Annotated in this window: 44 protein-coding genes and 1 rRNA gene (1 of these 45 running past the window's edge); 18 read left to right on the top strand and 27 right to left on the bottom strand. The window is 67.6% G+C overall.

Annotated elements, in window-relative coordinates; genetic code table 11:
* Together AB0J64_RS02415 and AB0J64_RS02410 are read right to left on the bottom strand one after the other, a co-directional pair.
* A protein-coding gene (locus tag AB0J64_RS02415) for an ABC transporter permease (protein ID WP_364019356.1) crosses the window boundary here: on the bottom strand, nucleotides 1–677 show its 5' portion. The gene continues 268 nt to the left of window position 1, outside the view; the window shows 677 of its 945 coding nt (coding positions 1–677); its start codon is at nucleotides 675–677; its stop codon lies off the left edge, out of view.
* Nucleotides 678–804: 127 nt separating this feature from the next.
* Nucleotides 805–2,313 carry an ABC transporter substrate-binding protein gene (locus AB0J64_RS02410; protein ID WP_364019353.1) on the bottom strand — a complete coding sequence of 503 codons (1,509 nt, stop codon included), beginning with the start codon at nucleotides 2,311–2,313 and terminating at the stop codon, nucleotides 805–807.
* A gap of 601 nt (nucleotides 2,314–2,914) precedes the next feature.
* Between AB0J64_RS02410 and AB0J64_RS02405 the strand changes: the two genes are divergently transcribed.
* From AB0J64_RS02405 to AB0J64_RS02390, 4 genes are all read left to right on the top strand, one after another.
* On the top strand, nucleotides 2,915–3,850 hold the full coding sequence (locus AB0J64_RS02405) for an ABC transporter permease (RefSeq protein ID WP_364019350.1): 936 nt from the start codon (nucleotides 2,915–2,917) through the stop codon (nucleotides 3,848–3,850).
* Entirely contained in the window at nucleotides 3,843–4,709 is an 867-nt protein-coding gene (locus AB0J64_RS02400) for an ABC transporter ATP-binding protein (protein WP_364019347.1), read from the top strand. The genes AB0J64_RS02405 and AB0J64_RS02400 overlap by 8 nt, the downstream gene beginning before the upstream one ends.
* 170 nt (nucleotides 4,710–4,879) lie before the next feature.
* Nucleotides 4,880–5,038 carry a hypothetical protein gene (locus AB0J64_RS02395; RefSeq protein WP_364019344.1) on the top strand — a complete coding sequence of 53 codons (159 nt, stop codon included), beginning with the start codon at nucleotides 4,880–4,882 and terminating at the stop codon, nucleotides 5,036–5,038.
* A gap of 32 nt (nucleotides 5,039–5,070) precedes the next feature.
* Nucleotides 5,071–5,901, top strand: a complete 831-nt coding sequence (locus tag AB0J64_RS02390) for a hypothetical protein (protein WP_364019341.1) — start codon at nucleotides 5,071–5,073, stop codon at nucleotides 5,899–5,901.
* A 754-nt stretch (nucleotides 5,902–6,655) separates the two neighbouring features.
* Here the strand turns inward: AB0J64_RS02390 and AB0J64_RS02385 are convergent.
* Together AB0J64_RS02385 and AB0J64_RS02380 are read right to left on the bottom strand one after the other, a co-directional pair.
* Complete coding sequence (locus AB0J64_RS02385; RefSeq protein WP_364019338.1) at nucleotides 6,656–7,729, bottom strand: hypothetical protein; 1,074 nt, start codon at nucleotides 7,727–7,729, stop codon at nucleotides 6,656–6,658.
* Between the two features lie 321 nt (nucleotides 7,730–8,050).
* The gene (locus AB0J64_RS02380) at nucleotides 8,051–9,367 is read right to left on the bottom strand and encodes a lysine 2,3-aminomutase (RefSeq protein WP_364019335.1); all 1,317 of its coding nucleotides are present in this window, start codon (nucleotides 9,365–9,367) and stop codon (nucleotides 8,051–8,053) included.
* Nucleotides 9,368–9,563: 196 nt separating this feature from the next.
* Here AB0J64_RS02380 and AB0J64_RS02375 point away from each other — a divergent pair, with 196 nt between their 5' ends.
* From AB0J64_RS02375 to AB0J64_RS02355, 5 genes are all read left to right on the top strand, one after another.
* A complete protein-coding gene (locus tag AB0J64_RS02375) occupies nucleotides 9,564–10,103 on the top strand; it encodes a DUF1707 domain-containing protein (RefSeq protein ID WP_364019333.1) in 540 nt (179 codons plus the stop codon).
* 107 nt (nucleotides 10,104–10,210) lie between these two features.
* Complete coding sequence (gene plsX, locus AB0J64_RS02370) at nucleotides 10,211–11,230, top strand: phosphate acyltransferase PlsX (protein ID WP_364019330.1); 1,020 nt, start codon at nucleotides 10,211–10,213, stop codon at nucleotides 11,228–11,230.
* A gap of 52 nt (nucleotides 11,231–11,282) precedes the next feature.
* Nucleotides 11,283–13,565 carry an HAD-IC family P-type ATPase gene (locus AB0J64_RS02365; protein WP_364019327.1) on the top strand — a complete coding sequence of 761 codons (2,283 nt, stop codon included), beginning with the start codon at nucleotides 11,283–11,285 and terminating at the stop codon, nucleotides 13,563–13,565.
* Nucleotides 13,562–15,289: an arginine--tRNA ligase gene (gene argS, locus AB0J64_RS02360; RefSeq protein WP_364019324.1), complete on the top strand. Its 1,728-nt coding sequence runs from the start codon at nucleotides 13,562–13,564 to the stop codon at nucleotides 15,287–15,289. Before AB0J64_RS02365 ends, argS begins: the two co-directional genes overlap by 4 nt.
* 113 nt (nucleotides 15,290–15,402) lie before the next feature.
* Entirely contained in the window at nucleotides 15,403–16,734 is a 1,332-nt protein-coding gene (locus AB0J64_RS02355) for a hypothetical protein (protein ID WP_364019321.1), read from the top strand.
* 26 nt (nucleotides 16,735–16,760) lie between these two features.
* Here AB0J64_RS02355 and AB0J64_RS02350 read toward each other — a convergent pair whose 3' ends face one another.
* A complete protein-coding gene (locus AB0J64_RS02350; protein WP_345001363.1) occupies nucleotides 16,761–17,144 on the bottom strand; it encodes a cell division protein SepF in 384 nt (127 codons plus the stop codon).
* 1,076 nt (nucleotides 17,145–18,220) lie between these two features.
* On the opposite strand from AB0J64_RS02350, the gene AB0J64_RS02345 reads away from it, so the two are divergent.
* The 3 genes from AB0J64_RS02345 to AB0J64_RS02335 all read left to right on the top strand — a co-directional run bounded on the left by AB0J64_RS02345 (nucleotide 18,221) and on the right by AB0J64_RS02335 (nucleotide 21,109).
* Complete coding sequence (locus AB0J64_RS02345) at nucleotides 18,221–18,709, top strand: hypothetical protein (RefSeq protein WP_364019318.1); 489 nt, start codon at nucleotides 18,221–18,223, stop codon at nucleotides 18,707–18,709.
* A complete protein-coding gene (locus tag AB0J64_RS02340) occupies nucleotides 18,699–20,471 on the top strand; it encodes a DUF4012 domain-containing protein (RefSeq protein WP_364019315.1) in 1,773 nt (590 codons plus the stop codon). Before AB0J64_RS02345 ends, AB0J64_RS02340 begins: the two co-directional genes overlap by 11 nt.
* A 62-nt stretch (nucleotides 20,472–20,533) precedes the next feature.
* A complete protein-coding gene (locus AB0J64_RS02335) occupies nucleotides 20,534–21,109 on the top strand; it encodes a hypothetical protein (RefSeq protein WP_364019311.1) in 576 nt (191 codons plus the stop codon).
* On the opposite strand, the gene AB0J64_RS02330 is transcribed toward AB0J64_RS02335, so the two are convergent.
* Genes AB0J64_RS02330 through AB0J64_RS02310 form a run of 5 tightly spaced genes read right to left on the bottom strand, consistent with a single transcriptional unit; the run spans nucleotide 21,087 to nucleotide 26,695 of the window.
* Nucleotides 21,087–22,484 (bottom strand): polysaccharide biosynthesis tyrosine autokinase, encoded by a 1,398-nt coding sequence (locus AB0J64_RS02330; protein WP_364019308.1) that lies wholly within the window; start codon nucleotides 22,482–22,484, stop codon nucleotides 21,087–21,089. The genes AB0J64_RS02335 and AB0J64_RS02330 overlap by 23 nt on opposite strands.
* A 4-nt stretch (nucleotides 22,485–22,488) precedes the next feature.
* Nucleotides 22,489–23,529: an MraY family glycosyltransferase gene (locus tag AB0J64_RS02325; protein WP_364019305.1), complete on the bottom strand. Its 1,041-nt coding sequence runs from the start codon at nucleotides 23,527–23,529 to the stop codon at nucleotides 22,489–22,491.
* Nucleotides 23,526–24,515 (bottom strand): GDP-mannose 4,6-dehydratase, encoded by a 990-nt coding sequence (locus AB0J64_RS02320; protein ID WP_364019302.1) that lies wholly within the window; start codon nucleotides 24,513–24,515, stop codon nucleotides 23,526–23,528. Before AB0J64_RS02320 ends, AB0J64_RS02325 begins: the two co-directional genes overlap by 4 nt.
* A gap of 45 nt (nucleotides 24,516–24,560) precedes the next feature.
* A complete protein-coding gene (locus tag AB0J64_RS02315; RefSeq protein WP_364019299.1) occupies nucleotides 24,561–25,514 on the bottom strand; it encodes an NAD-dependent epimerase/dehydratase family protein in 954 nt (317 codons plus the stop codon).
* On the bottom strand, nucleotides 25,511–26,695 hold the full coding sequence (locus AB0J64_RS02310) for a glycosyltransferase (protein WP_364019296.1): 1,185 nt from the start codon (nucleotides 26,693–26,695) through the stop codon (nucleotides 25,511–25,513). Before AB0J64_RS02310 ends, AB0J64_RS02315 begins: the two co-directional genes overlap by 4 nt.
* Nucleotides 26,696–27,047: 352 nt before the next feature.
* Between AB0J64_RS02310 and AB0J64_RS02305 the strand changes: the two genes are divergently transcribed.
* On the top strand, nucleotides 27,048–28,283 hold the full coding sequence (locus AB0J64_RS02305; protein WP_364019294.1) for a hypothetical protein: 1,236 nt from the start codon (nucleotides 27,048–27,050) through the stop codon (nucleotides 28,281–28,283).
* 21 nt (nucleotides 28,284–28,304) lie between these two features.
* Here the strand turns inward: AB0J64_RS02305 and AB0J64_RS02300 are convergent, their stop codons facing one another.
* The 4 genes from AB0J64_RS02300 to AB0J64_RS02285 all read right to left on the bottom strand — a co-directional run bounded on the left by AB0J64_RS02300 (nucleotide 28,305) and on the right by AB0J64_RS02285 (nucleotide 32,500).
* Complete coding sequence (locus tag AB0J64_RS02300) at nucleotides 28,305–29,096, bottom strand: formyl transferase (protein ID WP_364019291.1); 792 nt, start codon at nucleotides 29,094–29,096, stop codon at nucleotides 28,305–28,307.
* Nucleotides 29,093–29,983 carry a polysaccharide deacetylase family protein gene (locus tag AB0J64_RS02295; protein ID WP_364019288.1) on the bottom strand — a complete coding sequence of 297 codons (891 nt, stop codon included), beginning with the start codon at nucleotides 29,981–29,983 and terminating at the stop codon, nucleotides 29,093–29,095. Before AB0J64_RS02295 ends, AB0J64_RS02300 begins: the two co-directional genes overlap by 4 nt.
* A 67-nt stretch (nucleotides 29,984–30,050) precedes the next feature.
* Nucleotides 30,051–31,364, bottom strand: coding sequence for a polysaccharide biosynthesis C-terminal domain-containing protein (locus AB0J64_RS02290; RefSeq protein WP_364019285.1), 1,314 nt, complete (start codon nucleotides 31,362–31,364; stop codon nucleotides 30,051–30,053).
* Entirely contained in the window at nucleotides 31,343–32,500 is a 1,158-nt protein-coding gene (locus AB0J64_RS02285; RefSeq protein ID WP_364019282.1) for a glycosyltransferase, read from the bottom strand. The genes AB0J64_RS02290 and AB0J64_RS02285 overlap by 22 nt, the downstream gene beginning before the upstream one ends.
* A 463-nt stretch (nucleotides 32,501–32,963) precedes the next feature.
* Between AB0J64_RS02285 and AB0J64_RS02280 the strand changes: the two genes are divergently transcribed.
* The gene (locus AB0J64_RS02280) at nucleotides 32,964–34,223 is read left to right on the top strand and encodes a nucleotide sugar dehydrogenase (protein WP_364019279.1); all 1,260 of its coding nucleotides are present in this window, start codon (nucleotides 32,964–32,966) and stop codon (nucleotides 34,221–34,223) included.
* Nucleotides 34,224–34,292: 69 nt separating this feature from the next.
* Here AB0J64_RS02280 and AB0J64_RS02275 read toward each other — a convergent pair whose 3' ends face one another.
* The gene (locus AB0J64_RS02275; protein ID WP_364019276.1) at nucleotides 34,293–36,530 is read right to left on the bottom strand and encodes a hypothetical protein; all 2,238 of its coding nucleotides are present in this window, start codon (nucleotides 36,528–36,530) and stop codon (nucleotides 34,293–34,295) included.
* Nucleotides 36,531–37,002: 472 nt separating this feature from the next.
* Here AB0J64_RS02275 and AB0J64_RS02270 point away from each other — a divergent pair, with 472 nt between their 5' ends.
* From AB0J64_RS02270 to AB0J64_RS02255, 4 genes are all read left to right on the top strand, one after another.
* Nucleotides 37,003–40,473 (top strand): DUF4082 domain-containing protein, encoded by a 3,471-nt coding sequence (locus AB0J64_RS02270; protein WP_364019274.1) that lies wholly within the window; start codon nucleotides 37,003–37,005, stop codon nucleotides 40,471–40,473.
* 254 nt (nucleotides 40,474–40,727) lie between these two features.
* The gene (locus AB0J64_RS02265; RefSeq protein ID WP_364019271.1) at nucleotides 40,728–41,714 is read left to right on the top strand and encodes a glycosyltransferase family 2 protein; all 987 of its coding nucleotides are present in this window, start codon (nucleotides 40,728–40,730) and stop codon (nucleotides 41,712–41,714) included.
* Nucleotides 41,715–41,948: 234 nt separating this feature from the next.
* Nucleotides 41,949–43,301 (top strand): nucleotide sugar dehydrogenase, encoded by a 1,353-nt coding sequence (locus tag AB0J64_RS02260; RefSeq protein ID WP_364019268.1) that lies wholly within the window; start codon nucleotides 41,949–41,951, stop codon nucleotides 43,299–43,301.
* A 4-nt stretch (nucleotides 43,302–43,305) separates the two neighbouring features.
* Nucleotides 43,306–44,289 carry an NAD-dependent epimerase/dehydratase family protein gene (locus AB0J64_RS02255; protein WP_364019265.1) on the top strand — a complete coding sequence of 328 codons (984 nt, stop codon included), beginning with the start codon at nucleotides 43,306–43,308 and terminating at the stop codon, nucleotides 44,287–44,289.
* Nucleotides 44,290–44,337: 48 nt separating this feature from the next.
* Here AB0J64_RS02255 and AB0J64_RS02250 read toward each other — a convergent pair whose 3' ends face one another.
* From AB0J64_RS02250 to rrf, 12 genes are all read right to left on the bottom strand, one after another.
* Nucleotides 44,338–45,324, bottom strand: a complete 987-nt coding sequence (locus AB0J64_RS02250; RefSeq protein WP_364019262.1) for a class I SAM-dependent methyltransferase — start codon at nucleotides 45,322–45,324, stop codon at nucleotides 44,338–44,340.
* Nucleotides 45,321–46,295 (bottom strand): fatty acid desaturase, encoded by a 975-nt coding sequence (locus AB0J64_RS02245; RefSeq protein WP_364019259.1) that lies wholly within the window; start codon nucleotides 46,293–46,295, stop codon nucleotides 45,321–45,323. The genes AB0J64_RS02250 and AB0J64_RS02245 overlap by 4 nt, the downstream gene beginning before the upstream one ends.
* Nucleotides 46,296–46,393: 98 nt before the next feature.
* Nucleotides 46,394–48,364 (bottom strand): DUF4082 domain-containing protein, encoded by a 1,971-nt coding sequence (locus AB0J64_RS02240; protein ID WP_364019256.1) that lies wholly within the window; start codon nucleotides 48,362–48,364, stop codon nucleotides 46,394–46,396.
* Between the two features lie 163 nt (nucleotides 48,365–48,527).
* Complete coding sequence (locus AB0J64_RS02235) at nucleotides 48,528–49,247, bottom strand: class I SAM-dependent methyltransferase (protein WP_364019253.1); 720 nt, start codon at nucleotides 49,245–49,247, stop codon at nucleotides 48,528–48,530.
* 61 nt (nucleotides 49,248–49,308) lie between these two features.
* Nucleotides 49,309–50,376, bottom strand: coding sequence for a glucose-1-phosphate thymidylyltransferase (locus AB0J64_RS02230; RefSeq protein ID WP_364019250.1), 1,068 nt, complete (start codon nucleotides 50,374–50,376; stop codon nucleotides 49,309–49,311).
* A 76-nt stretch (nucleotides 50,377–50,452) separates the two neighbouring features.
* Entirely contained in the window at nucleotides 50,453–50,959 is a 507-nt protein-coding gene (locus AB0J64_RS02225) for a GtrA family protein (protein ID WP_364019247.1), read from the bottom strand.
* Complete coding sequence (locus AB0J64_RS02220; RefSeq protein ID WP_364019244.1) at nucleotides 50,956–51,729, bottom strand: GNAT family N-acetyltransferase; 774 nt, start codon at nucleotides 51,727–51,729, stop codon at nucleotides 50,956–50,958. Before AB0J64_RS02220 ends, AB0J64_RS02225 begins: the two co-directional genes overlap by 4 nt.
* Nucleotides 51,729–52,916 carry a dTDP-4-amino-4,6-dideoxygalactose transaminase gene (rffA, locus tag AB0J64_RS02215; RefSeq protein WP_364019241.1) on the bottom strand — a complete coding sequence of 396 codons (1,188 nt, stop codon included), beginning with the start codon at nucleotides 52,914–52,916 and terminating at the stop codon, nucleotides 51,729–51,731. Before rffA ends, AB0J64_RS02220 begins: the two co-directional genes overlap by 1 nt.
* Nucleotides 52,917–52,982: 66 nt before the next feature.
* Nucleotides 52,983–53,186, bottom strand: a complete 204-nt coding sequence (locus AB0J64_RS02210; protein WP_364019239.1) for a hypothetical protein — start codon at nucleotides 53,184–53,186, stop codon at nucleotides 52,983–52,985.
* 609 nt (nucleotides 53,187–53,795) lie between these two features.
* The gene (locus AB0J64_RS02205) at nucleotides 53,796–54,950 is read right to left on the bottom strand and encodes an ice-binding family protein (RefSeq protein ID WP_364019236.1); all 1,155 of its coding nucleotides are present in this window, start codon (nucleotides 54,948–54,950) and stop codon (nucleotides 53,796–53,798) included.
* Nucleotides 54,951–55,107: 157 nt separating this feature from the next.
* Nucleotides 55,108–57,306, bottom strand: a complete 2,199-nt coding sequence (locus tag AB0J64_RS02200; protein ID WP_364019233.1) for a hypothetical protein — start codon at nucleotides 57,304–57,306, stop codon at nucleotides 55,108–55,110.
* A 191-nt stretch (nucleotides 57,307–57,497) separates the two neighbouring features.
* Nucleotides 57,498–57,614, bottom strand: a 5S ribosomal RNA gene (gene rrf, locus AB0J64_RS02195).
* Nucleotides 57,615–57,671 lie beyond the last annotated feature (57 nt).

Here is a 57,671-nt window from a genome sequence, read left to right as displayed (position 1 = left end):
ACGCGCCGTCTCGACAGGCCCTTGGCCGTGGCCGTGCGGATGTAGTCGGCTCTCAGCGTCTCCGCCAGGCTGGTCCTGGTGAGCCTGGTCAGGTACGCGATCGACGTACCCGCGAGTACGAAGCCCGGCAGCAGGTAGCTGCGGTAGCCCGCGAACGTGCCCGCCACCGGGAATATGTCCATCCCTGTCCACTGCTTGAGCTTCACCCCCAGGACCAGCTGGAGCACGAAGCCGGTCACCAGCGTGGGCACCGAGATCAGCAGCAGCGTGGAGGCGAGGATGGCGGTGTCGATGGCCTTGCCCCGGCGCAGCGCCGCCCACAGTCCCAGGCCGACGCCGATGGCCGCCTCCATGACGAGGGCGGTCAGGGCGAGGTTCAGGGTGACCTGGAACTTGCCCGCCATGAGCTGGGACACGGGCACGTCGGCGAAGTTCACACCGAAGTCGCCTCGGAAGAGCACACCGCTGATGTAGTACCAGTACTGCAGCAGCAGTGGATCGTTGAGGTGATACTGCTCGCGCAGGACCTCCGCCACCGCGGCGTCCGGGCGCTTGTCTCCGAAGAGCCCCGCGATGGGATCACCGGGCAGCGCGAAGACGATCACAAAGATGAGTAGGGTGGCGCCGAGCAGGACGGGTATCGCCTGAATCAGACGCCTGATGACATAACGGCCCATTGAAGCCCTCCGGTACATGACTTGGAGGCAGCCCCCGGAGCCCGTGGTTCACCCGGCTCGGGTGGCTGCCTCCAAGCTCAGCCCTTCGACGGGTGGACGGCAAGGACCGTCCACCCCGCGAATGACGTCAGGCCTTCTCGATGTCCGCCCACTGAACCTGGTTGAGCAGGTTGAGCTTGACGTTCTTGACCTTGGTGGAGTGACCGAAGTTGCTCCGGTAGAAGTAGACCGGGATGTACGGCAGATCCTTGACCAGGATGTCGTCCGCCTGCTGGTAGAACTTCAGGCCCTCGGCGGGGTCGGCGGCCTGGTCGCCCTTGGCCACCAGCTCGTCGAAGTCCTTGTTCGAGTAGCCACCGTAGTTCGAACCGGTGCCGATGGAGCCGGTGCCGAAGATCGGGGTCAGGTAGTTCTCAGCCGACGGGTAGTCGATGGACCAGCCCATACGGAACAGGCCCTTGTACTCCTTGGAGTCGAGAGCGTCCAGGATGCCCTGGAACTTCTCGAACGGCTTCGGCGTGACCTCGATGTTCAGGTTGGCGCGGAGGTTGTTGGCGACAGCCTCGATCCACTCCTTGTGGCCACCGTCGGCGTTGTAGCCCAGCTCGATCTTCTTCGGGCCGCCGGCCGAGTCGTACAGCTTCTTGGCCTCGGCCGGGTTGTACGTGCACGAGGTGCACGCGCCCTGGCGGTAACCGGGGATGGCCGGGTTGATGAAGTCGTCGGCGGGTGCGCGGGTGCCCGAGAAGACCGTCTCGGTGATGGTCTTCCTGTCGATGGCCATCGAGATGGCCTTGCGGACGTCCGGGTTCTTGAACTCGGGGTTGTACTTCAGCGGCACGCCGATGTAGCCGACAGCGGCGTCGGGCTCGTCGAAGTAGCGGTCACCCAGAGCGGCCTTGGCGCTGGCGATCGCCGAGGCGGGCAGCGAGTCGTCGACGTCGAGGTTCTCGGCCTGCAGGTCGTTGTACGCGGTCTCGGCGCTGGTGTAGATCTTGAACTGGAGCTTCTTCCAGTTCTTCGGCTTGGCACCCGGGAACTTGTCGTAGACCGTCATGTCGATGGTCTGGTCGGTGCCCTTCTTGTAGGGCTTGTCGACCTTGAACAGGCCCTGGCCGATCGGCTGCTCGCCGTAGGCCTGGGTCACCTTGCCGTCGGCGCCGAAGGCCGCCTTCGGCAGCGGGTAGAACGCGGTGTAGCCGAGCATCGTCTTGAACTGCGAGAACGGCGCCGAGAGCGTGACCTCGAGCGTAAGGTCGTCGACGGCCTTGAGACCCTTCATCTCCTTGGCCGTCGGCGTCTTGCCCTCACCCGGGTGCACGTCGGCGTAGCCCTCGACACGGCCGAAGAAGTAGGACGAGGCCATGGCGTTGTCCTGGTAGGCCGCGTAGTTCCACGCACGGGCGTAGTCCGCGGCGGTCACCGGCGTGCCGTCGTGCCACGTGTAGCCGGACTTGAGCTTGATCGTCCAGACCTTGCTGTCCGACGTGGTGATCGACTCGGCGGCCTCCTCGACTGGCTGCTTGTTCTCGTCGTAGCGCACGAGAGGCGAGAACACCGCGGCGAGGACCTCGGAACCCTCGGTCTCCGTCGTGTTCTGGGGGTTCAGGAGCTCCTGGGGCTCACCGACTTCCATGCGGACAGGCGTTTCGCCGCCGCCGGAGGCAGTCCCGCCACTGTCAGAGGCACCGCCGCCACACGCGGCAACCGCGAGGGCGAGCAGCGCGGTACCGGCGACGATCTGTGCGCCCTTAGTAACACGCATGGTGAAAGAATTCCTCCCTCTACAGGTGGGCGTAAGCGCTGAGCTGCGGTGATCGTGAGCAGCCTGACGGGGGGTCCTGGTATCCCCCCGGGTTTGGCTGACATGGTCAAACCAGCCGACGCCCTGCCAGTCGATCGCGACTATCCCTTACTACTTGCCACCAGGGAGTCTCTGGCGCGTTGCAGTTCGGTCACACGTGTGCCAATCCAGCGTCACAGACATTCAGTGCAGGAAGCGTTAAACCGTACAAAGATCATGCAACCGGCACAGCCTGGACGTGAACAGTCGATGAAAATTACCCCCTATCGGAGAGTGGTCGTGCCCTTGCCACCACACCTCGGCTCGCTGGGCTACGGTTGAGCAGGTCTTGACGGCGCTTTGGGAACCCGGCGCCGCGAGACTCCGTCCAACTGTCTGTCGCCAACCCGCGTGACAGGCACCCCACCGACCTGGATCCAATAGAGTCCTTGCCATGAGCCAGCCGGAATCCGCTGTCGCGGACGCCCAGGCGGGCGGCCGAAGCGGGCAGGAGCCGCTGGCCAAGCTCGCCAAGAGATACGGGCTTCGCCGTGCCATCGCGCGGCCGAGGTTTCCTGTCTACATGCGCCAGCTCTGGGAGCGGCGTCACTTCATCCTCACGTACGCGACCTCGCGCAACGTCTCGAAATACTCGAGCTCGGCGCTCGGCCAGCTGTGGCAGGTGCTGACACCCCTGCTCAACGCGGCGATCTACTACGTGATGTTCGGCGTCATCCTCGGCGGCAAGAACGGCATCACGAACTACCCGGCCTTCCTCCTGACCGGCATGTTCGTCTTCACCTACACGCAGCGGACCGTCACCGCGGGCGCCAAGTCGATCTCGGGCAACCTCTCGATGATCCGGGCCCTGCACTTCCCCAGGGCGTCGCTGCCCCTTGCCTACACGATCCAGGAGCTGCAGCAGCTCGCCATCTCCATGGGCGTGCTCCTCGTGATCGTGACGATCACCGGCGAGTGGCCCACCTGGTTCTGGCTCATGGTGCCGGTGGTGCTGCTGCTCCAGACGATGTTCAACGTGGGTGTGGGTCTGGTCGTCGCCCGGCTGGGCGCCCAGATGCGCGATCTCAACCAGTTGCTGCCGTTCATCACCCGCTTCTGGCTCTACGCCTCGGGCGTCTTCTTCTCCATCCAGGACAAGGTGGTGCACTCCGCCAAGCTGCCCCAGTGGGTCGCCGACGTGATGTATCTCAACCCCACCGCTTCCTTCATCGAATGGATGCGGGAGATCCTCATCTCGTCCCACAACCGTCAGTTCGGCCACCACCCGCCGACGATGGTGTTGGTGTCTTGCGTATTCTGGGCGGTGTTCACGCTTGGCTTCGGCTTCTGGTACTTCTGGCGGTCCGAGGAGAGGTACGGGCGTGGCTGAACTGACCAAGGAGCTGTCACAGGTGAAGGGCGAGAAGCCCGCCGTTCCCGGCAAGGATGTGAGGGTGCATCCCAATCCGGAGCCCCAGGGCAAGTCGCCGATCGACGTCCCCACGGGCACTCCGACCGTCATCGTCGACGACCTCCACATCGTCTACCGCGTCTACGGCGCGGCCTCGGACGTCGAGAAGGGCAACGCGGTCAACGCCCTCACGCGCCTGCTCAAGCGCCAGGGCCGGCCGCAGATGAAAGAGGTCCACGCGGTCAAGGGCGTCACGTTCGTGGCCTACCACGGCGACGCCATCGGCATCGTGGGCCGCAACGGCTCGGGCAAGTCCACGCTGCTGCGTGCCATCGCGGGTCTGCTCCCCCCGCACGAGGGCGCCGTCTACACCGACGGCCAGCCCTCGCTGCTCGGTGTCAACGCGGCCCTCATGCGCGAGCTGACCGGCGAGCGCAACATCATCCTCGGCTGTTACGCCATGGGCATGACGCCTGCCGAGGTCCGCGAGAAATACCAGGAGATCGTCGACTTCTCCGGCATCGACGAGTTCGTCCAGCTGCCCATGTCCACCTACTCCTCCGGCATGGGCGCCCGCCTCCGCTTCGCCATCTCCTCGGCCAAGACCCACGACGTCCTCCTCATCGACGAGGCCCTGGCCACGGGCGACCGCGAGTTCCGCAAGAAGAGCGAGGAGCGCATCCGCCAGATCCGCGAGTCCGCCGGCACGGTCTTCCTCGTGGCCCACGACCTCAAGGTCATCGAGGAGACCTGCAACCGCGTCATCTGGCTGCACAAGGGCAAGATCAAGATGGACGGCGACCCGAAGGAAGTCATCGCCGCCTACAACAAGGGCTGACTCCGCCCCTCCACCAGCGCCACCCTCGGGGGTGGCGCTATTGGCATGTTCGATCTTGCGTGCGACACTCCGGCGACCCCTGTGACAAAAGACTGACAGCGAGCCTGCCGTTCCGATAGAATTCGAACGTCAATTCGATCCGAGGGTCGCTGATGGAGTGGGAGCGCGCGATGGTGGAGCTTTCGACCGCGATCGACCACCTGGCCACCGAGGACGTGTCCGAGATTCCCCGGATGCAGCTCGCCGAGCAGCTGCTGGAGTTGCACTGGCAGATGGCCAGGCTGCAGGCCCAGATAGCCCGCCGCACCGGCGTCCGCCTGCCATGGTGAGATCGTTTCGGCTCACGACCGGGGAGTAGCCCATGACCGAGCGGATATACCAGTTCGTCGCGGACGAGGCGCAGGTCGACGCCGCCGGCGCTCCCCCGCGACCGGCCAGCCTACGAGCGGTGGATCGCGTGTTCTGGAACATCCCCTGGGCTGAGCTGGCCGATGTCCCGGTCCTGCGGCGGTGGTTACGCGAGCACGGTGTGACCGATACTCATGAGTCCGGCGGTCCGGAGCCGTTGCAGCGACCGTCGTCAAGCCTTGAGGAGCCGTACTCCATCGCATCAGACTCGTGGACCGTGTGGAAGGGGCCCGAGCTGACGCGCCTCGATCAATGCGAGGGCTGCGGCTTGACCATCCACATGGTCGCCCCACCGACCGAGATCGCGCCCCGCCAGATCAGCAATGTCGTGCGGAAGCTCGCCAAGACACCGCTCACCTTTCTGCCCGCTCCGCGCGCCTATGTGGCCGATTCTGAGCTTGTCGAGGCGGTGCGCTCGGCCGGTCTCGATGAGGGCCTGGTGACGCGTCCGGTGGACAGCCGAGGCCGGGCCCTGCTCATCTGGTCGGACGCCGCACTGGGTGGCCCGGCATACCCGTACGGGCCCGAGCCCTGCGCGGTGTGTGGTCGAGCCGCGCGCGCGACCGAAGGCGGACGGCAAGTGGCCCTCCCCGACTACGCCTACGAGCTGACCTTCGAGGCCGAGCCGGCCCACTGGTCCTGGAGCACTGTCTACGGGCAGCAGACACCGCTGGTCTCCCATGAGGTGGCCGAGTTCCTGCTGGGCGTCGTGCCGAGAGTGCGCTTCAGACCACACGGCAGACCGGACAATCCATACCGGTTCCTGCCGGAACCGTACCGATGATCGTCGCCGACCCCACAAGAAAAGGCCGCCGGCCCCAGAAGGATGGGACCGGCGGCGGGGCTCGTGCGGCGCCGCTGCCCTGCAGTTGGCGGCGCGGTGCACGAGCCAGGGCGCTGGGCGCGTCCGCCCAGGCCCGTCATGAGACCGCCCGCTTTCGCGGGGTCTCAACCCACGCGCGTCAGTGCCTCGGGCGCGTCTGGCACCTGCGAGCGCCCGTCGGCCTGTCGCGTCGGTGTGACGACGTCTCCCCATCGGCCCCGCCGACCTGCCGCACCAGAAACGGCGGCACCGGGCCTCCAGCACCAGAACGAACGGCACTCGGGCCGCCGCGCTCCGGCAACGGGCTTACGGCCTGCCTGGCCGGAGCGGCGGCACATCGACCACCGCGCCACGGCAACGGCATGCGGCCTGCCACGTCAGGCCTGCTGCGCACCACAGGCGCATGCAGGCCGGCGCGCGCCTGACTGACGCGTGCAGACCATCGTGCGGACAGACCCGCACAGATCACCGCGCGGACCGTCGTGCCGGCGGACGGGGTGCTGACCGCCGTACAGACGGACGCGCACAGATCGCCGCACCGGGACGCCGGCGCCGGGCCCGGGAAAGGGAAAGGACGTCGAGGGAACAGCTGGGGCGCGCGAACGGGACCGCGTTGTCGCCGGCATGGCCGGTCTCCGGGCGTCGGCACCTAGGACACCCGCGAACCGTCGCACCGGCTCTCGGCGAGCCGCCGCTCTGGCGCCTGCATCCGCGTCTAGTTACGGATCCAGGAGTCCCGCACCGAGCTCGTCAGCGCGTCGGTGGTCCATCCAAGCGCGGTCAGCACGTCGCTGTACGTGCCGGCGGCCTTGGTCGCATTGGTGGAGACGAAGCTGGAGGCGTCCTCGGCGAGCGGCGTGAGGCCGTCCGCGGAGGCGGCGTGCGTGGCGCCCGGCAGCGCCTCGATGACCGGCGCCATCTCGGACGGCGCGACCTGCCCGATCACGGGCGACAGCCGGCCGCTCCTGGCGTGCGGCAGCGCGCGCCTGGCCGCCTGGCTGAGGCCGGTCACGACGCCGTCGGCCGACAGGGAGTCGGCGCCCTTGGTGGTGCTGTTCATGGCCCTGGCCGCGGTACGGTTCACGTCCGCGACGCTGGAGCCGGTGGCCGGCAGGAGGGCGGCGCTGTTGACCTGGTTCACCACGTCCCCGGTGGGGGTGCGGAGCAGGCCCGTCAGCGCGTCGTAGGCGCCGCCCGAGGTCACGGCCTGGCCGCCGCCGTTCTTGCCGGCCTTCACCGAGGGCGCCGGCGGCTGCGTCAGCCGTACCGCGTCCGGTAGGACGGGCACGGGGAGGGCCTCGGTCAGGCCACCGCCGCCGAGCGGGAGCCCGCTCGCGATCTGCGACAGCTCGGGCAGCGGACCGCTCTGCCGGGTGACGTCCTCGGCCGCGTTCGGCGTGATGACACGCTTCCGGCGGTTCGCGGGTACGACGTTCTGGCGGTTGGCCTGCGCGCCGTTCTGCCGGTTGGCCTGCGCGCCGTTCTGCCGGTTCGCGTGTGCGCCGTCCTGACGGTTCGCCGGTACGGCGGCCGGGTGGTTCGCCGGCTCGGCCCCCGGCCTCCGGTTCACCGGGCGGGCGTCGGGCTTGGGCTGGGCGGCACCCTGCAGCATGCCGTTCAGCAGGCGCCCGCCGACCACGCCGCCCAGTAGGCCGCTGATCGGGATTCCCGCGGTGGTGCCCCTGCCCTGCCGCTCGTACCTGGCGGTGTCCGCCTGGGCCGGCACGGCAAGAGCCGCCGCCAGGCCGAATGCTGTGACGGCTGCCGCCGTCTTGACTAGTCGATTCATGATTGCCTTCCCGGCTCGTGATCGATCGCTCTCGAATGAGGTGGAAATGCGAATCGATAACCCCCGAATGCCGTGGCGGGCGCGCTATGGGCACCACATGCTACGTACCGTCACGGCTGAGCTACGCGAGCAGTTCTATCACCGACCATGATCGGCCGCAGGCGCATGAATGCCCATGTAACCGGGGTTTGCAGGCCGGTTACCGAGTGAGGGCGGCGGTACACACGAAAAATCCGCCCCCGGCGGCCCGTGAACAACAGGGGTGGCGAAAACACAGGCCACGGGCCGGGAGAGCGGATTTCTCGGTGAACGGGCAGCCGGTCAGGCGGGCAGCAGCGCGCCCGCCGGCTCGAACGGGAAACGGTCGGCGAACGCCGGGCGCAGGTCCGTCAGCCACACCGCGGTCGGGTCGTAGCGGGCGAAGAACGGCCGCCCGACCAGCGACGGGTCGCGCGCCTGGATGAAGTGGAGCATGAACACCTGCTCCCCCGCGATCTCGGTGACGCCGTCGACGCACACCTTGCCCGGCGTGGCCGACATCGACGGCCCGCGGACCGTGCGGCAGAGCCCCGAGACACTCGAGTAAGCGTCCCTGAAGATCTCGTACGCGCGCGCCAGCGGCACCGCGAAGTAGTCCTGCGGCCCGGTGTCACGCTCGATGAACATGTAATAGGGGATCATCCCCATCCGCAGCTGCCGCCGCCACATGTGCGACCACACGGCGGGGTCGTCGTTGATGGACCTGATCAGTGGCGCCTGGGTCCTGATCGTGGCGCCGCTGCCGAGGATGCGCTTGACCGCCGACTCGACGAGCGGCGACTCCAGCTCGCGCGGGTGCGAGAAGTGGGCCATGAACGCGAGGTTCTTGCCCGCATTCACCACCTCCTCGAACAGCCCGAGCGTGGCGTCGGCGTCGGGATCGGTGGTGAAGCGCTGCGGCCAGTAGGCCAGCGCCTTGGTGCCGATCCTGATCGACTCCACTTGCTCCAGATCCAGCAATGGCTCGATATATCGTCTGATGACGGGCTCGCCCATGATCATCGCGTCGCCGCCGGTGATCAGGACGCTGGTGATCTCGGGATGACGGCGAATGTAGGCCACCATCTGCTCGATGTCGTCGGAGGCGAACTTCAGGTCCGCGTCACCGACGAACTGCGCCCATCGGAAACAGTAGGTGCAGTACGCGTGACAGGTCTGCCCCTGCTTGGGGAAGATCAGCGCGGTCTCCGAATACTTGTGCTGCATGCCGGGCACCGGCTCGTCGCCCAGCTTCGGGACGTTGAGCTCTTTCTGGCCGGCGGGGTGCGGGTTGAGCTGCGCACGTACGCGGTTGGCCTCGGCCTGGATCTCGGCGTTCGGCGCCTCGGCCTTGAGCAGGTCGGCCAGCCGCGCGACGTCGGCGGCGGGCAGCATGTCCTTCTGCGGGAAGACGAGCCGGTACATCGGGTCGTCGGGCGCGGCCGACCAATCTATGAGTTCATCGACGACGTAGGCGTTGGTCCGGAACGGCAGCACCGTGGCGACGGCGCGGACTTTCAGCCGCTCCTCGTCGTCGAGGCCCGCTCGCTTCAGGAGCTCGTCAAGGTGCTTGGACGTGTACGCCTTGAAGCGTCGCGTGCCTGCTTGGTTCAAGATCACTAGGCCGTTCCCATCTTTTTTGTTCGATCGGATGTAAACCTCACGACCCGGTCGCGCGTCTACCGTTCTTAATACCCGGACGCTGTCAGCGGCGTCAGCGGTTCCGCTGGGCTCCAAGTTTTCCTTCAGGTTTGCGGACACTCGCGACATATCGCGATTCGTCATACACTGATATCTCGTGACCCACGATCCGGACATGCGCGCCTCAGACGCCGATCGCGACCGCGTGGCCGCGGTCCTGGCCGAGGCGCTCGCGACAGGAAGACTCACCAGCGTCGAGCACGCCGACCGCCTCGACGTCGCCTACGCGGCGAAGACGACGAGCGAGCTCGTCCCCCTCACCCGGGACCTTCCCGAGGTGTCCGCGTCCAACGTGCCCGCCACCATCGAGCAGCAGGTCATCGACTCGAAATTCAGCAAGATCGTCCGTAAGGGGCGGTGGGTGGCGTCCCGCAACACCCGGCTGTCCGCCCGGTTCGGCGCCCTCATCGTCGACCTGTCGGACGCGGTGCTGCCCGGACGCGAGATCACCATCGAGACGAACGCGTGGTTCAGCAAGCTGATCGTGCGCGTGCCCGACAACGCCCATGTGATCGACGAGGGCAGCTCGGTGTTCGGCAAGCGCAACGTGACGGGCGGGTCGCAGGCGGACGGGCCGATGATCCGGGTCACGGGGTCGTCGAAGTTCTCCAAGGTGATCGTGTCGCGCGGGATGGACGACTGGAACCTCCACTGATACCCGCCGGTTAACCTGACTACTGCCTTGCCTACGATGCGGACATACGCCGAGCCCGTGTCCCGGCCCAGCCGTGCCGGCGGGCTCGATGCCGTACGAGGTGATCATTGTCCGACAGCAGGCCCATCGCGCTCGACGCCATGGGCGGCGACCACGCACCGCACGAGATCGTGGCGGGAGCGGTGCACGCCGTGCGCGAGCGCGGCCTGTCCGTCGTGCTCGTCGGCTCCCCGCGTGTGCTCTACGAGGCGCTCGCCGACCACGACGCCACCAAGGAAGTCCCGATCGTACGGGCCGAGGAGGCCCTGGCCATGGACGAGGGCGCGCTGGCCAGCCTGCGCCGGCCCCGCTCCAGCCTCGCCGTCGCCTGCCACCTCGTACGCCGCGGCGACGCCGGCGCGGTCGTGTCCGCGGGCTCCACGGCGGGGATCGTGGCCACCGGCAGGCTCCGGCTCAAAGGCCAGCAGGGCGTGCTCAGACCGGCCATAGCGGTCCCCATCCCCACCCTCCCCCAGCCCACCCTGCTCATCGACGCGGGCGCGAACGCCGAGGTCAAGCCGGAGATGCTGGTGCAGTTCGCTCATCTGGGGACGGCCTACGCCGAGCTGGCGTACCACATCGAGACGCCCAGAGTCGGGCTGCTCACGATCGGCAGCGAGGCCGAGAAGGGCAACAAGCTGGTCAAACGTGCCCACGAGCTCCTCCTGACCTCACCCGGCGTCAACTTCACCGGCAACGTCGAGGGCCACGACCTGCTGGCCGGCAAGGCGGACGTGATCACCACCGACGGTTTCACCGGGAACGTGGCGCTGAAGACCATGGAAGGCGCGGTCCGCTACGCGTTCTCCGAGCTCAGGGAGGTCGTCAACGAGAGCAGGCTGGCCAGGCTGGGCGCCGCCATGCAGCGCTCGCGCATCCGCGAGCTGCGCCGCCGCCTCGACCCCGAGGCGTACGGGGGCGCCGTGCTGCTGGGCCTGAACGGCACCGTCGTCATCGCCCACGGCTCGTCCAGGGCCGAGGGCATCAGCGCGGCCTGCAAGCTCGCGGCCGACCTGTCCGCGGCCGGAATCGTCTCCCGCATCGGCGACAAGCTGAGCGCCACACATCGCTCCCACAGGCTCTGGTAACCCCGTAAGGTGGCACCGATCCACAGAAACAGGGGGTTATGTGGAGTCAGTGGTGCACGGGCTCACTTCGGCACAGGCGGCGGGGGCGAAGGCCAACCAGGTGCCGCGGCGGTCGAGCAGATCGCTGAGCGCGATCGTCAGGGCGAACGTCTTCACCCTGTTCAACCTGGTCATCGGCGTGCTCTGGGCACTGGTCCTGATCTTCGGCGAGTGGCAGGACAGCCTGTTCGGGCTGGTCATCGTGGCCAACGTGCTCATCGGGATCGTTCAGGAGTTACGGGCGAAGCGCACGCTCGACAAGCTCGCGGTGATCAACGAGGCTCCGGTCAGGGTACGGCGCGACGGCGAGGAGCGGCAGGTCCAGCCGCACCAGGTGGTGCTGGGTGACCTGGTCCTGCTGGGGCCGGGCGATCGCCTGCTGGTCGACGGCGAGATGGTCGAGTCCGACGGGCTGGAGGTGGACGAGTCGCTGCTGACCGGCGAGGCCGACCCCGTGCACAAGCTGCCGGGCGACCAGGTGCTGTCGGGCAGCTTCGCGGTGGCGGGCGCGGGCGCGTTCGTGGCCACGAGGGTCGGCACCGACGCGTACGCCGTGAAGCTGGCCGAAGAGGCGAGCAGATTTCACCTCGCCCATTCCGAGCTGCGCGAGGGCGTGGCGAACTTCATCAAGTACATCACCTGGCTGGTCGTCCCGATCGGCGCCCTGCTGATCTACAGCCAGCTCAAGCACTCGGCGGACTTCGGCACCGCGATCACCGGCGCGGTCGCGGGCATCGTCACCATGATCCCCGAGGGGCTGGTGCTGATGACCTCGATCGCGTTCGCGGTCGGCGTCATCCGGCTCGGCCGGCACAACTGCCTGGTCCAGGAGCTGCCCGCGATCGAGGGTCTGGCCCGGGTGGACGTGCTCTGCCTGGACAAGACGGGCACGCTCACCGCCGGCGGCATGGACCTCGACCAGGTGCTGCCCCTGCGCGACGGCCAGCCGGTCGAGGACGCGCTGGCCGCCCTGGCCCACCTCGACAGCCGCCCGAATGCCACCGCCGAGGCCGTACGGGCCCGCTACCCGGCCCCGGCAGACGGGTGGACGGCCGGGACGACGGTGCCGTTCTCCTCGGCGCGCAAGTGGAGCGGGGCCGACTTCGGCGAGCGAGGCGCGTGGGTGCTGGGAGCTCCCGACGTGCTGCTCGACGGCGGGGACGGCTATGACAGGGCCGCCGAGCTGGCCGCCACCGGCACCCGGGTGCTCGCGCTCTGCCGCGTGAACGCCTTACCCGCGGGCGAGGGAGCAGAGCCGGTGGCGCTCGTCACGTTCAAGCAGCGCCTCAGGCCCGACGCCCGGGAGACCCTGCGTTACTTCGCCAGACAGGGCGTCACCGTCAAGGTCATCTCCGGCGACAACCCGGTCGCCGTCTCCGCCATCGCCGCCGACCTGGACATCCCGGACGCCCACCGTTCCGTGGACGCGCGGACCCTCCCCGACGACGACCCGGACAAGCTGGGTGAGCTGCTCGACTCCCACACCGTCTTCGGCCGCGTCAGCCCCCAGCAGAAGCGCGCGTTCGTCGGGGCGCTCCAGGCCCGGGGCCACACCGTGGCCATGACCGGCGACGGCGTCAACGACGTGCTGGCGCTGAAGGACGCCGACCTCGGCATCGCGATGGGCGCGGGCAGCCCGGCCACCAAGGCCGTGGCTCAGGTGGTGCTGCTGGACGACAGGTTCGCCACGCTGCCGCACGTCGTGGGCGAGGGCCGGCGGGTGCTGGCCAACATCGAACGGGTCTCCAACCTGTTCCTCACCAAGACCTTCTACGCCATCGTGCTGTCGCTGTGCGTGGGGGTGGCCGGGGTGATGTTCCCGTTCGCGCCCCGCCACTCCACCCTGACGAACGCCCTCACCATCGGCGTCCCCGCGCTCTTCCTCGCGCTCGCGCCCACGCTCGAACGCTCGAAGCCCGGCTTCGTCCGCAGGGTGCTGCGCTTCGCCGTACCGGCCGGGGTGTTGTGCGCGGCGGCGGTGCTGGTGTCGTTCTGGGCCGCGCACAGCGGCACGTCCACCCTCGTCGAGGACCAGACGTCGGCGGTGATCACGCTCTTCCTCACCACCTGGTGGGTGCTGGTGTTGATCGCCAGGCCGCTCAACTGGTGGCGGATCGCCCTGGTCGGCGCGATGGCGGCGGCGTTCGCGATCGGGCTGACGATCCCCTTCGTCAGGCAGTTCTTCGCGCTCGAACCGGGTGACATCGGCGACGACCTGACCGCCGTCGGCATCTCGATCGTGGCGGCGGTAATGACAAGCGTCGCTGTCAAGGTCGCCGGTACCCTTAGAACATGACCGACCCGCAGATCATGCTCACCGAGCGCGTCCAGCAGGCGCTGGCCCGCGCGTTCGGCTCCGAGCACGCCGACGCAGACCCGCTGATCCGGCCGTCCCAGTTCGCCGACTTCCAGGCGAACGTCGCGATGAGCCTGGCGAAGCGACTGCGACGGGCGCCGCGGGAGGTCGCCGAGGCCATCAAGGCGGAGCTGTCCGACTTCCCCGGCACGGTCGAGGTCAGCGGCCCCGGATTCCTCAACATCACGCTCGACGGGTCGTGGATCGAGTCCGAGGCCACGCGGATGCTGGCCGACCCGCGGCTCGGCGTCGGCACGATCACGCCGTCGCAGACCGTGGTGATCGACTACTCCGCGCCCAACGCGGCCAAGGAGATGCACGTCGGGCACCTGCGCACCACGATCGTGGGCGACTCGCTGGCCCGGCTGCACGAGCATCTCGGCAACACCGTGATCAGGCAGAACCACCTGGGCGACTGGGGCACGCCGTTCGGCATGCTCATCGAGCACCTGCTCGACATCGGCGAGGAGGCCGCGGTCGCGCAGCTGGAGGCCGGCCAGGGCACGGAGTTCTACCAGGCGGCGCGGGCCAAGTTCGACGGTGACGACGCGTTCAGGCAGCGGGCCCGGGTGCGGGTGACCACGCTGCAGTCGGGCGACCCCGACACGCTGCGGCTCTGGCACGTGTTCATGGACGCGACCGTCCGCTACTTCAACAAGATCTACAGCCTGCTGGGCGTGACGCTGACCGACGCCGACATCGCCGGCGAGAGCATGTACAACCCCATGCTGCAGAAGACGTGCGACGACCTGGAGGCGACCGGGACGGCGGTGATCAGCGAGGGCGCGCTCTGCGTGTTCCCGCCCGGCTTCACCGGCTCCGACGACAAGCCGCTGCCACTCATCATCAGGAAGAGCGACGGCGGCTACGGCTACGCCACCACCGACATGGCGGCGATCCGCTACCGCGTCCACGACCTCAAGGCCGAGCGCATGCTCTATGTCGTGGGCGCCGATCAGGCGCTGCACTTCCGGATGGTGTTCGCCGCGGCGCGGCTGGCGGGCTGGCTGCCCGACTCGGTCTCGCCCGAGCATGTCCAGATCGGCATGATGCTGGGCAAGGACGGGCGCAGGTTCAAGACCCGCTCCGGCGAGTCCGTCAAGCTGATGGACCTGCTCCAGGAGGCCGTCGACCGGGCCAAGGCGGCCATCGCCGAGCGGGGCTACGACGAGGCCACGGCCAAGGAGATCGCGCACGCCGTCGGCATGGGTGCGGTGAAATATGCCGATTTGTCGGTCAGTCACGACAGCGAGTACGTCTTCGACCTCGACCGCATGGTCGCCTTCACCGGCAACACCGGCCCCTACATGCAGTACGCGACGGCCAGGATCCGCTCCATCTTCCGCAGGGCGGGGGTCGACCCGGCCGACGCGGCAGGGCCGCTCGTGCTGGCCGCGCCCGCCGAGCGCGCGCTCGGCCTCCACATGCTGGGCTTCGGCGAGCTGATCTCCCAGGTCACCGCCGCGTCCGAGCCGCACCGGCTGTGCGCCTTCCTCTTCCAGACCGCCAGCCTGTTCAGCACGTTCTACGACGAGTGCCCGGTGGTCAAGGAGGGCGTCGACCCGGAGACCAGGCAGCGGCGGCTGGCCCTCTGCTCGCTGGTCCTGCGGGTGCTGGAGACCGGGCTCGACCTTCTGGGCGTCCCCGTCCCCGAGCGTATGTAACAGCGCAAAGTCCGCAGATCCGTCGTGGGCGCGTCTTCCCCTGGTTGACGCGCCCCAACGGCTAGGCTTTTGCGCGGTCATGAACAGAGGCCGAAATGGGGGAGTTCTCTGCCGTGAGCACGGACCTGTCTGCGAGTCCCCCTGCGGCGGCGGAGGTGCATCGCTACGCTGAGGCACTGCTGGCGCACCTCGCCGCCAAGGGCGCCGCGCCTCCCGCCGCACCGAGTTTTCGCGACATACCTGGTTATTGGCTGCCTCCGGCCGTCGAAGCCCTCGTCGCCATCCTCGCGGGCGAGGACCCGCTGGAGCCCCTGAGCAAGGCCGCCGGCCGTGACCAGCAGCAGACCGCGCTCTTCCTCTGCCTGGCACTCGCGGTGTCCGGGCAGGGCAGCCGCATCCACGCCTCCTGGCTCGGCACCGCCTTCGGCGAGCTGTCACTCGAACGGCCGGTCTCCCATGGCCAGCGCTCGCTCTGGCTGGCCGCCGCCAGGGGCGCGTACGGCCCCGCCGGCAAGATCTTCGTGCTGCGCAAGCTCGACGCCCTGGCCGTGCAGGAGCACACCGACCCTGATCAGTGGGTGCAGGCGCTGGCGCCGGGCGAGCCGTCGGTCGTCGTCCCGCCCTCGCTGGTCGACTTCCCGGAGATGGCGGAGATCCCCGAGCTGGCCAGGCCCGCGGTGGCGGCCGCCCGGCTGGCCAGGCTGCGCGGGCGGTGCGCGGAGATCACCTCGACACGGCAGGCCGAGCGCGACATCTCCGCCCCGCTCGACAACAGCTCCGGCAGCCCGGCCACGACCTGGGCCGAGGACGAGCCGCTGGCCGTCCTGCGCTCCCTGATCGGCTCGGGCGGGCCGGCCGGGCCGATGGCCTCGCTCAGCACGTACCTGCTCGATGACCTTCGTCCCGGTGCCGACCCGCACCTCGCCGCCATCGCCCTGCATGTGGCGGCGCCGGTGCTGCGCGGCGTGGCCGAGGAGCTCGAGGCCGACAGCCGCCTCGCGCCGCCCGCCACGCTCACCGTGGCGCTGCTGGGCCACCGCATCGAGCTGCGCCCCGAGGGGCCCGAACCGTCGTCGCTCGCCGTCGCCGAGAGCGTGATCATCGCGGACGGCTTCGCTCCCCGCCCTCGTCCGTGGGCGGCCATGGTGCTGCTCGTGGCGGGGGTCGCCTGCCTCATCGGCGCGGTGTTCGCCAGCATCCTGCTCGCCGCCGCTGGAGTGGCCATGCTCGGCCTGGGGGGCTGGCAGCTCTGGCAGCGCCGCAAGCTCGTCGAGGCCGACGCCCGGTATGCGGCGGCGCAGGTCAACGAGCTGAGAGAGCTGGCGGAGGGCGCGGTGTGGGCCCTGCACGCCTACGCGCGGGAGGCGGACACGCGCGCGAAACAGGCCGCGGAGGACGCAACCGAGCTGACCCGGCTGATCCGTCGCGGCCCGCGCGCCGGATAGCTCGCCGGCCGAGGCCGGCGCCTGGCTCAGGTGGTCTCGATCTCCACGTGAGCGGGGGCGAGCAGGAAGACGCGGTCGGCGATGCGCTCGATCCGCCCCTCGCACCCATAGGCCAGACCGGCGGCGAAGTCGACCATCCTCGTCGCCTCAGGCATCGCCATGCCCGAGACGTCCATGATCACCGTCTGGCCTTCACGGAAGTGCTGACCGATCAACGGCGCGTCGTTGTACTTGAGCGGCTGGATCATCACGATGCGCGACGCGTCGACGTTGGCGCGCCACCGCCGGGCGGCCCGCTCGGTCGCGGGGACGTACTCGTCCTCGTAGCCGTCGTCGTCGTCATAACCCTCGTCGTAGTGATCGACCCCGCTCAGGCCAAGGTAGCTCACCACCTTGCGTACTGCCCCCATCGGCTTGTCCTTTCTTCAGGAACTCACCGTAATCGGCACGTCCCTACTCATTGGACGGTAACCGACGATTCCGCATTCGCCACGCGACACGCCCAGCCCTAATTCCATTTTGTACGGCTTGCAGCCCGCTTGCAGCTGGATATCCGACCCCCAGGATGGGGCAGGCCCCTGCTCCTGTTCACTCTGGGTGCCTTCACAGACACAGCTTTCCACGCCTATCCCACCGGTGTCTGCCCCCTGGACTCTCGAGTTACTGACCGTTGGACGCGGACCGTAGCAGCCGCCTCCGACATCTTCCGGACCGCCGCCCTGCTCGACGATCCGGCATCGGGACATACCCAGCTCACGTGCTTTATGCGGCAGAGGCCGCCGCGAGGCCGCTCGAATTCCGGCGGCAGGCGGCTCGCCTGCCATGAATCACCTGGTGGACGACGGAATTCAGCGGCCAAGGCGGTCAGTCTCGCCTGCCCGGAGAAAGCACTCGCACGGCTCGAAAAAGGCCGCCTTGACCTGCTGTTGGAGCTCCGAATGAGAGGAAAAATGGCCCTGGGGGCTCCGGCGATCCGCTCCGTGGACCCCGTATCGGATGGAGCGGCTCGGCGGCACGGTGACGGTCGCGGCGTGACGCCGGCCACAGCCGGTCCGGCCCACGTCACCTCGACGGCGACCGCGCCCCCTTCCGCGAGGTGCGAGATAGGCCCCTTTTGGGCGAAATTTCCGCTCTTTTCTGAAGGTGGCAGGAAATCGCCGCACTAACGGAATTAAGGACTTCAGATGTACGGGCCGACCGAATGCCGGCACGCGGCAGCGCGCGCCTTGCCGATGAAGCCCCATGGCGCGCGCCACCGAGGCCGAAGCCGCGTTTCCCCTGGTCGAAGCCCGTACCAAAGGGATCAATCGGCAAGATCGGCCCCGATCGTCAAAGTACGGAGAACCTTCAGTGACCATTTGGCAAGAAACGTACGAGGGAAGGAGTATCCATGGGCTCACCGCATATAACCGTTCCGTAGCGAACATGTCGCCAGCATTCCGGGCGAAATGTTCGCTTGGCCGAGGAACCGTTACGGGAGACCGATATGCCAGACAAGATCACGAAACCAGTATTGCTCGCGGCAGTGCTCGGGAGCGGACTCGCGTTGGGGAGCGCCGGCCTGGCGTTCGCGACCGCGGCGCCGATCGACCAGGTGCATGTGGTGAGCGCGCCCACCATCACCACGATCATACCGACCACCACCACGGCGTACCCGCCTACGCCCACTGCCACCGAGACAGAGGTGGAGGAGATCGAGATCGACCCGCGGGAGACGGAGTTCGAAAGCGACCGTGACGAGGACGATGACGCGCTGTTCAACCGCAACCAGTCGTTCGTGGACGTCGAGGTCGACGATCGCGGTGCGCGTGACTTCCACAACAACTTCCGTAGTCCCGAAGAGCACGGCGAGGAGCTGCCGTTCACCGGCGCGCCCCTGTCCACCCTGGCCGCGGCGGGCGCGGGCCTGCTGCTCCTAGGAGCCGCGGGCACGATCATCGCCGTACGGCGTCGCCGCGCTGCCGGTGCCAAGTAAGAAGCGCCGGCGCGTCGTCACAGGTCTGCTCTGCTCCTCGGCAGGCCTCGCGCTGGCCACGGGGTGGTCGGCGTACCTCGGCCTGAGCGTGCGGGATCACCTGCAGGCGACCAGGGAAGCGCTGGTCCGGCTCCGCATGAGTGACCCGGCCGGATCGGCCGCGGCGCTCGCGAACGCGAAACGGCGTGCGGAAGAGGCACGCCGGCTCACCAGCGGTCTGGACTGGTCGTTGCTCGCCCACGCTCCCGTGGTGGGAGAGGGCGCGACGACCGTCCGCGGGCTGGCCGAGGCGGCGGCGGAGCTGACGAGTACCCTGACGGGCCTCCAGCAGGCCGGCGCGGGGCTGACGACGGCCAAAGGGCTCTCCATGGGCAACGTGGGGTCCCTGCTGGCCGGACTGGAAGCCGCTGCGCCGGCCCTGCGTTCCGCCTCCGACCGCGTCGATCTGACGTGGTCCCGCCTGGCGGCCACCCCCGGCGACACCGGCTCGGCCGAGATCGACCAGGCCCGTGCCGCCGCTCTGGAGGAAGTCGAACGGCTGAGCGGCTGGATCGGCGCCGCCGACGACGCCGCTGCCCTGCTGCCCCCGATGCTGGGTCAGCATGGCACGCGCCGTTACTTCCTGGCCTTCCAGACCAACGCCGAAGCACGCGGAACCGGAGGGCTGGTCGGCGCGTTCGGCATCCTGAAGGCCGGCCAAGGCCACATCAGCATCGAACGGCTCTCCCCCAACAACGACCTGGAGTCCGGCTGGGCCCAGGTCGCCGATCACGGCCCGGACTTCAGCTCGCGCTACGGGTCCAGCGCCGTCTCCCTGCTGTCCAATTCCAATCTCTCCCCGCACTTCCCTTACGCGGCGGAGACCTGGACGGCGCTGTGGCGTCGGCAGACCGGCCGGGAGCTGGACGGCGCGATCGCGACCGATCCGGTCGGCCTGTCCTACCTGCTGAAGCTGATCGGGCCTGTCAAACTGCCCACCGGCGAGACGGTGACCGCGGACAACGTGGTCTTTCTCACCGAGGGAGCGGCCTACGCCCGCTACACCGACCCGCTCGACCGCAAGAGGTTCCTCATCACGGTCGCCAGCGCGGTGAGCGAAGCGCTGACCAGGGAACACATCGATTTCATGGCGGCGCTCCCTACCTTGTCGAAGCTGCTGAACGAGCGAAGGATGCAGATCTGGAGCCGCAGGGCCGCCGAACAGGAACGCCTGGAGACGACCCCGCTCGGCGGCGTGCTGCCGAGCGAGCCCGGGCCGTTCGCCGGGCTCGTGATCAACAACTCCGCCGGCACCAAGCTCGACTACTACCTGGACCGCTCGCTCCACTATGAGCTGGCCGCCTGCCGCACCGACGGGCAGCGGGTCACGAGGGCTCGGATCCGGCTCGGCAACGACGTGCCGCGCATGAAGCTGCCCTCGTACGTCACCGACCGGCTCGACAGCTGGAAACACCGCCCGGTCGTCGGATCCAATCTGACGTGGGTGTCGTTCTACGGCGCGGTCGGCGCCAAGCTCCAGGCCGTGCACATCGACGGGAAGCCCGCCCCGGTCATCCAGGAAACCGAGCGAGGTCACCCCGTCTACTCCACCGTCATCCAGTTCGCTCCGAGGCAGACCCGGACCCTGGATTTCGTCATGCTGGAACCCACCTCGGACACGCCGCCGGTGGTGCCCGTGCAGCCGCTGGCCCGCCCGCAGCAGACGAGGGTCACCGAGGACCGCGGGCCCTGCGTCCCGGTGGTTCCTGACACCGAGCGATAGAAGAGGTAAAGCCCGGTGCGCCGCGACCGGCCGCCGGGCCGGCTCCACCTATCGTCACGCTCATGACGTCAGGGGAGCCCCGCTTTCACATCCTGTTCGTGTGCACGGGCAACATGTGCCGCTCTCCGCTGGCCGAGCGGCTGACCCGGTCGGTCCTCGGCCCGCCGTTCGTGGTGACGAGCGCGGGCACCCACGCCGAGCCCGGCGTGGCGATGGCCGAGAAAGCCCGGCAGGTCCTGATACGTCTCGGCGGTGATCCGGACGGATTCGCCTCGCGGCCGCTGACCGCGGAGTTGCTGGCCGGCGCCGATCTGGTGCTGGCCGCCGCCAGAGAGCACCGGGCGGCGGCGGTGACGACGCACCTGCAGGCCGCGCCCCGCGTCTTCACGATGGTCGAGTTCGGCGCCCTCGCCGCGGCGGCGGAGCGCGAGGAGATCACGCGTCACCGGGATGCCGTACGTCGGGCACACGCGCTGGTCGAGCAGGCGCAGGCGCTGCGTGGCCTGGTCCAGGTGGAGCGGCCGGACATCCCCGACCCCATGGGGCGCTGGATCTGGGCGCACAAGGCGGCGGGACGGAGAATCGCCAAGGCGCTCTCCGTCCCGCTGGAACTGCTCAGACCGCCGTCGGCGTCATGACGGTGTCCTTGGCCTCTTCCTTGGCCGACTCCGACTCGTAATAGCCGTAGCCGTAGCCGTAGCCGCCGTACTTGCTCGCCTTGGCCGGGACGAAGTTGAGCACGGTGCCGACGATCCTGGCCTTGACCGACGTCAGTTGCTCCACGGCACGCTGGATGTGCTCCTGCCGCGTCTTGCCGTACTTGGCGACGAGCATCACGCCGTCGCAGACCGCCGCAAGGGTGGCGGCGTCGGTGACGGGCAGCAGCGGCGGCGCATCGATGATCACGATGTCGTACTTGTCGGTGAGCTGGTCGAGCAGCTGGCGCATCATGCGGGAGCCGAGCAGCTCGCTCGGGTTGGGCGGGATCTGGCCGCTGGGCAGCACGGAGAGCCGCGGCTCGCCCCACGTCTGGATCACCTCGCTCAGCCGCGCCTTGCCGATGAGCACGTCCGTCAGACCGACCGCGCCCTCGATCCCGAAGTAGTCGGGCAGGCGCGGACGGCGCAGGTCGGCGTCCACGAGCAGGACCCGCCAGCCCGCCTGCGTGAGCGTGATGGCGAGGTTGGAGCAGGTCGAGGACTTGCCCTCGTTCGGCAGGCAGCTGGTGATCACCAGCGACTTGGGCTGCTTGTCGATCCCGATGAACTGCAGGTTGGTGCGGAGGGAGCGGAACGCCTCGGCTCTGCTGGACCGCCCGTGCGGCCGCAGGATCAGCGGGTTACGGCGGGCCGCGCGCTCGTAGCCGATGATGCCCAGCGTCGAGCTGTTGGAGTTGTGCTGCAGCTCGTTGGGGCTCTTGATGGTGGTGTCCAGCCGGTCGCGCAGGATGAGCGAGCTGAACGCGACGACCAGCGCGATCAGCAGGGCGACCAGGAGGTTCACCAATGGCACGGGGCTGACGGGCGCCTTGGGGACCTCTGCCTGGTCCACGATGGTGACCTTGACCGTCGGCCGGCTGGTGGGCGTCGGCCGCTCGATCTGGTCGACGAGGATCGCGAACTTGGCTCCCAGGGCGTTGGCCAGCGAGGCGGCGCGCGCGGGGTTCTGATCGCTGACCATCGCACGCAGCAGCACCGTCCCCGGCACGACCTCCGCGGTGATGCTCTGCTGCAGGTGCGGAACGTCCTCGGCCGTCGTGATCTGGCTGACCATGCGCCGGCTCGTCAGCAGCTTGGCGTAGGACTGCGCGCCCTGCGACAGGGTGTCCACCTGGTAGGCAGGCGAGAAGGCGCCCCGCTTGTCGAAGCTGGAGAACAGCATGGTGATCGTGGCCACGTACTTGGGCGGCATGTTGGCGGTCACCACCAGCGAGGCGCCCACCGAGATGATCAGCGACAGCAGGATGAGCACCCAGTTCTTACGCGCCAGTCTTATGAAGTAGAGCAGGTCCAACTGGTCATCGCCGCCTTTCGCGGATTCGTGGAGGTTTCTCGAGTGAGCGGTGTGGCGGGTAGACGTTCACGCCCTGCAGCAGAAGGACGCAGGCGATCGCGGTCCCTCCTGCGGCCAGCGCCGTGGCGAGCGGCGGCAGCCAGCCCACGATCATCGCCATGCACAGCGCGCAGCTCACTGCGGCGACGAGGCCCAGCGTGACAGCGACCAGGCGCGTGTCGAGGCCCAGTTTGCGCAGCCGGTGCGACACGTGGTCGGTGCCACCGGCCAGCGGCGGCCGGCCCGCCCGCAGCCGGGACAGGACGACGACGCCGGTGTCGACCGTCGCCACGAAGGTGAACAGGAGCAGCCCTCCCGCCATCGTGTCAGGCCCCCTCCCGGCGACCAGCACGACCGCGGAGCAGGCGAGCACGAAGCCGATGAACAGCGAGCCCGAGTCGCCCATGAACATCCTCGCGGGCGGCCAGTTGTGCACGAGGAAACCGAGCGCGGCGCCGGCGAGCACCACCAGGAAGATCCCCAGGGCCGGCCGCGCCTGCAGCAGTGCCATGGCGGCCAGGAAGGCGGCGGTGACGGTGGTGACCGTTCCCAGCGAACCGTCCATGTTGTCCAGGAGATTGAAGGAGTTGGTCATCACGACGATCCAGATCACCGTGATCGGGACGTCCAGCCATCCCCCTGTTACGGTGAGCCTGATTCCGGCGAGCACGACCGCCGTGGTCACCACCGTCTCCACGACCAGCCTCGTGATGGCCGGCAGCGCCCCGATGTCGTCGATGAGCCCGAGCATGGCCAGCGCCGAGCCGGCCAGCAGGATGGCGGTGAGCCGCCAGTCCGCGAGGCCCGTGACGGCGACCGTGATCAGGACCGTGCCCAGCAGGATCGCCATGCCACCCAGGTACGGGGTGGGCCGGGCGTGCGACTTGTGCCCGCCGGGCCGGTCCGTGAGGCCCCACCGCGACGCCAGGCGCTTCAACGGGATGGCCGCCGAAGCGCTGAGCACGCAGGCCGCCGCGCCGGCGGCCCAGGTCACCGTTCCGCTCACCGCATGGTCGCCGCGAGCTCCTCGCGGGCCTCCTGGACGATCTCGCTGAGTATCTCGTCGAGCGTGTTCCGTGGAGCCCATCCGGTGAGCTCACGGATCTTGGTGGTGTCCGGGACCCTGCGGGTCATGTCCTCGAAGCCGTGCCGGTACGCCTCGTGATAGGGGATCAGTTCGATCCCCGACGTGGAGCCGGTGAGCTCGACGATCAGCTTGGCCAGCTCCAGGATGCTCACCTCGGCGGCCGAGCCGATGTTGAAGGTCTGCCCGACCGCCGCCTCGTTGTCGAGGAGCCGGACCAGAGCGTCGATCACGTCGGCCACATGCGCGAAGCAGCGGGTCTGAGTGCCGTCGCCGAAGACGGTGAGCGGGTCGCCCGCCAGGGCCTGCCGTACCAGGCGAGGAATCACCATGCCGTACGCCGGGCTCTGCCGCGGACCCACGGTGTTGAAGAGCCTGACGACGATCGCCGGCAGGCCACGTTCCCTGTGGTAGGCGTTGGCCAGGATCTCGTCCACGGATTTGGCCGTGCTGTAGGCCCAGCGGACGACGGCGGTGCTGCCGAGGATGCGGTCGGCGTCCTCTTGGAGCGGTCCAGCCGAGTTCTTTCCGTAGATCTCGCTCGTGCTGGCGACCAGGAGCTTCTTCCTGTACCGGTGCGCGGCCTCGATGACGATCTCCGAACCGCGGATGTTGGTCGTCAGGGACCTGAGCGGCTGCTCGACGATCAGCTTGACGCCGACGGCCGCGGCGAGATGGACGACGACGTCGCATTGGTGGACGAGCTCGTCGACGATCAGCTCGTCCAGGATGGAGCCCTGGACGAAGCGCAGGTTCGGGTGCGGCCGCAGGTTGGCGAGCCTTCCGGTCGAGAGGTTGTCGAGAACGACGACGGAGTCACCGCGGGCGATCAAGGCGTCGGTCAGGTGAGACCCGATGAACCCGCTGCCGCCGGTTATGAGATATGTGGACTGCGGTGCTTTACTCACAGATTTTCCTCGCTAACGCATTCTGGTGCCGGAGATGACAGCGGCTCAGGCGGGTACGGCGGCGCTCGTCGCCATCGCGGCCTGGAACCAGGCCACTGTCTGGCGCAGCCCGTCCTCGACGGACATCGCTTCCACGCCGGGGAAGAGCTCCTTGATCAGCTGCGGTGACGCCTGGGACTCCCGGATGTCGCCTGCCCGCGGCGGGCGGAACTCGGCCTCGATGGGCTTGCCGAGCACCGAGGCGAGGATCTCCTTCAGCTCCAGCAGGGACGTGCGGGTGCCGAATGCGAGATTGACCGGCTTCCCGCTCGTCACGCGGCGGGCGACGGCGGCGCAGACGACCTCCGTGACCGTCCCCACGTAGGTGAAGTCACGTGCCTGCAGCCCGTCACCGTAGATCAGCACCGGAGCTCCTTCCAACGCCTTGGACACGAAGGCCGGGATGACGGCCGCGTAGGCGTGGTTGGCGGGCTGAAGCGGGCCGTACACGTTGAAGAAGCGGAAGGGCAGGACGGGCAGGCCGAAGCTGGCGGCGTAGGCGAGCGCGTACCCCTCCGTGGCCAGCTTGCTCACTCCGTACGGACTGAGCGGCCTGGTCGGCAGGTCCTCATGCTTGTACGCCTCGGCGCTGTTGCCGTAGACAGAGGACGACGACGCGAGGATCACGTGTGGCTTCGTCGCCCGGCACGCCTCGAGGACGCGTAGCGTCCCCGTGGCGTTGATGTCGTGCGTGGCCAGCGGGTCCGCCAGCGACCTGGGCACCGATGGGCGCGCCGCGAGGTGGATGACGGTCGTGGCGTCCGGGACGAGCTCGGCCAGCAGATCGGCGTCCAGGATGCTGCCGTGGACGAATCGCACGCCGACACCGTCGAGGTTGGCGAGATCTCCACTGCTCAGATCGTCCAGCACCGTGACGTTGTCGATCTCGGGCCGCGCGACGAGCGCCCGGCACAGGTTCGCGCCGATGAAGCCGGCCCCGCCGGTTACGAGTACATTCACCTGTTGATCCCTCCTGTGGTGACACGACGATCCCGGCGCGGCTCGCCCAGTGATCGGTATAGGGCCTCGGTGTCCGCGACGAGGCGGTCCACGTCGAACGAGGCGGTTGACCAACTGCGCGCCGCTTCGCCCAGCCGGCGCGCGAGAGGGGGGTCCGAGAGGATTCGCACAGCGCGTTCGGCCAGCTCAGCCGGATCGGCTGAGGAGAGCAGCCCGGTGTGTCCGTCCTGTACGACCTCGGCCACGCTGCCCACGCGCGTCGAGACCACGGGAGTGCCGGCCATCTGGGCCTCGATGAGCGTGAGCGGGGTTCCCTCGTTGTCGGAGGTCAGCATGACCACGTCGGCCGCCGAGTAGACCGTCTCCACGTCCTTGCGCCAGCCGACCAGGTGGAAGGCCGGCCGTACCGGCGCGATCTCCTGCTCCACCTGGGCGAGGAGCTCCCCGCCACCGCAGATGACGAAGTGGCAGTCCGGTATCCGGGCCAGGATCTTCTTCGCCGTGGCGATGAACCGATCGGGCCGCTTGACCTGAGTGAGCCGGCCGACGTACGCCACCAGGGGTGCGCCCTGCGGGAGGTCGAGAGCCCTGCGGGCGGACGCGCGATCCGGCACCGGGCCCAGCCGGACGCCGGGTGGGATCACGACGTACTGCTCAGGACGCCCGATCCCTGCACGGATCAGGTCGTCGCGGACCTCGGCCCCCACCGTCACCAGGCGGTCCGCCATGGTCGCCAGGACGCGCTCCGAACGCACATAGAGCGCGCGTTTCGCCCCGGTGAAGTAGCCGTTGAGCAGGTGGCCGTGGAAGACGTGAACCTTCGCGGCCCCGATGCCCGAAAGCTTCGCGGCTATCCGCCCCAACGCGCCGGCTTTGGCGGTACGCGTGTGCACGATATGCGGGCGGAAGGAGCGCATGGCGGAAATCAGCTGGATGAGAGCGCGGCCATCGTCGAAGGGCCGGACGGAACGGCCGAGCCCGGGAACCCGCTGGACCTGCACGCTCGAGCGCCTCAGCCCCAGGTGGTCACCCTCCTCGTCGTCGACGTGGCCCGTGTAGAGCCGATGGCTGAACTCCGCCGGGTTCAGCCGTTCGGTAAGTCCCAGCACCTGAGTAGCGGGACCACCGACGTTCATCCTGGCGATGATCTCCATGACGCGAATCCGACTGTCCGGCTTCATGCGGCTCCTCGGTGACGGACCTGGCTCACATCCGCGAAGCTAGCTAGGGAATCAGCCAGTTCCGCTCACGCCGTCGCGGTGAGTTGTGAAATGTTTTCTCGCTCCCTACCTGGGCGTGATCGTCGGGAGTCGCGGCTTACCTTTCCTAAGAGGACGCGGCGGCCACGGAAAAGCCGACTTGCCGGAAAGAATCCGCAAGGTCAGGCAATCAGCCGACCATGGCCGCGCCCGGGAAGCGGTGTCACACCGGCCTCGACGCTAGCGTCTTGGTCTCATAGTCGCTTTGTCGATGATCTGGTTCCGGCGCTGGGCGTTGCAGCGTGGTGCTCAGGAAGACTGAAGGTCGCTTTCCATGGAATATCTCATCGTCACTGCCGCGGTCGTGACACTTGTTCTGCTGGTCAACGGCACCATGGAAAGGACGGTGGCCCGCCAGGCGCTACCGGTCCTTCTTGCCGCGTTCGCGCTGCGACTCCTCGTCCACGTCCTGGTGATACGGGCGGGTGTCATCGAATACGGCGGCGACAACCTCAACTACGAGAGCCGGGCCGCGGATATCGTCACCTACTGGCAGCTCCACGGTTTCCAGTTCGTCACCGCCGATGATCTGAGCTATCTCTACTCCGTCGCGGTGCCGTGCAACGTTTTCGCACTGGTCATGTACCTGTGCGGCGGCCCGGCGCCGCTGGCCTGCACCGCCGTCGTGGCGCTCCTCGCCTGCACTCTGTGCATCGTGATCTACAAGTTCGCCAGGCTCGTCGGCGCGGATGCGCGCGCGTCATTCCGGCTGCTCGTCCTGATCGCCTTCATGCCCGCGTTCGTGCTGCACACGTCGGACACCTTCAAGGACGGGTTCAACGCCCTGCTCGTGGTGGCCTGTGTCGGACTCGGCGCCTCTCTCACGAGGCGCTTCCGTGTGAGCAGGATGATCATGGCAATCCCACTGTTGTGGTGCCTGTGGTATGTCCGTCCTTACATGGTGTTCATGTGCGTCGTGCCGCTGATCTTCGCCGCGGTGGTCGCCAAGTCGAACTTCTCCGTCGGCAAGCTGCTCTGCCTCGCCGGGGGGCTGGCGTGCGCCATGCTGTTCGTCGGCGGCGTCTACGACAGCACGCCCCTCGATCAGATGCAGCAGCAGTTGGACCGAGGTCAGTCCGCCACCGTCCGCAACTACAACGCCGAAGGAGCCTCCGGTGTCGCGTTCGACGACAGCGGCGACGCATGGGGGGCCTTCGGGCCGAAGGTGCTCTACACCCTCCTGGCGCCGTTTCCATGGAGTCCGGGCAGCCTCACTCTGCAGCTGGGGAAGATCGACGTAGTCGTCTGGTATCTCATCCTCTATGCCGCGGTCCGCGGCGCCGCCCGGCTCTGGCGGCACGACCGGAGGATGCTGCTTCTCCTCCTGCTCTTCATCGTGCCCGGCACCATCGCCTATGCCACGACCATGTCGAACATCGGCCTGATCTTCCGGCAGCGCATTCCCATCGTCCTGATCACCAGCCTGCTCGCCGCGGTGGCTTGGAGCCGGATCCCGCGTACCCCGGCCGTTCCGGCAGAGCCGGATCCCGAGAAAGTCCACCTCGGCTGAGGCCTCCGGTGACCACGAGGGTCACCGGGCCGCCGGTCGGCCGTACGCCCGCCGCAGCTTTCTCATCTCGCGCAGGAAGCGCACATACCGAGAAGGGGTCGGCGAATACCACTGCATGCTGTCGAGATCCGTACGCCGGTAGGGTCGCGCGCGACCGTCCAGCACCCCTTGAACGGCCTCCGCCATGGAGTCGAGGGCGCCCAGATACTGTTTCACCGGCAGTGTGCGGTAGGTGTCGGTGAACGGATCGACGGCGATGCTCTTCTGCGCCAGGATCCCACCGGTGTCCACACCGGGATCGACGAGGTGAATGGTGGTCCCGACGAGTTCGGGGCGGCCCTCGTACAGCGCCCAGAAACCGCCGTGCACTCCCCTGTACCGCGGTGTGATCCCGACGTGGATGTTGACGAAAGCAGGAGCGCACTCGAGGATCCGTCGTCCGATGATGCCCGTGCCCGAGACCACCACCGCGCCGGGGCCTTTCTCCCTCAGCACGTCGGCGACCTCGGCGCCGTTCACCGAATCCACGTCCAGCACGTCGAGCCGGCTGTCGGGCGGGCGGCAGTCATGGCCGGTGAGCAGATCCGCGATGCGTGCCCGCGATCGCGGCCGGATCACCAGCCGGTCGTAGCCCAGAAACGCGAGCTGGCCGGCGACGGCCTGGAGACCGAGCTTCCGCAGCCGGTGCCGCAGCAGCTTTCCCTGTCGCGCTCGCTCGAAGACGACCGCCGACACGTCGAAGCGTGCCGCCAAGTGGTTGATCAGCAGATACGACGTCCGGCTCCGTGCCGCCAGGATCACGATGCCGCTCACCGGCTCGCTCCAGGAGCGTCGGCGCTCGCCAGGATGTGGTCGGCGGCCTGCGCCATGGTCATGACGGTCAGCGCTCCCCTGTCACGACGCAGAGCGATGTGACGCAGGATGCGCTCGAAGGTGTCGAGCATCCGGGGGTCCCCGCCCAGATTGAACGGGTGGAACCACAGGTGGTAGATCTCCCCCCGGCGACCTGCCTGGTCGAGGCCGAGCCGGGCCTGCCTGACCCTGGACGAGTAGGGAATCAGCTTCCGGGGCCCGTTGCTGCCGATGAGGAACTGCGACGCGGGCAGGTTGACGAAGTGCTCGCCCGTACGCAACGTGTGCGGCGCGTAGGTGGGCGCGGTGACGGCAATGGCACGGTCCAGGAAATGCAGGGCGCCGAGCCGGTTTCCGTACCAGTTCTGCTCCACTCCCCGATAGGCGATTATCCCGAAGTCCGGGAGCGTGTCGAGATAGGCCACCTGATTCCGCGGGTAAACAATGGAGCGCATCGGAATGCCGAACTGTCTGCTCACTTCCGCGGCGGCCGTCAGCTCTCGCACCCAGACCTCGCGCGTGGTGGCCGGGTCGTGTGCGTAGACGTGCGTGAAGGTGTGGGTCCCGATCTCGTGCTGGACCCGCGCGCCACCGAGCCAGTCCAGCAGGTACGGCGCCTCGTACCAACGCTCCGGCGTACGGACGCGGCCGTTGCCCTCTGCCTGCCGCACGAGCATCTGACCGACCACGGCCCACGTGGCCGGCACATGATAGGCGTCGAAGAGATCGACCAGCCGGCGCATGATCCGCGGCTCATCGTCGAAAATTCGGGACAGCGCCGGCAGGTCCTCGGCATTTGTGCCCCACGCGAGCTCCGTATCAATGGAGATAATGCATATTCCCGGCATGCAGCGAGAATAACAAGCGGGCTGTGGCCGGCCGGAATTCCACGGTCTGATTCGCGCGCGATTTTGGTTAAGGTATTGCCACGCTGCGGCGAAACTTGGCGATGAACGGCCGGAGCAGGGACCGCAGGTCGGCCGCCCCTGGGATCAGCTCTCTCACCGTCAGCCCCGTCGACCTGATGAAGCGGGACGCCTGCAGGACGGCCATGAGGATGTAGGTGACGGTCGACGCGAGGGCCGCGCCCACCGCGCCCCAGAGGGGAATCATGGCCAGGTTGAGCAGGATGTTGGCGATCAGCGCGGTGATCGAGACCATGGTCATCGTCATCGGCCGGTCGAGCCGTACGAGATGCTGCTCCAGCGGCCGGACCATCATCAGGGCGATCGTCCCAGGTGCGAGCGCGATCAGCGGTGCGACGCTGCCGACGAATGACTGGCCGTAAACCAGGGGCACCAGCCAGGGCGAGACACCCCCGGCGAAGCCCGCGACGACGACGGACGACACCAGCAGGTTGAGCCGGAGTGCCCTGGCAGTGAGGTGCTTGGCGTCGTCCACGTCGCTGGCGGCCTGCTCGGGGAGGACCACCTGGCTGATCGTTTCGCCCGGGATGCGGGTGAGCGTGATGAGGGTGACCGCGACGGCGTAGATGCCGACCGTCGCCGCGGAGTCCATGGCGTTGAGGAGCACGACGTCGACGGTGTTGACGATGAGATACATGGCCACCCAGCCGACGTGATATCTGCTGGAGAGACCGAGCTGGCGTCGTACGAGATCGCTGTCCCAGCGGAGCGAGATCGGCCGTAGTGCGCGCGCCGCGAGGAAGAACGGCAGTGAGACCGCCGCCGCCCAGCAGATGACCACGTTCATGATGGTCACGTGGCCGAGAGCGGCGAGCGCCAGGATCGGCAGACACTGCACGAACGCGCAGCAGACCGTCTTGCGGTTGAGCAGGTCCATCCGAGACTGCAACATGAGGATGTTGTTGAGGTTGATCGCAGCGGCGCCGAACGGCACGGCCGACAGAGCCAGTGCCCACAGCCAGAGATCTCCGGGCCAGCCGGCCATGGGCACCAGCAGGATCGCTCCCAGCGCGGCGACGGCACCCGCGACCAGTCCCAGGATCGCGCCGTTCGTCGTCAGCGATCGATGCCGCGACCGGTCGGACCACAGAGCGAGCTGGGATTTCTCCAGTGAGAGATGGCCCACGATGATGGTGGCGCTCGCCACCGTGGTGATCACCGCGTAGACGCCCCTCCCCTCCGGCTGGAGGATGCGGGCGATCAGCATGCCGGTGACCATGCTCATGCCCAGTCGGATCGCGCGCGTCACGAGGGTGCGGAAGACCACGCCCGCGGCCGACGTCATGGCCGTCGTCTGGCGCATCGTTCCGCCACGAGGCGGTGGTAGAGCCTGACATGCTCCTCGGCCATGGTCGTCACATCGAGATGCTTGAGAGCCCAGGAACGGGCCGCGGCGCCCAAGTGAGCGGCGAGTTCCGGATCTTGCAGGAGACGGGTGACGCCCTGGCAGAGCGCCGCCGGATCCGCAGGAGGGACGAGCACACCACGGTCTTCGAGGAGCTCCGGCGTCCCGCCGACGGCCGTGGCCACGATGGGCCGGCCCTGCGCCATCGCCTCCATGACGGCGTTGCTCAGCCCCTCCGAGATCGAGGGGAGCACGACCACATCGGCACGGGTCAGCCATCCCCTGGGGTCCTTCGCCGGCCCCACGAACCGCACGTCCACGTCCAGGCCGCTCGCGTGCTCCTTGAGCCTGTCCTCCTCCGGGCCGTCGCCGACCAGCACCAGCGTGCAGGGCGTGCCCTGCGCGGCGAGCAGGACGCCGGCGTCGAGCAGAAAGCTCTGGCCCTTCACCGAGCGCATGCGGGCCAGGCACACCACCACCGGCAGCTCGGTGTCGATGGCCTCCGGGGCGACGGTGTCGAAAGCCGAGTCCGGCAGGCCGTTGTAGATGACGCTGAGCTTGTGCGACGGAAAGCCGATGACGGTCCTGGCGTCCTCTGCCACGGCGACCGCGTTGGCGACCACATGATCGATGATCGGTCTCAACGCGCCACCGAGCATCAACCGCCACCGCGGTGTACGCCTGACATGTCTGAGGTCGGTCAGCCCACGCCGTCCGGCGATCATGACCGGCACCCTGGCCAGCCGCGCGGCGGGCGCCCCGAGCAGATAGCTCTCCAGGAGGAACGCGTGCAGTACGTCGGGCCGGAGCCGGCGCAGCAGCGACACCAGGCGGGCGAAGGCCGCCAGGTTCTTGATCACCGCGGCCCGGCCCGACGGCCGCCGCGAGAAGCCGAGATGGTGGACGCCGATCCCGGCGGCGCGCAGGATCGGCTCGTGCACGCCTCCCTTGGACAGGAGGAGCACGTCGACGGCGAAGCCCCTGCTGTGCAGTTCCCTCGCCAGGAGCGACACCTGCGTCTCGGTGCCGCCGAATCCCATCTGCCCGATGAGCAGGGCGATGCGCCGACGGCCGGATCCATTTTCTGGCTGCACTACAGGACCTTTCAGTGAATCCTCTTGGTCGCGAGATCGCCCTGGGGAATCACGCATATACCCACGGTAATCATCGCCTGGTGCTTCCACGCTGAGCGGTCGGGGCGTGTCGCGTCGGCTGTCCTGTGACGGGACGCGCGTCACCAGGACACGCCGTCGACGGTTCCGGTGACCGAATGATCACCCAACGTAACATGAAGTAACCGTGTGAATGTGGCCGCTCTTGGGCGCGGTCCTCCTTTTCGCCTATCGGAACGGTCAGCCGCATGACTCTGCCGAAAGCCCCCATGTGGGCCGTCCCCGGCCTGCCTGACACCCCTCGCCAATCACCGGCAGCTGAATCCGCCGGACAGGAAGCCCGTCCGCGACCGGTCGGTGCTCACACCTCCGATCGAAGACTTCACCTCATCCGCGGCGCCAACTGGACGGCCGCATTCCGCCTCCAAGTGACAGGGGTTCAGAAATGGGAGAGAAGCTAGTCGTCGTCGGCCAAGGCTATGTCGGCCTGCCGCTGGCGATGCGAGCGGTCGAAGCAGGGTTCGACGTCGTAGGGCTCGACGTGGACCCGTGGCGCGTCAAGCGGCTCAACGCCGCCGAATCCTTCGTCGAGGACATCAGCGACGAACAGCTCGCCGACGCCCTGCGTACCGGCCGCTACCTGGCCAGCGACGACTACGCGGACGCCGAGGCGTTCGACATCTGCTTGATCACCGTGCCGACACCGCTCTGCGACGGAGCCCCCGATCTACGTCACATCGCCTCGGCAGGCCGTTCCATCGCACCTTTGGTACGGCCGGGCGCCACCGTGATCCTGGAGTCCACGACCTATCCAGGCACCACGCAGGAATACCTGCTGCCGCTGCTGGAGGAGGGCTCCGGGCTGCGCGCTGCCGCGGACTTCCACCTGGGCTACAGCCCCGAACGCATAGACCCGGGCAACGGCCGGTGGCAGTTGGAGAACACTCCCAAGGTCGTCTCGGGCATCGATGAGCCCTCGCTGGCACGAATCCAGGCGTTCTACCAGAAACTCGTGGAACGGGTGGTCCCCGTGTCCTCGCTTCAGACGGCCGAGCTCTGCAAGCTCCTGGAGAACACCTTCAGGCACGTCAACATCGCCCTGATCAACGAGCTGGCCATCTTCGCCCACCAGCTCGGCATCGACGCCTGGGAAGCGATCGACGCCGCCGCCACCAAACCCTTCGGCTACATGCGCTTCACCCCGGGCCCCGGCGTCGGCGGCCACTGCCTGCCCATCGACCCGTCTTACCTGTCGTGGGCCGTCAAGCGTGGCGTCGGACACAACTTCCGATTCGTCGAGCTCGCCAACGACATCAACAACAGCATGCCCGACCAGGTCGTGCACCGCCTCGCCCTGGCGCTCAACGAGCGCGCCAAACCCATCAACGGCAGCCGGGTGCTCCTGCTGGGCCTCGCCTACAAGAAGAACGTCGGCGACTGCCGCGAATCGCCCGCCATCCACATCGCCAGATCGCTGGTCAAGCTCGGCGCCGACGTCCGCGCCGCCGACCCGCACATCGGCGACTACCAGCTCCCGCCCGGCATCGAGATCGTGGAGGCCACTCGACAGGAGCTGGCATCCGCCGACGCCGTAGCGCTCCTCACCGACCACGACCACTTCGACTACGACCTGGTCGAAAAGGAGAGCTCCTTCGTCTTCGACACCCGCTACCGCTGCCACGGCCCCAACGTCGAACACCTGTAGCGACCAGCGAAACAGGCGCTCCCCGAGAATTCCTCGGGGAGCGCCTGTGATTTCCGTCCCGCCCGCGAGTTACCGGGCCACGACCGCCTCATCGGGCGAGGGGAGCCGGTAAGCGGCATAGTCACCCTCGCGGTACTGCAGTTCGGCGAACTTTCCGAGCTGGGAGCCCGCAGGAAGACGGCGTTCGTCCACGAGGAGCCAGCGAACGCCGTATCCCTCTCGCAACCGCTGGATCGTGGCAGGCGACGGCGACAGGAAGGCCGCTTCGTTCGCCTCGAATCGAGGCCGATCCCAGAACGGCTGGTGCTGCTCCATGCGCCCCGGTTCCCAGCCGTCCGCGTTCTTGGCCGTGAAGGCCCACCCTTCGAGGAGCATGCGGCGCTCTGCCAGCGCCGACAGCCAGAACTGGCGGCTGTCGCATGGGTTCTCGAAGCCCCAGCGGCAGTGCACGTTCGTGGCGACCAGATCGTCAGGGGCCGAGTGGTCTCGCACCCATCGGGCGACCGGGAGCACACCCTGCGGGATCGCCGACGCCGGGGCCGCCGAGGTGGACGGCTCCCCGTCGCCGCGTGACAGGACAGTGAAAACGCGGACGTGGTGGGCGGCGGGCAGGCCGATGACAGCCAGTGCGGCGATCAGGAAGGCCCACCCCCGCAGCCCCGACCTCGTCGCGACCACTGCGGTGATCCCCAGGCCGACGATGACCGCCAAGGTGACGTACGGCAGGTAAAGGGCGATTTCCGGCTGGCCGGGATGGAGTGGTGGGCGGACGCCGTACAGGATGGGAATCGCATAGGCGGCGACCAGCCCGACCCCGATCGCCCGCCAGGTCAGGGCGCGCGGCACCCGCGCTTGCCGCAGGACGACGAGGACGCCGAACACCGCGATGATCGCGAGGTAGGGATGGGAACCCCACAGGAAGTAGGCCTGGCTCCTGCCCGGATGGTCGAACACGATCGTCGCGCCGAGCCCCGCGGCGGCCATCCCGAGCATGAGCAGCACGTCGGAGCGGACGATCAGCCTCGGCCGGCTCAGCATTCCGAGGACCGGGCTCCAGGTGACGGCCCACGCCAGCAGGTACATCGCCGAAACGCCGACCAACGACATCAGCGGCGGGCTGATGTCCACCGAGGCGCCGGTCAGGTACTGCCAGATCGTGCCCATGTCGGAGAACGGCGCGATGAGCAGCCCCTGCCGCAGACCGCCGAAGAGCACGAACTGCGCGAAGAGCAGACACAGCCCGACCATCAGCAGGGCGGCGAGAGCCGGCCAGGGCAGCCGGCGCCGCCGCCATCCCTCGACGGCCGCCACCGCCAACAGCCCCACGACCAGCATCGGCAGATACGTGGCCTTGGCACCCATCACCGCCATCAGGAAGACGCCCAGGAGCAGCCATGCCGCGCGGTCGTGCGTACGCTCCCCGAGCAGATCGACCAGGAGCAGAACGGCCGGCACGAACAGCAGCGCCGCGAAGGTGAACGTCGGGCTTCCCCATGCGGCATCGTGGATCCCGCCCCAGGTGAACGCCCCGAACGAGCCGAGGAACAAGCGGGGAGCGCCTATGCCCAGCGTGGCCACCACAGCGATGACGGCGCCCTTCCACGAGTCCATCACCCGCCGCGCGAGCATCGCGACCAGGACGACGAACGCGGCCAGCATGGGCAGCACGCCCAGGCGAAGCAGCAGGACCAGCGGTTCCACTCCGCTGACCCAGCTGGCGGCGGCCCAGTGCGCGTAGACGAACCAGTGATAGAAGAGCGGTTCGCCGGCGACTATGGCGCTCATCGGCGGCATGTGGTGCTTCAACTCGCCGATCAGACCGAGGTGAAAGGGCGCGTCATCGGAATAGTGCACCAGTGTCGGCCAGGTCAGCGGTCCGATGCGGAAGTGGCTGTAGGCGCTTTTGGCCACCAGATAGCAGACGATCAGCCCGAGCGCCCATGACCACCAGGCCGGCGCGTCGGGCCGGGGGCCTGCCTTCCAGTGCGCACGGAGCCGCGGCACGATGAGGAAGACGGCGAACGTGGCGATCGGCCACGCCAGGACGAGCAGCGGCAATCCTGCCGCTCGGGCCGGAATGTAGACGCCGAGCTCCACGGCGAGGCCGAGCGCCAGCCCGAGCGCCAGCTCCTCTGCCAGAGTGCGCGTGCCGCCATAGAGGGCACGGATCAGCAGCAGGCCGGGCAGGACGAGGCAGAGCACCAGATACGCGCCATAGAACGCCAGGTCCGAGCCGGAAACGCCATAGCGATACAGAACGGCCGCGGTGAACCCGGCTGTGAGCGCCCCCGGCAGCCACGCGAACACGCGCCGCGTCCAGTGGGAGCGAACGGGATCTCGCCCATGACCGGGGAGCCGGATCGGTTGGCTGCTTTCCTGCGCCTGGGATGTTGCCATGAACGAAGTCTGACCGTGCCGACGATCATGATGGGTTTGGAGACCTGGCGCCGGGCGAAGTCCTTGCCATTCCCTAACAAGGTCATGAGCGAGCGGCCGACGCCGGGGCTAACAAATGCAGATCCACGACAGAAGCGATACTCCGCACATCTTCAGTACTCCCCCGCGACACGCACATTCCCCATCTAGTGCTGCCATTGCTAGCCATGCGACGGCAGCACCGGAATTCATCTGTACCCTGCCTCCACGGTGCAAACATATGCCTTTGCTTTGCATTTACCAGCAAACGCACTCGTGGGGGTTTTTCATGCTGGACGGCAAGGAGACGGCGGGACGGCGGCGGCGACGCGTTGCGCTGGTCGTCCTCGGAAGCGTCGCTTTCTTGGGTGCCTTGCTCTGGACCGCCTGGACCTTGACACCCATTCCCGGCGACGCCCGGGCATCTGGTTCCGTCAAGCTCAAGCAGGTGCCGGATCATGTGATCAAGGCGGTGGTCGCCGCCGAGGAGGGAGCGTCCGCCCAGGAGCGGCACGTGACGATGGAACGGCTGGCCGGCGCGTTCTGGTTCGCCGTCACGAGGCAGAATCTCCAGGACTCCGCGATCGCCCAGCGCATGGTCCACAACCAGCGTTCACAGGACCCCAACTTCCTGCAGCGCCTCGGAGATCTCCTGGTCACCTCCAAGGTCGAGCTGACGAAGCCCAGTGAGTGGGTGCTCGAGAAGTACCTCAATGTGCTGGACTTCGGCAGGGGGCCCGAGGGGATCCAGGCAGGCGCGCAGGAGTTCTTCGGAAAGAACGTCCAAGAGCTCACCGTGTCGGAGGGCGCCTACCTGGCCGCGGCGATCCAGCGGGCGGACGACTCGGCCGGGTCGCGCTCCGACATGCCCACCCGCTGGCGCACGGTGATCGACGGTCTGCGCCGATCCGGGACGCTCACTGCCACCCAGGTCGCGGTGCAGCGATTTCCTGAGGTGCGGACGTCGCCGTCCTCCGCAGGCCCGGCAGGCGGAGGAACCGCCATGCACCCGGCATCAGTGCGGCCCGCGAACGCCGCGCTTGCCCCGCGGCCCAAGCGTGCGCGGCAGGAGTGCCCGCCAGGCTCGATCATCTGTGAGGAGAACCTCCTGCCTGGCACTCCGTACGACGTGTGGCAGGTCGCCGGCGCCGGCGACCCGGACATTCAGGGCTATCCCACCCAGATCAGCGTCAACCATGGGGAGACCGTTCAGTTCAAGGTGGACACTCCCGCCACTGACTACCGCCTGGACATCTACCGGATCGGCTATTACGGCGGGGACGGCGCGCGGCACGTGGATACGGTGCAGCCATCGGCCGCCCTGCCGCAGACGCAGCCGGCCTGCCTGACCGACGCATCGACCGGACTCGTCGACTGCGGCAACTGGGACCTGTCCGCCTCGTGGGCGGTGCCGGCCACCGCTGTCTCGGGCGTCTACTTCGCGAAGCTGGTCCGCGAGGACGGCACAGCGGGCGAAAGTCAGATGTTCTTCGTCGTCCGGGACGACGGCCGCGCGTCGGACGTCGTGTTCAAGACCTCCGACACGACCTGGCAGGCGTACAACAGGTACGGCGGAAACAGCCTGTACTTCGGCTCGCCCGCCAACCGCGCCTACAAGGTGAGCTACAACCGCCCGATCACCACGCGCGGGATCTCCAACGGGCCACCGAACTTCTTCTACAACGCCGAATACCCCATGGTCCGCTGGCTGGAAGCCAACGCCTACGACGTCAGCTACATCTCCAGCATCGATGCGACGACCCGGCCTTCCACACTCCTCGGGCACGACCTGTTCCTCTCCGTCGGGCATGACGAGTACTGGTCCAACGAGATGCGGAACAACGTCACCGCGGCCCGCGACGACGGCGTGAACATGGCCTTCTTCTCCGCCAACGAGGTCTTCTGGAAGACCCGTTGGGAGAACAGCATCGACAGCTCGAACACCCCCTTCCGCACGATGGTCTGCTACAAGGAGACCCTCGCCAACGCCAAGATCGACCCCAGTCCTCAGTGGACCGGGACCTGGATGGACCCACGTTTCTCACCGCCGTCGGACGGCGGCAAACCACAGAACCAGCTCACCGGCACCCTTTTCATCATCAACGGCATCGTCAACGACGCGATCACCGTCCCGGCCACGTACGCGCCCATGCGGCTGTGGCGCAACACCTCCATCGCCAACCTCACACCCGGGCAGGTCGCGACCTTGCCCACCGGAACGCTCGGGTTCGAGTGGGACAACACACCTGACAACGGCTTCGCTCCCCCAGGTCTCGCCCGGTTCTCGGAAACGACGTTGAGCTACACGAACAAGGTCCTGCTCGACTTCGGCGGCACCTACGGCGCCGGCACGGCCACGCACCATCTCACGCTCTACCGGCAGAGCAGTGGCGGGGGGCTGGTCTTCGGCGCGGGGACCATCCAATGGCCGTGGGGTCTGGACGGCAACCATGATCGAAGCGGCACGCCCACGGACATCCGCATGCAGCAGGCGACCGTCAATCTCTTCGCCGACATGAACGCGCAGCCGGCCACGCTCCAGCCGGGCCTCGTACCGGCCATCCCGTCCACGGACACCGCGCCGCCCACCTCGGCGATCACCGTTCCGCTGGCCAACGCCTCGGTGAAGACAGGCACGCCCTTCACCATCAAGGGCACGGCTTCCGACACGGGCGGCGGCGTCGTAGCGGGTGTCGAAGTCTCGGTCGACGGTGGTTCCACCTGGAATGCCGCCACGGGCCTGACGAACTGGCAGTACAACTGGATCCCGCAGACCGTGGGGCAAGTGACGATCATGGCCCGGGCGGTCGACGACATCGGCAATCTCCAGTCGACACCCACGTCGGTCACGGTGCGGGTCTCCGTGGCCTGCCCCTGCACCTTGTGGCCCGACACCACCGTGCCCGCGGTCGTCCAGTACGCCGACTCAAGGTCTGTCGAGCTCGGCGTGAAGTTCCAGGCCAGCCAGGAAGGCGCCATCTCCGGCATCAGGTTCTACAAGGGCTCGCTCAACACCGGCACGCACATCGGCAACCTGTGGAGCAGCACAGGGCAGCTCCTGGCGCAGGCCACCTTCACCAACGAGACGGCAAGCGGCTGGCAGACGGTCAAATTCGCGACGCCGGTGCAGGTGACGCCCGGCACCACATACGTCGCTTCCTACTTCGCGCCCAACGGCCGGTTCGCCCTCAACACCGACTACTTCACCTCTACCTATTCCAACCCCCCGCTGACCGCTCTTTCGAGCTCCGGGTCGGGCGGCAACGGCGTCTACAAGTACAACGCGAGCAGCACCTTCCCATCGAGCACCTATCGGTCGTCCAACTACTGGGTGGACGTGGTGTTCGCGCCGACGAGCATCTGGCCGAGCACGGCGGTGCCGGCGGTCGAGAACGCCCCCGGCACCGATCCACTGGTGGTGGGCGTACGGTTCAGCTCCGAAGTGAGCGGCACGATCAGGGGGATCCGCTTCTACAAGGGCTCGCAGAACACGGGCACGCACACCGCGAGCCTCTGGACGAACAGCGGGCAGTTGCTCGCGCGGGCGACCTTCACCAACGAGACCGCATCAGGATGGCAACAGGTGCTGTTCTCTACACCTGTCCACATCAACGCCAACACCACCTATATAGCCTCTAACTACGTTCCAACCGGACACTTCTCCTATACCCAGAACTACTTCGCCACCGATTACCTCAACTCCCCGCTCGTCGCACTCGCGAGCGGTGCCCAGGGCAATGGGTTGTACCGGTACACCACCGATCTCAACAAATATCCGAACCAGTCCTTCAAGATGAGCAACTACTGGGTCGACGTGGTGTTCTACGCCGACTGACGCCGGCATCCAGCAGGTCCCGACGGCCACGGCCTCCACGACGTGCTTCCTCGACGGCTGGTAATAGCCGCCCAAGGAGAGCGCAAGAGGCCGTGGCCGTCATGCTGCCGGTCGCCGGGTGTGTGATGCGATGGCCCCCGAGAGCCGCAATGAAAAGCCGATGTCCCGAATATGCCTGTTCAACGGGAGCGGAGTTCCCCAGGGGCAGCGAGAGCAGCACAGAGGCGCGGCCGCAGGAAGCAATCGGAGGACTCATGTCGGTGTCGGTGGTCATCCCGTGTTACCGATCAGCGCGAACTCTTCCCCTGCTGGTCCCTAGGCTCCTATCGGTTCTGCGTGACCTGGCCGTCCCGCACGAGGTCATCCTGGTCGTGGACGGGAGTCCGGACGACACCTGGACGACCGCGGCAGATCTCGCCCTGCACGCGGAAGGCGTGCGCGCGATCCATCTGTCCCGCAACTACGGCCAGCACAACGCGCTGGTCGCGGGGATCAGGGAAGCGGAGTTCGACGTCGTCGTCACGATGGACGACGACCTGCAGCACGTGCCGGAGGAGGTCCCGCGTCTGCTGGCCGCGCTGGAGGGCGATCGCCTCGACCTGGTCTACGGGGTGCCGCATGTGGAGGAGCACGGGTTCTTCAGAAGCCTGGCGTCCCGCTCCGTCAAGGCAGGCATGTCCACCGCGCTGGGCATAGGCGCCGCCCGCAAGATCAGCGCCTTCCGCGCCTTCAGGACCCATCTCCGTGACGGCTTCGAGGAGCTTTCAGGACCTCACGCGTCACTCGATGTGGCCCTGTCCTGGGCCACGACCAGAGTCGGCTCGGTGCGCGTGCACATGAGCCAGCGCAAGCACGGCCGCTCCAACTACTCACTCCGCCTGCTGCTCCGGCATGCCGCCAACATGGTGCTGGGATACAGCACGGCGCCGCTCCGCGTGGCGAGCTATCTGGGCTTCCTCGTCGGCGCGCTCGGTCTGCTGCTGGGGGGAGCGGTTCTGTGGCGGTTCGCCACAGTAGGTACGGCGGTGCCGGGCTTCACCACCGTCGCATCGATGGTCGCCCTGTTCTCCGCGGCGCAGCTCATCTCCATCGGCGTGCTGGGCGAATACATCGGCCGCATTCACGGCAGCGGAATGGGCCGCCCGACCTACGTGGTACGCGAACGCGTCGGGTCCTCCGCGTATTACGAGCTTCCCCGGCAGAGCACCGGAGCGGGCACCGCCGCCCGCAACGCCCATTAACGGCCGCACAACCGGCCGGGTCGCCGCATTCCGTCAGCAAATCTTCACCGGCGGACCAAGCTATCTCCCGTGAATCGGCCGGGAGGCGCGCCGCCGCGGTCGGCGCCGACATCGGGAGATTAGAAGGAGAGCAGGACCCGAGCCCGAATGAATTCGCACCAGCGGGCCGGGAAAACGTGAGACCGGCCGCACCCGGTCTCGCCGACTCGATGGAATCCTTCGAATGGAGTGAGTGTGCGTTTCTTGCCCGCTCAGGACCACATCACGGCCGGTGTGGTCGGCCTGGGATATGTCGGATCCTGCATAGCCGCGGCTCTCGCCGACAACGGCATTCACGTGATCGGCGTGGACACCGACGCCGCGCTGGTCCAGGAGTTGAGCGCCGGACACTGCCGGTTCAGCGAAACAGGACTTCCCGACCTCGTCTCCCGCTGGGCCGCCACACCGCGGTTCCAGGCCACCACGGACTGCGCGGCGATCTCGGCCGCCGACGTCGTCATCGTCACAGTCGGGACGCCGATCCGCGACGACGGCGCGCTGATGGATCTTCAGCTGAGAAGCGCCTGCGACGACTTGAGCAGGCACATCCGCCCCGGTCAGCTGCTGGTCTTCAAGAGCACCGTCCCCGCGGGCATGACCCGCGAGCTCGTCGTTCCGCTGCTCGAACGCTCGGGACTGACCTGCGGGACCGACTTCGGCCTCGCCTTCTGCCCGGAGCGGTTGTCCGAGGGGAACGCGCTCAGAGAGCTCCGCAGCTTCCCCATCGTCGTGGGCGGATGGTGCGAGGAGAGCACCGAGGCGGCAGCGTCCTTCTGGCAGAAGAGCCTCGGCGTCGAAGTGATCCGCTGCGCCTCGCTGGAGACGGCGGAGATGGTCAAGCTCGCCGACAACTGGTGGATCGACCACAACATCGCGATGGCCAACGAGCTCGCCAAGGTGTGCGACTCGCTCGGCGTCGACGTGCTCGACGTGATCTCGGCCGCGAACTCCATCAAGAAGGGCCGCGGGAACGTCAACATTCTCCTGCCCAGCGTCGGTGTCGGCGGCTCGTGCCTGACCAAGGACCCGTGGATGGTGTGGCGCTCGGCCCGCGACCGCGGACTCGAACTACGCACGATCCCCGCCGCGCGCGAAGTCAACGACGGCATGCCCGGCTACACCTTCGACCTCATCACGGACGAACTGGCCAAGCTCGGCGGCACCCTGGCCGATTCCAAGGTCGCGGTGCTGGGCCTGGCCTTCAAGAACAACACGGGCGACCTGCGCGCGACGCCCACCCAGCCCGTCATCACGGCTCTCCGGGAGGCAGGGGCGAAGGTCGCCCTCTTCGACCCCCTGGTGGACGACGACGAGGCCGAGAAGACCTTCGGGCTGCGGCCGTCGAGCTCTTTGGAGGAGGCGATACAGGACGCCGGTTGCGTGGCGGTCCTCGCCTGGCACAAGCAGTTCGAGGACCTGGACTTCGCGGAACTCCGCCAGAAGGTGGCCCCCTCCTGCGCGGTGATCGACGGGCGCGCCTACTTCCCGCCCGAGACCATCGCCCGGCTGAGGGAGCTGGGCTTCGCCTATCGCGGGATCGGACGGTAAGGCCATGGCTCGTGTCGTCGTAACAGGCGGTGGCGGTTTCGTCGGGAGCCATCTCGTCGAGCGGCTCGTGACAGAGGGCAACGACGTGACGGTCTTCGACCACGCCGTACCGCCGGAGCACCTGGCGGGCGCGGCCGCGGCCCGGTATGTCGTGGGGGACATCCGGGACAGGTCGCAGCTCTCCCAGGCCATCACCCGAGACGTTGACATCGTGTACCACCTCGCCGCCGTGGTGGGCGTGGACCGCTACCTCGACCAGCCGCTGGACGTCATCGACATCAACCTGTCGGGAACGAGGAACGTGCTCGATCTCGCCGAACAGGCCGGAGCGAAGACCGTGGTCGCCAGCACGAGCGAGGTGTTCGGCAAGAACCCCGCGGTCCCCTGGGCGGAGGACGACGATCGCGTGCTCGGCAGCACCGCCATCGACCGGTGGAGCTACTCCTCCAGCAAGGCGCTGGCCGAGCATCTGACGTTCGCCTTCATCAGGCAGCGTGGCCTGCGGGCCACGATCGTGCGCTATTTCAACGTGTACGGCCCGCGCCAGCGGCCTGCCTTCGTCATCAGCCGGACGGTCCACCGGGTGCTCCGCGACCTTCCGCCCGTCCTTTACGACGACGGCGGGCAGACCCGGTGCTTCACCTACGTCGACGACGCCATCACCGCCACGGTGACGGCCGGATCCAGCGAGAAGTCCGACGGCGAATGCTTCAACATCGGCAGCTCGGACGAGACGACGATGGAGGAGGCCGTACACCTCGCCATCGAGCTCGCCGGCGCTGAGCCGGAGATCGTCCCTGTGGACACCGCGGAGCGCCTCGGCAGGCGGTACCAGGATCTGCAGCGGCGGATCCCCGACACCACGAAGGCCTACCAGGTGCTCGGCTGGCGCAGCACGACCGGCCTTCGCGAGGGAATCGCGCGCACGATCGAGTGGGCCCGCGCGAACCCCTGGTGGCTGGCGCTGGACGACAGCGGTCAGGAGTAGCACGAATCCGGGGGCGCTCGGCATCGAGCGCCCCCGGAGACCGTCACGTCAGGTGGCGGGAGCAGACGTGGGGACGAGCTCGACGAACATCTGGGACGGCCGCCCACCGAGCCGCGTCCGGACGAGGTCCAGGCCGGCGAAGCCGGCGGCGAGGACGGGATAGAGCGGGTGCCGGGTCATCGGGCGCTCCGCAGAGACCTTCACCCATCCGCGCCGGGCCAGCTCCGCGAGGACGCTGGTGCTCCAGAACGGCGCGCCCTGTGTGTAGGCGAATCTCCGCACGGCGAATCCGCACCGGCCGGCGAGCCTCGTGAAGTTCTTCCGATCGAAGAGCACCCAATGCCGCGGGCAGTGGTATCCGCCCCAGTTGCGGTTCCTGAACAGGCGCGCATCCAGGCTGTCCATGTTCGGGGTCTTGATGAGGATGACGCCCTGCGGCGTGAGGTGGCGGCGGAGCGTGCTGAGCACCTCGCCCGGGTCGCTGACGTGCTCGATCAGGTTGATGAGCAGGATGAGGTCGAAGCGCCGCTCGCTGGCGAAGTCCTCCACACGGCCGCAGAAGAAGTCATGCCCTCGGGCCACGGCCCTGGCCTGGGCGTCCTGGTCGAGATCGACTACCTGGGTGAACGTGACGCGCCGGTCGATGGCGCGGACCACGTCGAGCTGCCAGCCGTCCCCGCCTCCCACGTCGAGAACCTGGAGGTCGTCACCGGACATCATCGACAGGATGCGCTGGAGCCGGACGGCATCGAGCCGGTCCTTGATCCGGTGAATGACCGACCGCTCGTCCGGCGCGTACGCGTAATAGTTCGCCGGGTAGATCTGGGCGAGCCGGTCGACGGGCATGGGATCGAGGAAGACGGCGCTGCATCGTACACAGCGGTAATAGTCGTAATCCTGGTCGGAGGTGCAGTATTCGACGTCGCGGGCGCGTGCCCAGTGGACGGCACCGGGTGCCTGGCACGCCGGGCACCGCGTGACCGTGCCGATGTTGTCTGCCTCTGGGATTTGCCGCTGGACCGTGTGCTCGTTCATATCCGTTCCAATTGCCGCCAGGTGCGGTAATAAGTGGTCTGCCGCCCCTGCACTATCGGAGCGATCTCGGTCTGCATGAGGAACCGTTCCACGTCCTTCAGCCTGGTGAAGGAGACGCTGGGATCCCAGTGGTGCAGCATATGGCGGTTGAAGCCCGCCGCACCGAACACGGCCGCGAAAAAGCCGCCGCCGAAAAGCCTGTTCACCGGTCCGTGCGGAACGCTGCTGTAGTCCGCGCGGTCGTCGGCGAATTCGCTGCGGTGCTCGAGCACCTGCCGGACGGTGTTGAGGAGCGGAAGGAAGACGAGTTGCCCCAGCGTCCAGGCGGCTGCGACGGCGACGGCGCCGCACCAGAGCGAGCAGCCGACGATCGACCCGTTCACCGCGACGGAAACAGGGAACACCAGGTCCATGGAGCCACCGCCGGTGTCCCCCGCGCGTGACTTGCGCTTCACCAGCTCGCGGTAGCCTTTCAGGGCGCGGATCAGCCGGACGCCCGAGACCGCCTCGGTCAGAAAGCGCAGATTGAGCGGCGCGAAATAGCTGCGCTCCGGGTCACGGGTGGTGCCGAGATACCGATGGTGCTCGAAGTGCACCTTTCTGTATGCCTTCACGTCCATGCCGACGAAGACGCCGACGAAGATGTTCGTCAGCACATCGCTGGCCCGGCGGGTGGGTGCCAGATTGTAATGGGCGCCCTCGTGCAGATATGTCATCAGATAATGCAGCCAGAATCCGAGCATCGCCCCGCCCGCCACGGCGAGCGCGCTCATGGCCGGCCATCCGGAGACGACGTCGCGTCCCAGAAAGGCGATGAGCGCGGCCGAGATCAGGAGTGCCGCATGACCTACGAGCAGCGTCGTCCACACCACTCCCCACCGGGGGATGAGAGAGCGCCGGAAATCGACGTATCGCCGTCCCGAGGAGTCCACCAGCGTGGAATGACGCACCATGCCGATGTCGAGAGCCACTGCGTCAGCCTGCACGGCCGTCCCCTTTCGCCATAGCCCTTTTCCGGCACTCTAACCAGAGCCTGACGTTTTTCGGGACAACCGTGCTGGCGTGCCGCTTATGCGTTGTCAAACAATACGTCAACCCAGTAGTTGGTGTCCTGGAAGGAGTTGCTCGGGAAGGTGTTCGTGGCGCTGTAGACGTACACGCCGTTGCCGCCCGAGTCGTCGCCCTCCAGCGCGGTGAGCGGATAATTGCTTTGCGCCTTGTAGAACCCGCGCAGGGTATAGGAGAAGTGCCCCGTTGTCGTCTGGTAGGAAGCGATATAGGTGGTGTTGGCATTGATCGAGACAGGCGTCGAGAAGTATGCCTGTTGCCATCCGGACGCCGACTCACCCGAGAACGTCACACTCGCGAGCTGCGTGCCGCCACTGGTCCACAGAGTGCCCACATGCGTCCCGGTGTTCTGTGTTCCCTTGTAGAAACGGACCCCCCTGATCACCCCTGCTGTGGCTGACCTGAACTTGACCCCGAGCACGACCGCCCTCGACTCATCGGCGTTCCCGATCGCCGGCGTGGCAGAGTCCTCCCACAGGGTGTCCGACCGCAGGAACAGCGGCTCCACCCAGTAGTTGCTGGCTTGGTAACTGCTGGTCGGGAACGTGTTGGTGGCACTGTAGGCGTATACGCCGTTACCACCGTCCGCGCCGTCCGCCAGTGCGGTGAGGGGCGGGTTGCTCACTTCGCTGGTGAACTGCTGCAGCGTGTAGGAGAAATGGCCCGTTGTCGTGGAGTAGGAAGCGACATAGGTGGTGTTGGCGTTGATCGAGACAGGCGTCGAGAAGAGCGCCTGCTGCCACCCCGACGCCGACTCACCCGAGAACGTCACACTCGCCAGCTGCGTGCCGCCACTGGTCCACAGAGCCCCCACATGCGTCCCGGTGTTCTGCGACCCCTTGTAGAAGCGGATCCCCTTGACCAGCCCTGTCGTCGCTGCCCTGAACTTGACCCCGAGCACGGCCGCTCTCGTGTCATCGGCGTTCGCGACCGCCGGCGTGGCCGAGTTGGACCACAAGGTGTTCATGACGACCTGCGCGACCGGGGGCGAGGTGCTGGGGGCGAAATGGATGAACGCCTCACCGTCGAACGTGTCACCGCCCTGGTAGACGGCGGTGAGCTGGTGGTTTCCCCCGCTGAGCGGAACCTGAATGCTGACATCGCCCTGCTCGTCGACGAAGTCATGGCCGAGGAGGGTCGTCCCGTCCTTGAAGGCGACCTCGCCCTGCGGTACGACATCGCCGGAGACGGCACTCACCGTGGCACTCATGGTGACCGTCTGCCCGTTCCTGGAAGGGTTGGGCGATGTGTCCAGCGTCGTGGTCGTCGGCGGATCGTTCGGCACCGTGATACGTGTCTTCGGCCCCGTGGTCGTACCCTGCAGGGTGACGGCGTCGGTGATCGAGAACACGCGCCCCTTGACGGCGGCGCCCGAGTTGACCGTGACCCCGTCCGATGCCAGCACGTTTCCCTGGAACGTGGAGTTCGTGCCGAGGGTCGCCGCATCGGTGAGCTGGAAGAAGACGTTGTCGGCCTGCGCGCCGTTCGTGAGGCTGATGTTGCTGACGTTCGCGGTGCTGAGACTGGCCGCCTTGAAGAGAAAGACCGCAGCGGGGTCGTACTGCGCATCGAGCGTGAGCGTGCCGTTGATCTGGAAGACCGAACCCGATGACGGCCTGTAGACGCCTGGCGTCTTCGTCGTGCCACCGAGCTGTGCGGCGACGAAGGCCGTGGCCGGCGAACCGTCGGCCTCGTTGTAGGCCGCGACCGCGTCGGCCTTGGCAGCGGCCGCGGTGGCGTCGCCCGCGTGTGTGCTCCCGCTCACGGTGCCCGGCGGGAAGCCGCTGACCGTGCTGCCCGGGCTCACACCGAGATCTCCCGTGATCGCGGTCTGATTGGTGTTGGCGACGCTCGTGCTCGCCAGCACCCCGAACGACGCCGCGTCGTCGAGGTTCATCGACGGTGCGGCCGCTGCCGTGCCAGGTGTGACCACGACCAGGCCCGACGCGATGAGTGCCGCGATGACCGTCATCGCGGAACGGCGGGTGCCCCCTGGACATGGGCGACCGGCCCGGGCAATGGTGTGATGCGACTGAGCGAAGGTCGCTGGAACTAGCTCATTGTGGTGCTTCACGTCACCGTTGTACTTTGACGTAATCGAATTGTGACTATGCGACTACGCTACGCTATACTCACTATTTACCAAAGCGTTGCGGCCGGTGTGCCCGCACGATCAAGGAAACGCCAGGAAGCGATCTCACAGGCAGATACCTCTCAGCGGTGACCACGGTGGAGAGGGCGAAATTGACCAGGGGATGCGTCTCCATCACGTCGGAGCCTGACGTGTGTTTCCTGCGGAGTGCGACGACCGGCCGGAGGAGCACGTTCCAGCTCCACAGCCGTTCCAGCACCAGACCCTGCCGCGTCAACAGGTCGCGCAGGGTGTCGCGGGTGTATCTGCGGACATGGCCCGAGGCCACGTCATGCGCGGACCAGAGCGCCATGTCGCACGGCACCGTGATGAGAGCGGTTCCGCCGGGCCGTAGCACCCGCACGATCTCGCCGGCGGCACGGTCGTCCTCCTCGATGTGCTCCAGCACGTCAAAGGCGAGCACGAGATCGAACGATCCGTCGGGCAGCGGCAGGTCCCGGGCGTCGGCATGGATGGCCTGCAGACCTCGCTCGCGTGCGAGCTCCACGGCGAGCTCCGAGTAGTCCGCGACCAGCGCGTCCCAGCCGTGCCTGACCAGCACCCGCGTGTTCCCGCCTCCCGCGGCGCCGATGTCGAGCGCTCTGCCCGCCACTCCGCGGCGGCGCAGTTCGCGAAGTTCGCGGGCGAGGATGGCGCGCCGCTCGCGATACCACCAGTGGTCGTCCTCAAGCTCGACCGTGCGGCGGATATCCGTTGCCTCCATGGTCCCCCCTAGGTCAGATCGGTAGGCCGCGGCGGGCACGCCCCCGCCGCGGCCCCGGCCCTCATGCCTTCACCTGCACCTTGCTGTGGTCACCGACCATGAGTTGGTACGTGTTGGGCACACCCTCGGCTCTGGTGACCTCGACGTTGCGCCCGATCAGCGAGTACGTCAGCCGCGCGACCCCCGTGATGCTGGAGTCGGGCAGCACGATGGCGTACTCCACCTCGGTGTCCTGGATCAGGCAGTTCTCCCCGATCGAGGTGTAAGGGCCGATGTACGAATCGCTGATCCTGGCGTTCGCCCCGATCACGGCGGGCCCCCGGACCACCGAGTTCGCCACCACGGCCCCCGGCTCCACGACGACGTTGCCCGTGATCTCGGACAGCCCGTCCACGGTCCCCCGGTTGTCCGGAGCGACGGCCTCCAGAACGATCCTGTTGCACTCCAGAATGTCCTGGAGACGCCCGGTGTCCTTCCAGTAGCCGCTGACGAAGTGGGAGTGGACGCGATAGCCGTGGTCGATGAGCCACTTGATCGCATCGGTGATCTCCAGCTCGCCTCTCGCGGACGGCTTGATCGCCCGCACGGCCTCATGAATGGCAGGAGAGAAGGTGTACACCCCGACGATGGCCAGGTCACTGCGCGGATGCTCGGGCTTCTCCTCCAACCGCAGGATCTCGCCGTCGGGACCGAGCTCGGCCACTCCGTAGAACTGGGGCTCGGCAACCTTGGTGAGCAGGATCTGAGCGTCGTGGCCTGACCCGCAGAACGCGTCGATCAGGTCGGTGATGCCTCCCACCAGGAAGTTGTCACCCAGGTACAGGACGAACGGATCCTCACCGAGGAAGTCTCTGGCGATCAGGACGCAGTGGGCCAGCCCGAGCGGCGCCTCCTGCGGGATGTAGGTCACGTCGAGCCCGAACCGTGAGCCGTCACCGACGGCCTCCCGTACCTCTGCCCCTGTGTCGCCCACGACGATGCCCACGCTCGTGACGCCGGCATCCCGTAGCGCCTCCAGGCCGTAGTACAGAACCGGCTTGTTCGCCACGGGCACCAGTTGCTTCGCCGACGTATGCGTCAGCGGGCGGAGTCTGGTCCCCTTCCCGCCTGCCAGAACGAGCGCCTTCATCGCTGTGCGGTCCTTTCGCGAAGAGCGCATGGCCATGGTGACCAGCCGTCCGCCCGAAACTATGCGCCGGCCCCGATCAGTGGCTTTTCACCACTCCACGACTTTGTTGAAGGTTGTCTGGCGATTTGCCCGGTCCACGCGATCCGCGGCGGCGGAACGTCCACATCCTGTGGACCACATAGCTGCCCGACAAGGTCATGCAGATGATGAGTGCCTGGGCCACGAGGAGGGGAATCCCGACGAGCCCGGACAGTATCGGCAGCCCCACGATGGAGAACGCCAACACGCTCAGCCCCACCGCGTAGAACCGCAGGTAACCGACGAGCCAAGAGACATCGGCACCGGGGAACACGACCAGGCGGTACCACGGATAGACGATCACTACGGTGATGAAATGGCCCACGACGGCCACGCAGACGTACGGCACGACATCCCGCAGCAGGTGCAGTCCCAAAGCGAAAAAGCCGTAGTAGATGACGGCCGTCAGGCCGCCCCCGGTCAGATAGGCGACGCGATGCCAGAAATTCGACGGCGCGCCGACCGCCGTGGCCGGATCAGGCTCGCGGCAATCCGAGGGGTTCACGACTCGTCCACGGCCATGAGTCCCGCCCGCACCAGGTGAACGGTGGTGAGCGTCTGCACCGGCTCGAATCCGTACCGTGCCCATGCCCGCTGCACCCGGGTGTTGTGCGCCTGAGTGGAGATGACGACCTCTTCCCCGCCACGGGCGAGAGCATGGTCCTCGACCGCCTTCAGCAGATGGGCGTAGAGGCCACGGCCCTGCGCCTCGGAGACCACGCCGGCGAGCAGGATCTCCGTGGCGGGCCCCGCGTCCTCCAGCGTGGCGAGCCCGAGAACGCGGGACTCGTCGCTGAGGGCCAGGCAGCTGCCCTGGACCGCGGACCGGACAGCCCATTCCTGGTAGCCCTCCAGCGACGCGGCGACGTCGAAGAGGGGGTTGGCCGCGTAGTGGTTCCCGTACGCGACGAAGATGTCCGCCACCAGCGCCTCGATCGCGGACACGCCGCTCAGCCCGCCGGTGCGCAGGCGCGGCGACGGCTCGGGCGGGCGTCCCTCCCCCGCCCGCAGCCGCCAGTACACCAAGCAGTCGGCGAACAGCGCGGTCCTGCCGGATCCGGTGAGCTCCGCGAACCATCCGACGTGTTCGGCCGGGTATCGCAGCACGATGACGTCCGCCGACGAGGCCAGGACGGCCTCGCGTACCGCCAGCAGCGACGTACCCGACCCGGCCGCGACGCTCAGGCGCTCCACCGATCGGCCGAACCTGGCCGACTCGAGTGGAGACTCGTGGATTCGTACGTCCTGGGCCTCGATCACGTCCTGCCAGGCCATCAGCTCACCTCGTAGTCCCGCGCCGCCTCGATGACGTGCGCCACATCGTCTTCAGCGAGATCGGCGAACAGCGGCAGCCGCACCAGCGTGTCGGCGACCTGCTCCGTCACCGGACATCCGCCCGTGGCCGGCCGCCCGTACCGCAGGCCGGCCGGCGCGCAGTGCAGCGGCTGGTAGTGGAACAGCGCCTGAACCCCACGCCCCGCGAGGTGGTCGATGAACGCCTGGCGGTTCGCGATGTCCGGGAACAGCAGGTAGTACAGGTGTGCCGGATGGGCGCAGCCGTCCGGGACCATGGGCTGGGAGATCCCGTTGCCCGCGGCCCAGTCGGCCAGGCCCTCATGGTAGGCCTGCCACACCGCGTGCCGCCGGAGCTGGGTCACACGGAAGAACTCCAGCTGGGCGGCGAGCTGAGCCGCCAGGAGATCGGACGGCAGGTAGCTGGAGCCGATGTCGACCCAGCGATACTTGTCCACCTGGCCGCGGAAGTACCGGCTGCGGTCGGTGCCCTTCTCACGGATGATCTCGGCCCGTGCCATGAGAGCAGGGTCGTTGAGGATCAGCGCCCCGCCCTCCCCGCACTGGACGTTCTTGGTCTCGTGGAAGCTCTGCGCGGCCATGGCGCCGAACGACCCGAGCGGCCGGCCCTGGTAAGAACCTCCCAGGCCGTGCGCGTTGTCCTCGACGAGCGCGAGACCGTACCGCTCGGCAAGCTCGCCGATGACCTCCATCGCGCAGGCGACGCCCGCGTAATGGACCACCGCGATGGCTCGCGTGCGCTCGGTGACGGCTCCTTCGATGAGGCGCTCGTCGATGTTCAGCGTGTCCGGCCTGCAGTCCACGAACACCGGTACGGCGCCGCGCAGGGCGAAGGCGTTGGCCGTGGACATGAAGGTGAACGAGGGGACGATGACCTCGTCCCCTGGTTGCAGGTCCAGCAGGATCGCCGACATTTCCAGCGCGTGCGTGCACGACGTGGTCAGCACCACGTCGTTCGCTCCGGTCAGCTCGCTCAGCAGGCCGGTGGCCCGACGGGTGAATGCACCATCACCCGAGGTCCGTCCAGAGCGCACGACCTCGGCGATGTAATCGAGTTCGTTCTCTGCGACATGCGGCCGGTTGAATGGAACGGTTCTCAGCCCGGTTGTGCTCACGGTCGCAGTGAACCTCGGCGTGGGCCGGCGCACCGGCGCGACCAGCGGCTGTGGATGAAGCCGTTGCTCAAGCCTTACCGGCGACCGACCCGGCGGCCATCAGTCCGACGGCGGGGTGATCTTCGTGAAAGGGTCGCAATAGGCTTTCGCCCACTCCGCCCCTGGCGGTGGCGTGCCCGGCTTGATCGCGCACATGGTCTGCGCCACGTCGCCGTTCGAGGCCGCGACAGTGACGAGCAGCACGTCGAGCGGCACGGCCTCCGTGATCGAAACACCGACCACGCCCTCGGGATAGCCTTCCACCCCGTCAATGCTGTGCCAGGACCCCGGAGGCACGGTGCGCGGGTCGCGGATCCAGGTCGTGCCGCCCGTTGTATAGGCGGTGAAATTGGTGTCGAACGGGGGGAAGGTGAGCGATACGAGTGTCGAATCGACGCTCGACGTGCCCCCGGGCGCGCCCGCGGGTCCTGCCGGACCCCGGGGCCCCCGCGGACCCGAGGGACCTGCTGGACCTGCGGGACCTGCTGGCCCAGGCCGGCCTACGGGACCTCGTTCACCCTCCGGGCCTCTGGGGCCCTCCACGCCATGTATCCCCACAGGACCTCGCGGGCCTTCCGGACCTCGCGGGCCTATCAGGCCTTGCGGCCCCGTGAGGCCGGGCCATCCGCGATATCCCCGAGGTCCCCGGCGCCCGCACCACCCGCCCCGGCACCTGCACCGTTTCCCGTGGCAGCGCCCGTGAACGACACCGCCGGGGCGCTCTTTGATCACCTGATGACCGCTGACCGCGCTCGCCGTGGCCGCGCTCACATTCGACAGCCCCCATACGGCACAGGCCATCGTCAGCACGAGCGCCGGCATGTTCCTACCACGAGACATTGGGTCCCCCTTCTCTGTGACAATGACCAGGCGTCATCGGCGGTTGAGCACCTGGTGTTCCAGTGCGGGGGATTCGCTCGGCGTGAAGTACACCCAGGCCTCGTAAGATCCGGTGCCGTCGTCCACATAGACGGCAGTGATGTAATGCACGCCTCTGGTGAGCTCCGAAGTCGTGAACTTGGCCACGCCCTGATCGCCCGTCAGGACCGATCCGATCTGTGTTGCACCGTCCTTGAACAGCACCGAGCCTGTGGGGCGGGACCCGTTGTAATCCCCGTGCACGACAGCGGTGAAAGTGACGGGCTCATGGAGCCGCGAAGGATTCGGCGACGAGGTCAGGGTCGTGGTGGTCGGTGGGCGGTACACCGTGACGAGCGCCTTGCTGTGCGCCGCCTCCCCCTCTCCCCTCTTTCCGGCCTTGGCACCTGTGCCTGAACGCGCCGGCGTGGTCCCAGGAATGCTCGGCACCGTGATAGTGGTGGCGGGCAAGGTACTGGTCCCGTCGATGGTCACTGTCGTGTTGAGGCCGGCCACCCGCCCGTATATGACCGCCCCGTCCTGCACCATGACCGCGTTCTTCGCCAGGATGTTGCCGCGGAAGGTGGCATACGTCTCGACTGTCGCGGTATCACCGATCTGCCAGACGATGTTGTTCTCCTGGGCGCCGTTCATCAGGTCGATGTTGCTGACTCTCGCCGCGTTCAGCGTCGAGTCGGCTTGGAAGATGAACACCGCGTCCGGGTCACCCTGGCCGTCCAGCGTGAGCGTGCCACTGAGCAGGAAGGTTCCGTCCACACTCTTGTAGACCCCCGGCCCGAAGGTCTTGCCACCGAGTCGCGAGGGCACGACCTCGGTGGGCGTTCGTCCCGCCGCCTCGCTGTAGGCGGCAACAGCATCGGCCTTCGTCGCGCGCGCCTCCGCATCGTCCCTGTGGATCGTTCCCACCACCTTTCCAGGAGGGAAGCCCGTCACGATGATGCCGGGGCTCACGACCACATCGCCCGTGATCCTGGTGAGATCCGCGCTGTTGACCGCTGCCCCGGCCACGACCGCCGTGTCCCAGGCGTCACCGAAGTCCACGAGCCCTTGCCGTGCTGTCGCGTCATGTGACGGGACACCCAGCACAGCCATCAAGAGGACGCCTGCCAGAGCCATGGACGCCCAGGTGCGAGGCGGAAGATCAGCCATGCCAGCAGTCTGAAGACCGCACCCTACAGACACGATCGGACATCCGGCCCGCGACCATGTCATTGTCACTCCTTGCCTGCGCCACGACCTTTCGGCATCCCGACAACGGCGTCCGTCCGGCACTGTCGTGATTCCTCGCGCCACCGCGCACCGGCTCTTACACGCCGGCGCGCGGACTCCCGGGCATGGCAGGGATCTCGTAGACGGTGCAGTGACCGGCATGGAAGCGGCGGATGACGAAGTCTTGGAGCGTCGGGGCAGGCTTCGTCGAAGAAAGATCGTTGACGATGAGCCAACGGACACCGTACACGTCGCGGAGACGGCCGAGCGTCTCCGCGGATGGGGTCTGGAAGGCGGCGGCGTTGTCCGCCAGCCGCCTGCTGTCCCAGAAGGGGACATCGTCGAGATTCAGGTGCCGCCGTTCTGCCAGGAGATTCCCTCGCGTCGTGTACGCCCAGCCTTCGACGAGCACACGCCGTTCGGTGTAGGACGACGCCCAGAAGGTCCTGCTGTAACAGGTCCTCGTCTGTGGGGTGCAGGGAATGTTGACCGCGACGATCGAGTCAGGAGGTGAATGGTCACGCAGCCAGCGACCGGCCTCGGGCGCGCCCGAAGGTATCCGTGCTCCGCCCTTCAGCGTCCACATCTCAAAGGTCAGCAGCGCACGTTGCTCAACATCAGTCGTCAGCCCCAGCCCTACGAGCAGGGTGAGCACGACGGCCGGGGCCATGTTGCGAAACGTGGGGAACCATCGGGCAGCGAGAAGAACGCCCCCAGCGCATGCCGCCACAACCCCGATCAACGTGAAGAAGGAGACACCGAGCACGTCGACGGCCGCACGGTCGTCCTGCGGGATCGCGTCGCCGTTCGTCGCTGCGACCGCCTGGACAGCCAGGATGCCCACAACGGCGGCGGTCAGGAGCGCGAGACGCCGCCCGCGCCCGAGCTCGGCAGGGACCACAGCCGCGAACCCGCACGCTGCCGCGACGGCCAGGTAGGGACGAGCCGCCTGGATGAAGTAGAACTCGGCTCCTCCGATGTGCTCCAGGAGCAGCGTCGCACAGGCCCCCGCTCCCCCCAGGCCCAGAAGCAGCCAGGTGGCTGAGTCCCGGCGGCGGCGAACCAGACCTGCCGTACCCGCCCAGATCATCGCCCACGACACCAGGAGGCTTGCGGCCATCGCCCACACCAGATCGGCAGAGTGCGTTCGGTGCCCGAGATCGGCCTGCACGATCGCCTTGTCGACCCCGGCGAGCGGTTGGAATGACAGCAGTTTCGTAGTGCCCTGGTAGAGGACGATCTGGGCGAGCCCAAGACACCCCGCGACGGTGCCGGCCGCGGCCACGACCGGCCGGCGGACACGCCGCATTGCCGCCTCCACCCCTATGACGACCACCAGTCCGGCAAGCAGCAGGGGCAGATAGGTGGCTTTCGCACCCGCCAACGTCATCAGCAGCAGCACGAGCATGAACCAGGTGCCGACGCGGACCCGGCCCCTTGCCCTCAGCAGCTCGACGAGGACGAACACCACCAACGCGAACACGACAGTGCCGAGCGTCTGGGACGGGCTCACCCAAATGGTGCCGTCGAGCACCGCCCCAGACGGGATCAGGTGGGATGTCCATCCCACGGGGTTGGGGGCGGCGACCAGATACGTGATGACGAGAGCCACCACCCCCGCCCACCACGAACCGGAGAGCCGGCGCGCGATGAAGGCGATCAGCACCGCGAAGGCAGCCATCAGCGGCAGCGGCCAGAGCCGGCAGACCAGGGTCTCGATCTCGATGCCCGTCGCCCACCCTGCCGCGGCGATGTCGGCGAACGCGAACCAGTGATAATCAAGCGGCGCCCCCGCCACCATGGGGTACGTCGGCGGCACATGAGACTTGGCTTCCCCGACCACCGCCATGACGAATGGCAGATCCACGTACGGGGTGGCATTGCCCGGCCAGCCGATGCCATGGGTGCGGAAGAAACCAGCCGCTCCCCAGGCGACAGGCAGCCCACCGAAACCGGCGACGGCCCACGCCCACCATGCCGGAACACGGATCCTCGCCGCCCTGCACCGTTTCCGCAACGCCGGCACGGCCAAGCAGGTGCCGATCACGACCACCGGACAGCAGAGGAAGGCCTGCGGCATCCCCGCCCACCTCGCGAGAATGTACGCCAGCACCTCCAGGCAGTACCCGAGGACGGTGCCGGCCGCGATGTCCAGGGCCACATACGACGGCCTGCCGCGCAGTACGCGCCACAGCAGGGTTCCGGGAAGGACGATGCCCGCCCCGACATACGCCGCGAACCGCGCCGTCTGCGTCAGTGGCACGCCGTACCAGCACAGGACCCCGGAGGCCGCCACGACCGTCAAGCCCGCCGGCACCCATCCGGAGCGCAGGAACGCACACCTCATACATGGCTCCTCTGACTCTCCCCCATAGCCAGTACGGAGAGTAGTGACAGTTGAGCCCTGTGCAATACCGGCCTCGCCGGTCCCGATGCCCAGAAAAAGAAAAGGGCCACCCCGAAGGGTGGCCCTCTTTCATAAATATTGTGCGGCGGTGACCTACTCTCCCACACCCTCCCGAGTGCAGTACCATCGGCGCTGGGAAGCTTAACTTCCGGGTTCGGAATGTAACCGGGTGTTTCCTTCCCGCCATAACCGCCGCAACCCCTCGAGCAGCAACTGTTTGCTGTCTCAGAATTGCCTAGTGGACGCGAGCAAGA

The organism is Nonomuraea sp. NPDC049695 (assembly GCF_040674955.1).
In the GTDB taxonomy this organism is placed as follows: domain Bacteria; phylum Actinomycetota; class Actinomycetes; order Streptosporangiales; family Streptosporangiaceae; genus Nonomuraea; species Nonomuraea helvata.
The sequence above is the reverse complement of the archived record's forward strand: the minus strand, read 5'-3'. Positions and strand labels throughout refer to the sequence as shown.

Bases quoted from the DNA above. Each gene is read 5' to 3' on its own strand.
- AB0J64_RS02265 (WP_364019271.1), top strand. From the start codon at position 40,728: ATGTCGGTGTCGGTGGTCATCCCGTGTTACCGATCAGCGCGAACTCTT.
- AB0J64_RS02345 (WP_364019318.1), top strand. From the start codon at position 18,221: ATGCCAGACAAGATCACGAAACCAGTATTGCTCGCGGCAGTGCTCGGG.
- AB0J64_RS02250 (WP_364019262.1), bottom strand. From the start codon at position 45,324: ATGAACGAGCACACGGTCCAGCGGCAAATCCCAGAGGCAGACAACATC.
- AB0J64_RS02310 (WP_364019296.1), bottom strand. From the start codon at position 26,695: ATGAAGCCGGACAGTCGGATTCGCGTCATGGAGATCATCGCCAGGATG.
- AB0J64_RS02335 (WP_364019311.1), top strand. From the start codon at position 20,534: ATGACGTCAGGGGAGCCCCGCTTTCACATCCTGTTCGTGTGCACGGGC.
- AB0J64_RS02255 (WP_364019265.1), top strand. From the start codon at position 43,306: ATGGCTCGTGTCGTCGTAACAGGCGGTGGCGGTTTCGTCGGGAGCCAT.
- argS (WP_364019324.1), top strand. From the start codon at position 13,562: ATGACCGACCCGCAGATCATGCTCACCGAGCGCGTCCAGCAGGCGCTG.
- AB0J64_RS02395 (WP_364019344.1), top strand. From the start codon at position 4,880: ATGGTGGAGCTTTCGACCGCGATCGACCACCTGGCCACCGAGGACGTG.
- AB0J64_RS02220 (WP_364019244.1), bottom strand. From the start codon at position 51,729: ATGGCCTGGCAGGACGTGATCGAGGCCCAGGACGTACGAATCCACGAG.
- AB0J64_RS02290 (WP_364019285.1), bottom strand. From the start codon at position 31,364: ATGCGCCAGACGACGGCCATGACGTCGGCCGCGGGCGTGGTCTTCCGC.
- AB0J64_RS02240 (WP_364019256.1), bottom strand. From the start codon at position 48,364: ATGACGGTCATCGCGGCACTCATCGCGTCGGGCCTGGTCGTGGTCACA.
- AB0J64_RS02305 (WP_364019294.1), top strand. From the start codon at position 27,048: ATGGAATATCTCATCGTCACTGCCGCGGTCGTGACACTTGTTCTGCTG.
- AB0J64_RS02375 (WP_364019333.1), top strand. From the start codon at position 9,564: ATGCGCGCCTCAGACGCCGATCGCGACCGCGTGGCCGCGGTCCTGGCC.
- AB0J64_RS02405 (WP_364019350.1), top strand. From the start codon at position 2,915: ATGAGCCAGCCGGAATCCGCTGTCGCGGACGCCCAGGCGGGCGGCCGA.
- AB0J64_RS02295 (WP_364019288.1), bottom strand. From the start codon at position 29,983: ATGCCGGGAATATGCATTATCTCCATTGATACGGAGCTCGCGTGGGGC.
- AB0J64_RS02205 (WP_364019236.1), bottom strand. From the start codon at position 54,950: ATGGCTGATCTTCCGCCTCGCACCTGGGCGTCCATGGCTCTGGCAGGC.
- AB0J64_RS02280 (WP_364019279.1), top strand. From the start codon at position 32,964: ATGGGAGAGAAGCTAGTCGTCGTCGGCCAAGGCTATGTCGGCCTGCCG.
- AB0J64_RS02230 (WP_364019250.1), bottom strand. From the start codon at position 50,376: ATGAAGGCGCTCGTTCTGGCAGGCGGGAAGGGGACCAGACTCCGCCCG.
- AB0J64_RS02350 (WP_345001363.1), bottom strand. From the start codon at position 17,144: ATGGGGGCAGTACGCAAGGTGGTGAGCTACCTTGGCCTGAGCGGGGTC.
- AB0J64_RS02390 (WP_364019341.1), top strand. From the start codon at position 5,071: ATGACCGAGCGGATATACCAGTTCGTCGCGGACGAGGCGCAGGTCGAC.
- AB0J64_RS02235 (WP_364019253.1), bottom strand. From the start codon at position 49,247: ATGGAGGCAACGGATATCCGCCGCACGGTCGAGCTTGAGGACGACCAC.
- AB0J64_RS02385 (WP_364019338.1), bottom strand. From the start codon at position 7,729: ATGAATCGACTAGTCAAGACGGCGGCAGCCGTCACAGCATTCGGCCTG.
- AB0J64_RS02410 (WP_364019353.1), bottom strand. From the start codon at position 2,313: ATGGAAGTCGGTGAGCCCCAGGAGCTCCTGAACCCCCAGAACACGACG.